The organism is Sphingorhabdus sp. (assembly GCF_046596595.1).
Taxonomy (GTDB): Bacteria; Pseudomonadota; Alphaproteobacteria; order Sphingomonadales; family Sphingomonadaceae; genus Sphingorhabdus_B.
On sequence record NZ_JBKJMB010000088.1, the window covers coordinates 1 to 43,936 of the forward strand.

At 54.8% G+C, this 43,936-nt stretch carries 42 protein-coding genes and 1 tRNA gene; 12 read left to right on the top strand and 31 right to left on the bottom strand.

Annotated features, from left to right (window positions below; genetic code table 11):
• From ACLL9E_RS08655 to ribB, 4 genes are all read right to left on the bottom strand, one after another.
• A partial coding sequence (locus ACLL9E_RS08655) for an acetyl/propionyl/methylcrotonyl-CoA carboxylase subunit alpha (RefSeq protein ID WP_411291338.1) occupies positions 1-1,653 on the bottom strand: 1,653 nt, incomplete at its 3' end.
• A 5-nt stretch (positions 1,654-1,658) separates the two neighbouring features.
• Positions 1,659-3,260 (bottom strand): carboxyl transferase domain-containing protein, encoded by a 1,602-nt coding sequence (locus tag ACLL9E_RS08660; protein WP_411291339.1) that lies wholly within the window; start codon positions 3,258-3,260, stop codon positions 1,659-1,661.
• 4 nt (positions 3,261-3,264) lie between these two features.
• Positions 3,265-3,684: a 6,7-dimethyl-8-ribityllumazine synthase gene (ribH, locus tag ACLL9E_RS08665; RefSeq protein ID WP_411291378.1), complete on the bottom strand. Its 420-nt coding sequence runs from the start codon at positions 3,682-3,684 to the stop codon at positions 3,265-3,267.
• Positions 3,684-4,985, bottom strand: coding sequence for a 3,4-dihydroxy-2-butanone-4-phosphate synthase (gene ribB, locus ACLL9E_RS08670; protein ID WP_411291340.1), 1,302 nt, complete (start codon positions 4,983-4,985; stop codon positions 3,684-3,686). Before ribB ends, ribH begins: the two co-directional genes overlap by 1 nt.
• 100 nt (positions 4,986-5,085) lie before the next feature.
• Here ribB and ACLL9E_RS08675 point away from each other — a divergent pair, with 100 nt between their 5' ends.
• Positions 5,086-6,174 (top strand): DUF2855 family protein, encoded by a 1,089-nt coding sequence (locus ACLL9E_RS08675; protein ID WP_411291341.1) that lies wholly within the window; start codon positions 5,086-5,088, stop codon positions 6,172-6,174.
• Here the strand turns inward: ACLL9E_RS08675 and ACLL9E_RS08680 are convergent.
• From ACLL9E_RS08680 to ACLL9E_RS08735, 12 genes are all read right to left on the bottom strand, one after another.
• Entirely contained in the window at positions 6,161-7,465 is a 1,305-nt protein-coding gene (locus ACLL9E_RS08680) for an amidohydrolase family protein (RefSeq protein ID WP_411291342.1), read from the bottom strand. The genes ACLL9E_RS08675 and ACLL9E_RS08680 overlap by 14 nt on opposite strands.
• 5 nt (positions 7,466-7,470) lie before the next feature.
• The gene (locus ACLL9E_RS08685) at positions 7,471-8,277 is read right to left on the bottom strand and encodes a TIGR03084 family metal-binding protein (RefSeq protein WP_411291343.1); all 807 of its coding nucleotides are present in this window, start codon (positions 8,275-8,277) and stop codon (positions 7,471-7,473) included.
• A gap of 99 nt (positions 8,278-8,376) precedes the next feature.
• On the bottom strand, positions 8,377-9,642 hold the full coding sequence (locus tag ACLL9E_RS08690) for an acyl-CoA dehydrogenase family protein (RefSeq protein WP_411291344.1): 1,266 nt from the start codon (positions 9,640-9,642) through the stop codon (positions 8,377-8,379).
• The gene (locus ACLL9E_RS08695) at positions 9,642-11,003 is read right to left on the bottom strand and encodes a phosphotransferase family protein (protein WP_411291345.1); all 1,362 of its coding nucleotides are present in this window, start codon (positions 11,001-11,003) and stop codon (positions 9,642-9,644) included. Before ACLL9E_RS08695 ends, ACLL9E_RS08690 begins: the two co-directional genes overlap by 1 nt.
• Positions 11,000-11,395, bottom strand: a complete 396-nt coding sequence (locus ACLL9E_RS08700) for a ribose-phosphate pyrophosphokinase (protein WP_411291346.1) — start codon at positions 11,393-11,395, stop codon at positions 11,000-11,002. Before ACLL9E_RS08700 ends, ACLL9E_RS08695 begins: the two co-directional genes overlap by 4 nt.
• A gap of 8 nt (positions 11,396-11,403) precedes the next feature.
• Complete coding sequence (locus tag ACLL9E_RS08705; RefSeq protein ID WP_411291347.1) at positions 11,404-12,345, bottom strand: NAD(P)H-dependent flavin oxidoreductase; 942 nt, start codon at positions 12,343-12,345, stop codon at positions 11,404-11,406.
• A gap of 189 nt (positions 12,346-12,534) precedes the next feature.
• Positions 12,535-12,609: transfer RNA gene (locus ACLL9E_RS08710), tRNA-Val, on the bottom strand.
• Between the two features lie 53 nt (positions 12,610-12,662).
• Positions 12,663-13,307, bottom strand: coding sequence for a TetR/AcrR family transcriptional regulator (locus ACLL9E_RS08715; RefSeq protein WP_411291348.1), 645 nt, complete (start codon positions 13,305-13,307; stop codon positions 12,663-12,665).
• Positions 13,308-13,375: 68 nt separating this feature from the next.
• On the bottom strand, positions 13,376-14,473 hold the full coding sequence (gene dinB / locus ACLL9E_RS08720) for a DNA polymerase IV (protein ID WP_411291349.1): 1,098 nt from the start codon (positions 14,471-14,473) through the stop codon (positions 13,376-13,378).
• Between the two features lie 12 nt (positions 14,474-14,485).
• Positions 14,486-16,168, bottom strand: coding sequence for an AMP-binding protein (locus tag ACLL9E_RS08725; protein WP_411291350.1), 1,683 nt, complete (start codon positions 16,166-16,168; stop codon positions 14,486-14,488).
• Positions 16,169-16,175: 7 nt separating this feature from the next.
• Positions 16,176-17,276 (bottom strand): MBL fold metallo-hydrolase, encoded by a 1,101-nt coding sequence (locus ACLL9E_RS08730; protein ID WP_411291351.1) that lies wholly within the window; start codon positions 17,274-17,276, stop codon positions 16,176-16,178.
• Positions 17,277-17,325: 49 nt separating this feature from the next.
• Positions 17,326-18,027 carry a DUF1013 domain-containing protein gene (locus ACLL9E_RS08735; RefSeq protein ID WP_411291352.1) on the bottom strand — a complete coding sequence of 234 codons (702 nt, stop codon included), beginning with the start codon at positions 18,025-18,027 and terminating at the stop codon, positions 17,326-17,328.
• A 160-nt stretch (positions 18,028-18,187) separates the two neighbouring features.
• On the opposite strand from ACLL9E_RS08735, the gene ACLL9E_RS08740 reads away from it, so the two are divergent.
• Entirely contained in the window at positions 18,188-19,168 is a 981-nt protein-coding gene (locus ACLL9E_RS08740) for an alpha/beta fold hydrolase (RefSeq protein ID WP_411291353.1), read from the top strand.
• Between the two features lie 13 nt (positions 19,169-19,181).
• Here ACLL9E_RS08740 and ACLL9E_RS08745 read toward each other — a convergent pair whose 3' ends face one another.
• Entirely contained in the window at positions 19,182-20,180 is a 999-nt protein-coding gene (locus ACLL9E_RS08745; RefSeq protein WP_411291354.1) for an NAD(P)H-quinone oxidoreductase, read from the bottom strand.
• Positions 20,181-20,260: 80 nt separating this feature from the next.
• Between ACLL9E_RS08745 and ACLL9E_RS08750 the strand changes: the two genes are divergently transcribed.
• Positions 20,261-20,458: a DUF1192 domain-containing protein gene (locus ACLL9E_RS08750; protein ID WP_411291355.1), complete on the top strand. Its 198-nt coding sequence runs from the start codon at positions 20,261-20,263 to the stop codon at positions 20,456-20,458.
• Between the two features lie 140 nt (positions 20,459-20,598).
• Positions 20,599-22,941: an ATP-dependent Clp protease ATP-binding subunit ClpA gene (clpA, locus tag ACLL9E_RS08755; protein ID WP_411291356.1), complete on the top strand. Its 2,343-nt coding sequence runs from the start codon at positions 20,599-20,601 to the stop codon at positions 22,939-22,941.
• 18 nt (positions 22,942-22,959) lie between these two features.
• On the opposite strand, the gene recF is transcribed toward clpA, so the two are convergent.
• Complete coding sequence (gene recF, locus ACLL9E_RS08760; RefSeq protein ID WP_411291357.1) at positions 22,960-24,012, bottom strand: DNA replication/repair protein RecF; 1,053 nt, start codon at positions 24,010-24,012, stop codon at positions 22,960-22,962.
• 378 nt (positions 24,013-24,390) lie between these two features.
• On the opposite strand from recF, the gene ACLL9E_RS08765 reads away from it, so the two are divergent.
• The 3 genes from ACLL9E_RS08765 to ACLL9E_RS08775 all read left to right on the top strand — a co-directional run bounded on the left by ACLL9E_RS08765 (position 24,391) and on the right by ACLL9E_RS08775 (position 25,398).
• A complete protein-coding gene (locus ACLL9E_RS08765) occupies positions 24,391-24,567 on the top strand; it encodes a PspC domain-containing protein (RefSeq protein ID WP_411291358.1) in 177 nt (58 codons plus the stop codon).
• A 45-nt stretch (positions 24,568-24,612) separates the two neighbouring features.
• A complete protein-coding gene (locus ACLL9E_RS08770; protein WP_411291359.1) occupies positions 24,613-24,951 on the top strand; it encodes a PilZ domain-containing protein in 339 nt (112 codons plus the stop codon).
• A gap of 111 nt (positions 24,952-25,062) precedes the next feature.
• The gene (locus tag ACLL9E_RS08775; protein ID WP_411291360.1) at positions 25,063-25,398 is read left to right on the top strand and encodes a PilZ domain-containing protein; all 336 of its coding nucleotides are present in this window, start codon (positions 25,063-25,065) and stop codon (positions 25,396-25,398) included.
• 4 nt (positions 25,399-25,402) lie between these two features.
• Here ACLL9E_RS08775 and ACLL9E_RS08780 read toward each other — a convergent pair whose 3' ends face one another.
• Positions 25,403-26,542, bottom strand: a complete 1,140-nt coding sequence (locus ACLL9E_RS08780; RefSeq protein WP_411291361.1) for a beta-ketoacyl-ACP synthase III — start codon at positions 26,540-26,542, stop codon at positions 25,403-25,405.
• A 120-nt stretch (positions 26,543-26,662) separates the two neighbouring features.
• On the opposite strand from ACLL9E_RS08780, the gene ACLL9E_RS08785 reads away from it, so the two are divergent.
• Together ACLL9E_RS08785 and ACLL9E_RS08790 are read left to right on the top strand one after the other, a co-directional pair.
• Entirely contained in the window at positions 26,663-27,268 is a 606-nt protein-coding gene (locus ACLL9E_RS08785) for a lysophospholipid acyltransferase family protein (protein ID WP_411291362.1), read from the top strand.
• Positions 27,265-28,077 (top strand): DUF1295 domain-containing protein, encoded by an 813-nt coding sequence (locus tag ACLL9E_RS08790; protein WP_411291363.1) that lies wholly within the window; start codon positions 27,265-27,267, stop codon positions 28,075-28,077. The genes ACLL9E_RS08785 and ACLL9E_RS08790 overlap by 4 nt, the downstream gene beginning before the upstream one ends.
• A 15-nt stretch (positions 28,078-28,092) precedes the next feature.
• Here the strand turns inward: ACLL9E_RS08790 and rimO are convergent, their stop codons facing one another.
• Entirely contained in the window at positions 28,093-29,457 is a 1,365-nt protein-coding gene (gene rimO / locus ACLL9E_RS08795; RefSeq protein WP_411291364.1) for a 30S ribosomal protein S12 methylthiotransferase RimO, read from the bottom strand.
• Positions 29,458-29,547: 90 nt separating this feature from the next.
• Here rimO and ACLL9E_RS08800 point away from each other — a divergent pair, with 90 nt between their 5' ends.
• Complete coding sequence (locus ACLL9E_RS08800) at positions 29,548-29,949, top strand: DUF1761 domain-containing protein (protein ID WP_411291365.1); 402 nt, start codon at positions 29,548-29,550, stop codon at positions 29,947-29,949.
• 10 nt (positions 29,950-29,959) lie between these two features.
• On the opposite strand, the gene ACLL9E_RS08805 is transcribed toward ACLL9E_RS08800, so the two are convergent.
• The 4 genes from ACLL9E_RS08805 to serS are packed head-to-tail and all read right to left on the bottom strand — an operon-like array spanning position 29,960 to position 33,260.
• Complete coding sequence (locus tag ACLL9E_RS08805; RefSeq protein WP_411291366.1) at positions 29,960-30,988, bottom strand: potassium channel family protein; 1,029 nt, start codon at positions 30,986-30,988, stop codon at positions 29,960-29,962.
• The gene (locus ACLL9E_RS08810) at positions 30,981-31,202 is read right to left on the bottom strand and encodes a M23 family metallopeptidase (RefSeq protein WP_411291367.1); all 222 of its coding nucleotides are present in this window, start codon (positions 31,200-31,202) and stop codon (positions 30,981-30,983) included. The genes ACLL9E_RS08805 and ACLL9E_RS08810 overlap by 8 nt, the downstream gene beginning before the upstream one ends.
• A 10-nt stretch (positions 31,203-31,212) precedes the next feature.
• On the bottom strand, positions 31,213-31,980 hold the full coding sequence (gene surE, locus ACLL9E_RS08815) for a 5'/3'-nucleotidase SurE (RefSeq protein WP_411291368.1): 768 nt from the start codon (positions 31,978-31,980) through the stop codon (positions 31,213-31,215).
• A complete protein-coding gene (gene serS / locus ACLL9E_RS08820) occupies positions 31,980-33,260 on the bottom strand; it encodes a serine--tRNA ligase (protein WP_411291369.1) in 1,281 nt (426 codons plus the stop codon). The genes surE and serS overlap by 1 nt, the downstream gene beginning before the upstream one ends.
• Before the next feature lie 552 nt (positions 33,261-33,812).
• Between serS and dksA the strand changes: the two genes are divergently transcribed.
• Together dksA and ACLL9E_RS08830 are read left to right on the top strand one after the other, a co-directional pair.
• Complete coding sequence (gene dksA, locus ACLL9E_RS08825; protein ID WP_411291379.1) at positions 33,813-34,178, top strand: RNA polymerase-binding protein DksA; 366 nt, start codon at positions 33,813-33,815, stop codon at positions 34,176-34,178.
• A 139-nt stretch (positions 34,179-34,317) separates the two neighbouring features.
• Positions 34,318-34,704 carry a PilZ domain-containing protein gene (locus tag ACLL9E_RS08830; RefSeq protein WP_411291370.1) on the top strand — a complete coding sequence of 129 codons (387 nt, stop codon included), beginning with the start codon at positions 34,318-34,320 and terminating at the stop codon, positions 34,702-34,704.
• Between the two features lies 1 nt (position 34,705).
• On the opposite strand, the gene pgl is transcribed toward ACLL9E_RS08830, so the two are convergent.
• The 7 genes from pgl to ACLL9E_RS08865 form a co-directional block, all read right to left on the bottom strand.
• Complete coding sequence (gene pgl, locus ACLL9E_RS08835; protein WP_411291371.1) at positions 34,706-35,413, bottom strand: 6-phosphogluconolactonase; 708 nt, start codon at positions 35,411-35,413, stop codon at positions 34,706-34,708.
• 16 nt (positions 35,414-35,429) lie between these two features.
• Positions 35,430-36,044: a bifunctional 4-hydroxy-2-oxoglutarate aldolase/2-dehydro-3-deoxy-phosphogluconate aldolase gene (gene eda / locus ACLL9E_RS08840; protein ID WP_411291372.1), complete on the bottom strand. Its 615-nt coding sequence runs from the start codon at positions 36,042-36,044 to the stop codon at positions 35,430-35,432.
• Between the two features lie 14 nt (positions 36,045-36,058).
• Complete coding sequence (gene glk / locus ACLL9E_RS08845) at positions 36,059-37,030, bottom strand: glucokinase (RefSeq protein WP_411291373.1); 972 nt, start codon at positions 37,028-37,030, stop codon at positions 36,059-36,061.
• On the bottom strand, positions 37,027-38,850 hold the full coding sequence (gene edd, locus ACLL9E_RS08850; protein WP_411291374.1) for a phosphogluconate dehydratase: 1,824 nt from the start codon (positions 38,848-38,850) through the stop codon (positions 37,027-37,029). Before edd ends, glk begins: the two co-directional genes overlap by 4 nt.
• On the bottom strand, positions 38,843-40,288 hold the full coding sequence (gene zwf / locus ACLL9E_RS08855; protein WP_411291375.1) for a glucose-6-phosphate dehydrogenase: 1,446 nt from the start codon (positions 40,286-40,288) through the stop codon (positions 38,843-38,845). The genes edd and zwf overlap by 8 nt, the downstream gene beginning before the upstream one ends.
• Positions 40,289-40,389: 101 nt before the next feature.
• A complete protein-coding gene (locus ACLL9E_RS08860; RefSeq protein ID WP_411291376.1) occupies positions 40,390-41,424 on the bottom strand; it encodes an ACP S-malonyltransferase in 1,035 nt (344 codons plus the stop codon).
• Positions 41,421-43,613 (bottom strand): thiamine pyrophosphate-dependent enzyme, encoded by a 2,193-nt coding sequence (locus ACLL9E_RS08865; RefSeq protein WP_411291377.1) that lies wholly within the window; start codon positions 43,611-43,613, stop codon positions 41,421-41,423. The genes ACLL9E_RS08860 and ACLL9E_RS08865 overlap by 4 nt, the downstream gene beginning before the upstream one ends.
• Positions 43,614-43,936 lie beyond the last annotated feature (323 nt).

Below are 43,936 nucleotides of genomic sequence, written 5' to 3' on the forward strand. Positions count from 1 at the left end.
CGACAATATCGCGCCATCGCTCGCGGCGCTTTGGCCGGAGCCGCGTGGTTCATGCAGAACATAGCGGCGCGCAAAGCCATCGGAAAAGGTGAGCACATCTGCGGTCGGCTCATCGGCATCTATCTCGTCAAATTGAACTACATGCACATGGCCGGCATCATCCAACAGGCGTGCTTCGGCACGCGTCGGCGCATTGAGACGGAAACCCAATAGGGCACTCAGCGGTCCCTCCCCTGGGCTGGCGCACAGCAAGGCCGCCGCTTCAGCAAGCTCTTCGGGTTCGGGTTCTGGCGGGTGGATAAGCGCATCGACTTCACGTGCGATCAGGCCAGTGTCTACTTCACCCAGACCGAATTCGTCCAAATCCAGCAGCCGACCCAAAAAGCCTGCATTGGTTTTGACAGGCCACACTTCAGTGCCGTCAATGCCATCATACAAGCGGTCAATGGCGTCTTCACGCGTCTCACCCCAAGCGATTAACTTAGCGACCATGGGATCGTAGAAGGGCGACACCTCACCGCCCTGCTCGACCCCCGTGTCGACACGTAATTTTTCAGGGAATTCGAGATGATCGAGGGTGCCGATCGATGGGAGAAAACCGGTCGCCGGGTTCTCGGCATATAGCCGGGCTTCCATCGCCCATCCATTGATATGTAATTCATCCTGACCCAGCGGAAGCGGTTCACCGCTTGCCACGCGGAGTTGCCATTCGACCAAATCGACGCCGGTGATTTCCTCGGTGACCGGATGTTCGACCTGCAACCGCGTGTTCATTTCCATGAACCAGATGCGGTCGGCGCGCAGGCCGTCTGATGCATCGGCGATGAATTCGATAGTTCCTGCGCCGACATAATCGACCGCCTTGGCGGCCTTCACAGCCGCAGCGCAAAGCTGTTCGCGGGTGGTGTCGTCCATACCGGGCGCTGGGGCTTCCTCAATCACCTTCTGGTGGCGGCGTTGCAACGAGCAATCGCGTTCAAACAGATGGACGATGTTGCCGTGGGTGTCGCCGAACACTTGCACCTCGATATGGCGGGGGCGCTGGATATATTTCTCGATCAGGACATGCGCATTGCCGAACGACGCGGTAGCCTCGCGCTGGCAAGAGGCGAGCGCGTCAATGAAGTCGGCCGCGTCGTCGACCTTGCGCATCCCCTTGCCACCGCCGCCAGCCACAGCCTTGATCAGCACGGGATAGCCGATCTCTGTCGCACGCTCGGCCAGGAACGCCGGGTCCTGGTTCTCGCCCATATAGCCGGGGGTCACAGGCACGCCGGCTTCCGCCATCAATGTCTTGGCAGCGTCCTTCAAACCCATCGCCGTGATGCTGACAGGGTTCGGTCCGACCCAGATGAGGCCGGCATCAATCACCGCCTGCGCGAATTCGGCGTTTTCGGAAAGGAAACCATAGCCGGGATGAATCGCCTCTGCGCCGGTGGAAAGCGCCGTGGCAATGATCTTTTCGCCCACCAAATAGCTCTCACGCGCTGGCGACGGCCCAATATGCACTGCCTCATCGGCTTGGCGCACATGCAGCGCCTTGGCATCAGCATCCGAATAAACCGCAACCGTGCGAATGCCCATCGCCCGCGCAGTACGGATAATCCGGCAGGCGATCTCGCCCCGGTTGGCAATGAGGAGGGATTGGATCATCTTACTCACATTCGGAACACCCCAAAGCGGGGCGCCTCCTCGACTGGTGCATTCAGCGCCGCTGTAAAAGCGAGGCCAAGCACGTCGCGGGTTTGTGCAGGGTCGATGATGCCGTCATCCCACAGCCGCGACGTCGCGTAATAAGGATTGCCTTCATCTTCATATTTCTGGCGGATAGGCGCCTTGAAGGCTTCGGCCTCCTCGGCTGTCCAATTCTCCGCATCGCGGTGCACCGTAGCCAAAACAGAAGCCGCCTGCTCGCCGCCCATTACGCTGATCCGCGCATTGGGCCAGGTAAAGAGGAAGCGCGGGGAATACGCCCGCCCGCACATGCCGTAATTGCCTGCGCCAAAGCTGCCGCCGATCAGCACAGTAATTTTGGGGACGCTGGCGGTAGCGACGGCGGTAACCAGCTTTGCGCCGTGCTTGGCGATGCCTTCCGCCTCATATTTGCCGCCCACCATGAAGCCGCTAATGTTCTGGAGGAACAGCAACGGTATCCGCCGCTGGCAGGCGAGTTCGATGAAATGCGCGCCTTTGACTGCGCTTTCGGAGAACAGCACGCCGTTGTTGGCAAGGATCGCGACTGGCATACCCCAGATATGCGCGAATCCGCATACCAACGTGGTGCCGTAAAGCGCCTTGAATTCGTGGAACTCGCTGCCATCGACCAAGCGCGCAATCACTTCATGCACATCATATGGTGCGCGGACATCGTCAGGCACCACGCCGTAAAGCTCTTCCGCATCGAATTTCGGCGGGAGCGGCTCTTTGAGGTCGATGTTGGGTTTGTGGATTGGGCCCAGATGGCTGATGATATCGCGCACAATCGTCAGCGCATGCTCGTCATTCTCCGCGACATGATCGACCACGCCCGACTTGCGGCCATGGAGGTCGCCGCCGCCCAGATCCTCGGCGCTGATCTCTTCGCCCGTCGCGGCTTTCACGAGTGGCGGGCCGGCGAGGAAGATGGTCCCCTGGTTGCGGACAATCACGCTTTCGTCGGACATTGCAGGAACGTATGCGCCACCAGCGGTGCAGCTGCCCATGACGCAGGCGATTTGCGGGATGCCCTTCGCGCTCATATTCGCCTGATTAAAGAATATCCGGCCAAAATGATCGCGGTCGGGAAAAACCTCGTCCTGATGCGGCAAATTTGCTCCGCCACTGTCGACCAGATAGATACACGGCAATCGATTTGCCTCAGCAATTTCTTGCGCCCGGAGATGCTTTTTGACGGTCATCGGGTAATAAGTGCCGCCTTTCACCGTCGCGTCGTTGCATACGATCATGCACTGGCGGCCAGAAACGCGGCCAATGCCGGTGATCAGGCCAGCGCCGGGAATCTCGCCATCATACAGGTCGCAGGCTGCTAGCTGGCCGATTTCTAGGAAAGGCGAACCGGGATCCAGCAGGCGTTCCACGCGCTCGCGTGGCAATAGCTTGCCGCGCGACGTATGCCTTTCGCGCGATTTCTCGTTACCGCCCAATGCGGCGTCCGCAACCTTCGCCCAAAGCTGATCACGCAACACCATGTTGTGTGCGCCGCGTTTTTTAAAGTCGTCGGATTCGGTGTTGATCTGGCTTGATAATATTGGTGCGCTCATCGTTTCAATTGAAACGATTTTGCAGATTTAGCAAGGCCATCGCGGCAACCGCCGCCTCGCCGCCCTTGTCCTTTTGTTTGGGGTCTGCACGGACAAGCGCCTGCGCTTCATTTTCGACGGTCAATATCCCGTTGCCAATCGCAATGCCGTCCATTGTCAAAGCCATGATGCCGCGCGCGCTTTCGCCAGCAACAATTTCAAAATGATAGGTCTCGCCGCGGATGACCACACCAATAGCAACGAAGCCATCATATAATTGCGCCTCGGCGGCCATCGCGATCGTGCCCGGAATTTCGAGCGAGCCAGGCACAGTGATAACTTCAACCTCATGGCCCTTCGCCTTGAGCGCGGCCTTCGCGCCAGCTACGAGCATGTCGTTCAGATGGTCGTAAAACCGCGCCTCTACTATCAGGAATTTCGCCATCATTCGCCTCCAGTGCCGGGGATAGGCCGTTCGCCTACAATGGAAAGGCCATAGCCTTCAAGCCCAACGAGCGTGTGATGTGTGTTGGTAAGCAATATCATGTCATGCACGCCAAGTTCCGTCAGGATTTGTGCGCCCCCACCATAATCACGCAGCTCCTCAATCTCCGGCGCTCCCGCTTGCTTGCCCTCGGCACGCAACTGCATGAAACGGGAAACGACATTTTTCATGGGCTTGTTGATAACCACAATGACGCCAGCGCCTTCCGCCGCAATTGCCTCCATTGAGCGCGACAGTAAGCCCGAACGCTCGCTCTCTTCGCCAAATACATCAACAAACATCGACATGGTATGCATGCGCACCAGCGTCGGTTTGTCAGGATCAATGCGCCCTTTGACCAATGCAATGGTCTCATCGCTTGTGGCTTTATTGAAGAAGGTCATCGCGGTCCAATCGCCACCCCAGCGGCTGTTGAACTTCATTTCTGCGCGCTTTTCGACAAGGTGGTCATGCTTGCGGCGATAAGCAATGAGGTCGCGGATTGTCCCCATTTTGAGGTTATGCATGCGGGCGAAGGCAACAAGGTCGTCCATCCGCGCCATCGTGCCATCATCTTTCATGATCTCGCAGATCACGCCTGACGGGTTTAACCCCGCCAGCCTGCTGATATCAACGGCAGCCTCGGTATGACCAGCGCGGACAAGAACGCCGCCGTCGCGCGCCGTGAGCGGGAAGACGTGACCCGGTGAAACAATGTCGTCTGGCCCCATAGACGCGTCCACAGCAACCGATATCGTGCGGGCGCGATCAGCGGCACTTATGCCTGTCGTGACGCCCTCACGGGCCTCTATGGACACCGTAAATGCTGTTTGCATGCTTTCGCGGTTTTCACGGGCCATTGGAGTCAGGCCAAGCTGCTCGCAGCGTACTTTTGTCATCGAAAGACAGATCAGGCCGCGCCCGTGGGTCGCCATAAAGTTAATTGCATCCGGCGTTGCCATTTGTGCCGGTATGATAAGATCGCCTTCGTTTTCGCGGTCCTCGTCGTCGACAAGAATATACATGCGGCCGTTGCGCGCTTCCTCGATGATTTCCTCGATTGGTACAAGCGAGGGTGTGTCATCGTTAGAAAACAAATAACTCTCAAGCTTCCGCAACGTGTCGGCGGTCGGGTTCCAGCCTGGTTCATCGAGGTCACGCAATGTGTTCGCATGAAGGCCCGCCGCGCGTGCAAGACCCGACCGCGATAAGCCGCCGTCATTCACCAAGCTGCGTAACTTCGTAATTAATTGAGTGGACATACGACCTCCAAAGTCCGCAACATAACGGATATCGATTCGCTTTTTCACACTGCAATGTGAATGTCAAAGCTTGAATCACATTGATTTGTGGGAGAGTGCAATGGCGGAGACAATTTGGTTCAACAAAGGCGCGCTTACCGAACATCATCTGCATGATGTTCCCTTATCGGAATTGGCAGATCAGGCCGTTCGCATGAAGATAGAGAGCTTCTCGGTGACCGCGAACAACGTCACTTACGCTGTCATCGGCGACATGTTTGGCTACTGGAATTTCTTCCCAGCGGAAGGCGACTTTGGAATCGTGCCGATGTGGGGTCATGCCGTCGTCGAAGAATCGCACCATCCAGACTTTGTCGTTGGCGAGCGTGTATATGGCTATTTGCCTATGGGAACACATCTCGATGTGTTTCCCGGTAAGGTGTCGGCAGCCGGATTTACGGACATGGCCGCACACCGGCAGCCGATGAGCCCCATCTACAATCAGTACAGCCGCCTGAATGCCGACCCCGAGCATGATCCTGCCAAAGAGGCAGAGCGCATGCTGTTCGGGCCATTGTTTAAAACCGGCTTTCTGATTGAGGCGATGTTTCGACGAGAAAACTGGTTTGGCGCAGACACGTTGATCATGACCAGCGCCTCCTCCAAAACCGCTATGGGATTAGCAAGCGTAGCCAAAGACCTATCACCAAAGATTAGAAGAATTGGCCTTACTTCTCAGGGAAATTTGGGGTTCGTAACGAATACCGGTCTTTATGACGAAGTGATGGCTTATGATGATGTCAGCGCCCTACCCCAGTCTGCGTCGGTTTGTGTCGATTTTGCGGGAAATTCGGCACTTCTGCGGTCAATTCATGACACATTCGCCAATCAGCTTCGCTATAGCTGCCTTGTCGGTGCCACGCACGTCGATGCGCGCGGCATGAATAGCGCGGGCGCGAGCGGCGGCGAATTGTCCGGGCCGAAACCCGTCCTGTTCTTCGCCCCGGACCACGCCGTTGCTGCGGTTCAGGAGCTGGGACCCAAGGGCTTTGGCGAAGCCGTCGGCCGCAGTTGGAAAAGCTTCCTTACCGCGACCGAAAATGTTGTCGATATTGAAGAGCGCACCGGCCTTGATTCAGCTGCAACCGCCTTTGTCGAAACGCTTCATGGTCAGATGGACCCGAAAAAGGGCATTATCATTCGTCCTTGAACACCCGCCCGTCCTTCATCACGAAGCGGACAGATTTGAGCACAGTAATGTCCGCGATTGGATCACCTGCGACTGCAATCAAATCAGCGGCTTTACCGGGTTCAAGCGATCCGACTTCCTTGTCGATGCCCAACAAGGTCGCAGCATTCATGGTAGCAGCCTGAATGGCGGCACTGGCGGGCATGCCATGTTTGACCATCAATTCAAATTCGTCCGCGTTCTTACCATGCTTTGAAACGCCCGCGTCTGTGCCGAATGCAATTTTCACTCCCGCTGGGTAAGCCTTGGCAAGGCTTTTTCCGGTCACGCCAATACGCCATTTAACCTTGGCGAGCACATCGGGTGGATAGGCGTTTGGGTTCGCCGCCAAGCGCTCGAGATAGCCATTTACGGTCGACAGTGTCGGCACATAATAGGCGCCGGCTGACTTGAACAATTTGATGCTCTCGTCGGTAAGCATGGTGCCATGCTCAATAGAATCAGCGCCGACAGCAAGCGCAGCGTTAATGCCATCATCGCCATGGGCGTGTACCGCGACTTTCTTGCCGTAAAGATGCGCAGTGTCGACAAGCGCCTTTACCTCGTCATCGAAAATTTGTCGGCCTAAGCCCGAACCAATACGGCTATTTACGCCACCGGTCGTCGCAATCTTTATAACGTCAACGCCACGCCGGATCTGCTTACGCACCGCCTCGCGGCAGCTTTCGACACCATTGCACAGATTTTCCTGACCGATGCTGCCATGTAGGTCTTCCGCGACGGAGAGCGTCGAGTCCATATGACCGCTGGTCGTCGAAATCGCGCGCCCGGCATCAATGATACGCGGTCCGGGCAACTCCCCTGCAGCAACTGCATCACGCAGAGCAAGTGTAGCCCCGCTGTCATCACCCAAGTTACGTACAGTCGTGAAGCCAGCCATCAACGTCTTCTTAGCGTTGCCAGCGGCGCGATAGGCGGCGCGCGCCGGGCTGTCGGTCACCCTTTCAATCAACGCTGCATCACCGCCTGCGTCGCTGTCCAGATGCACATGGCTGTCAATTAGGCCGGGTAAGACAAACCGATCTTTCAGGTCGATCAATGTTGCGCCCGCAGGGCCAGATTGAAAGCCGGTCAGTATTTCAGCAACCTTGCCATTGCGGATGATAACAGTGGACGGTCCGCGCGGCGCACTGCCTGGCCGGTCAAGCAGCTGCCCAGCATGAATAACGGTCACCTGATCGACTGGCTGCGCAGCTAGAGACGCCGTTGCTAAAAATGCTGCAGCGACCGAAACGAAAACAAGTTTCTTCATGTGGTTTAATCTCCCCTATCCGCTCGATAGCGAGCGCCCTTTAATGGCGGGTCCTGCGGCGGCCCGGCAAAACATTGTGCAACTGACATCCATTGATGCGCGACTTCGCCCTTCACTTCAAGCGCGGTGTCAGCGACGTTGCGACATTGCGTTACGACCTGACAAAATTCGGTCGCGTTCCCCAAAATTGTGCCGCTATCGCTTGCCTCACCATATTCCCAAATTGCACCCGATGGAGCCTCAAGCCGCACACGCGGCATCAAGCCAGGCGGCTCCATCCGGCGGTTCTTCCATGTAAAGCCCCATGTGTTCACCCCCAAACGCACGATATTTCCGATCCTATCGGTATCGATGCGTTCTACCCCTAGCACATCGTAAATCGCTTGGGCATGCGCCCATGTCTCCATCAGCCGCGCAGTGATTGAACTCAACGCGCTCATGTCCGGGCCGACCCATTTCAGGCGCTGCTTTGGGTCAGCGGCACCAAACGCGGCGGCAGTTGCCTCGGCACGTTGTATCCATGTGCTGCGCAAAGCATCACCTGAAAGACCGTCCAGATATTTTGCTTCAAATTCGGGCAGATTGCCGCCACGGACCCCCGCCATCATCGCGGCAACAAACGCGCCAAAGGCGGCCTCATCCCGCAGGGATAAATCCACTGCAATATTCCAAACGTGCAGATGGCGGATGATGTTGTTGATCGTCCATCCCTTGAACTGGGTCGGCGTTTCAAAGTCTGCTTCACTTAGCGAACCAAGAAGTCGATCAAGCGCCTTGCATTCCTCGAAAAAGTCTGTTGCCTGCTGCATCATCACTCCTGCTTCATTTTTTGTTCACGCAATGGCGCAGAGAACGCCGAGACTAGGAGACACACTCCTCGGCGTTCTCTGCGCCTCAGCATGAGATTTTTCCTACCCCATGAACCCGAACATGTGGCCTGCTACCTTGCGCATCTGAATCTCTTCGGCTCCTTCGGTAATACGATAGCGCCGATGGTGCCGGTAAATATGTTCAAACGGTTTGTGGCGCGAATAGCCAATCCCGCCATGCACCTGCATCGCAAAATCAGCCGCATTGCACACCAAACGGTTGGCCTTGTAGTTGCACATGCTGACCTTATCGGACAACCGCACCGCAACTTCGGGCTTGGACATACTGTCCATTTCGGCAGCGGTTTTGTAAATTAGCAGGCGCAGCATCTCTGCGTCTGTCTGCAACTCGACAAGCGGAAATTGGATGGCTTGGTTCACTGCAAGTGGTTTGCCAAAAGGTTTGCGCTCGCGGGCGTATTTTACCGCTTCATCGATGCAATATTGTGCCGCACCAAGCGAACTTGCCGCTTGCCGGATGCGGTTCTCGTGAACAAAATGCTGCGCTACCGCGAGGCCATTATCTAACTCTCCCAATATCGCGCTTTCGGGGACCCAGACGTCGGTATACTTCACTTTTGGATGGTCAGTGGGCATATTGAATGTCCACATATATTGGCCGATTTCGAAACCCGGCGCATCGGTTGGCACAACGAAACAAGTAATGCCGCGCGCCTTTCCATTTTCGCCATTGGTGCGCGCGAAGGTCATGACATGGCTGGTATATGGCAGGCCAGTCGTCCACATCTTGTTGCCGTTGATGCGGTATCCCGCAACGCCGTCACGCATTTCGTGAACCGCGCGCGTGTCCATATGCGTCGCGTCTGACCCGTGATCCTCCTCGGTTAAACCAAAGCTCCAGCCCATTTTGCCTTCCAACATCGGCGGGATAAATGCTGCCTTTTGCTGAGGCGTTCCAAAATCACGTAACATCAACACCTGCACCAGATTTCCGACGATGCTGCTTTCATTCTGCAAATCATTGTGCAGGCCCAACCCTTTGTGTGCCAAATGATGGCGAATAACAGCCATCGCAAGATTGGAGCCATCCTTGCCGCCATATTCTGCAGGGATAGCAAAGCGGTAATGTCCCGCCTTGTCCGCAACCTGCCGCATCTCGGCCAGCAACGCCCACCAATCGGCACGCGGGTGGCCGTCATTGTCCCAGTCTGTTCGCGCATTTTCGCGGCGATGGTCGAAGTAGCGGATATTGTCGTCACGCGCCTCGATAGGCTTTATTTCGCGATCAATGAAAGCATCAAGCTCCGCCAAATAATCGGTGATGTCCTTGGGGATCTCGAAAAGCATTACTGACTCCATTTCTGTCTAGCGACCGCGAGCGCAGAATATTTAGGTTGATCAGCCGCCAGTTTTTGTAACGATACTGCTTTCAACTGGGCCAGCAGCCCGGGCGTACTGAGGGATTTACGACCGGACAGCAGGTCATCGGCCAGCGGCTTATCATGAAACTCGATTGGTGTTTCCGCCTCACGTTTCAGTATCCCGATAGCGTTCATCGCAACGGCAGCCATAAACCGGTCGCGACCAGTGGAATGGGGCCTGATGTCAGTTTCAATCCAGTTTGCAAGGGCGTCAAGCAACTCGGTGGCAGATGGCTCTCCGCTATTCGGTGTCCCGTCAGCCATCTTGGTTGGCGACGGGATGGACCCAGGATGAAAGTGGAAAAAACGTTGCTGTTCTTCGACAGGCGCATCATCTTCTAACAACATAAGTAGGTCGACCTCAGTCTCAGAAGCACGTCGCCCAATTACTGCACGTTCAAGGCCAGCATCTTTCCCGCTGCGCCATATATCGGCCATTTGGAGACAGCAAACACCCCACCACAAAGTGGCATAGACCAGCCACCAGCGGAACCGTTCAGGCTCAATTACAAGGCCGATTTCGCGTTCATACGCAGCGAAAAATGTATCGAGTTGGCCAATGCCAAATGCTGGCCTGTCGATATGTCCAAAACGCCAGCTGTTGATGCAGCCGTAAGCCAAATCCTGATGCCGGTCACCTAGGTGCGCCAACTCCCAATCGAGCACCGCCGCAAGGCCCTTGGGATCCACCATGATATTGCCCATCCGGAAATCACCATGAAGGAGAACAGCGTCTGCTGGTGGCGGCAGGTGATCCTGTAGCCATTTGAACGCCAAGGCCATGACAGGGCGATCCCCGCCAAAACTTAGAAACCGCGACTTCAAGTCGCCCAGTAAAGTTCCCGCCGTCGTTGCCGGTAATTCGGGAAGAGTAGCTAGAGATACCGCGTGGATCGCGGCCAGTTCGCGTGCAAAATCATCCAATAGTGCAAGCGGGGGTTGGCCGAGTATCCGCGCTGGATTTACCTCGGCCTCGACCCGGCGCATCAAATAGCCAGTGCCCAAATCATCTCCGGCTTCAATTTCCCCGACAATTTCTGGAGCTTTCACCCCAGCAGCAAAAGCGGCACGCACGACGGCGGCTTCAACATCATGGCCATATGTTCGCCCGGCCATCAGCTCTACAGAAGGTGAGCGGCGCAGCACATATCCCTGCCCTGCATAATCAAATGACCAGCTTTCCATATTCGCGCCGCCGGTAAGCTGAGTAAGGTTTTCAACCGAAACTGCCCCGCCAAGCACCCGCCGCGCAAAGGCCATCAGCGAGGCAGCAAATTCATTGTTCAACGAGGCTGCCTTTGCCAATATGCAAAGACGACATCCTGGTGCTTGCGAATGTGGGCCTGCGCCTGTGGCCCGGTCCATTCGCCCTGGTAATCTGTGCGCCCGGTCCACCAGCCCTGCCCGGGAAGGCCATCACCTTCGCGCACTACAAGGACTGCAAGTGCAGGCGTGCCTTCTTCGAAGTTGATCTGGTCAATTTTATCCAACGTCTTGCACACGGCACGCATTTTGGGCCGCGTGAAACGAAAACCAAGGTTCAGCAAAAGCTCCGAGTAGCTGATAGCGCGGCCCTCGCGCGCGCATTGTTCCAAAATCTTCTTAATCCGCGCAACGTCGTGCAATGCGGAAACATCGGCCGCAGGATCATGCAGGAATTCTTCGAGGGCTCGGTCCAAATCGGCTCCTAAAGATAGTCGTTACGCAATGCGCCTAAGATAGCGTAAAACTCGTCCATCACTTCGTCGATGATTTGTTTAGCTGGCTTCACGGCATCGATACGTCCCGCAACCTGCCCGGAAAGTGCAATCGCAGCTTCCATGTCACCGCCAAAATACAAATCAAGCACACCGCGCATTTCAGCCATGATATTGTCGGTTGGCTCAATATCCAGCTTCGTCGTACGTTCAGTCCGCAACGCGCGCAAGGCCGGCCCCGGCCCATGGCGGTTGAGGAACAAAGTATCGGTTTCTTTGGCGTTGATGATTGCGTCTTTCCAGTTCTGGTGGACTGGAGACTCAGCAGCGCTGACCATCCGCGTGCCCATCTGCACGGCCTCGGCGCCAAGTGCGAAGGCCGCGGCCATCGTCCGTCCGCAAACAATGCCACCTGCGGCCACGATGGGCACGTCCACCTTGCTACGAATAAGCGGCAGCAATACCATCAGCGCGACATCTTTCGGATTTTTGAAACCTCCACCCTCGCCGCCTTCAACCACCAGGCCGTCAACGCCCGCATCTATCGCCTTTAAAGCGCCTGCCAGTGTCGGAACAACATGAAAGACGGTCAGCCCTGCAGCCTTTAAAGGCGCGCAATATTTGTTGGGATCGCCTGCAGACGTTGTTACAAATTTGATACCCTGATCGACGACAAAATCGACAATGCCGGGATCGCGTACAAAGGCTTGCGCGATGTTTACTCCGAATGGCTTGTCGGTCAATTCGCGCATTTTGATGATTTCGGCGCGGACTTCGTCCAACTGACCAGACGAGGTCTCAATAATGCCAAGTCCGCCTGCATTCGAAACCGCAGACGCGAGTTGCGCACGCGCAATCCAGCCCATTGGTGCCTGAATGATTGGATATTCGACCCCAAGCAAGTCGGTCATTCGGTTCTTGATCGGTCTCATGCTGTCGGCGCCCCTCCTGCTCTTACAATTTAATCATGTGCTTAAATGAGCAAGCACAGGTTGTAAAAGCGAATATGTGTTGGGAAGGACATTGATGGCCGATGCTAGCCTTTTAATACTGCACCCCTCGCTTGAGTTCGGGAGTTTTTCGGGAAAACGTCCCCCGGACGTTTCCTTGATCCGAAAAACTGGTGGGCGATACAAGGTTCGAACTTGTGGCCCCACCCGTGTGAAGGGTGTGCTCTACCACTGAGCTAATCGCCCGTCGGTTACGACAGATGCGGGCGTCTGCCAGAGAGAACAGGATTTGGCAAGATTTAGGAAACGACTTTCATATTTGGGGTGGCGGGCTGTTTGGCCAGAGAAGCCTTGCCAAGCCCGAGAAATATTGCGTCGACAATTTTCGCAAGTTTTTCGACCTTTAGCTTCGCCGTACCGATATAAAAAAGCGCTTCAGGATTGGTGTAGCATTGCACCATTTGGTTGATGAGCGAAACAGTCTCGTCAATTGAAAGGTTGTCAAAATAGCCCTGCTCCATCGCTTCTGCGACAATCAGTGACAGATAATGATCACCAAGGTCGACATAGCCGCGCACAACCTCAAAATATTGCTCCCCAATCTCGAGATAGCTTTTTAACAGATCCGGTTCCGCTTCGAATTGCTCGACCATAGCAAGGTATCGCCGCGCAAAATACTGGTACATCTTGTCCCGAACCGGCAAATCGGACTCGGTCACCTCAACCATGATCCTTACTTTTTCGGCGAAGAAACGCTCGGCAACAGCTTCGAGCAGGGCTTCTTTATTATCAAAAAAGCGATAGAGATTAGACGCCGACATGCCTGCCGCAGCCGCCAAATCCGTCATTGAAATATCAACGGCTCCGCGCTTGCGGATCAAATCGTCCACGACCTCGAGCAAAGCATTTCTTCCGGCTTCAATATCGGTGTGCGGGCGGGCCATATTTATTCCTGTGTTATATAAGCATTACAGTTTTGTGGAATATACAGCAAATTCTTTCAGTTTTCAATTCAGTCAAACGTAAAATGTGCCTGCGGCTTTGAGTCGGGCAAAACGTCGCGTTGTTCGGCCAGACCGGAAAGCGTTAATCCAAGCAATCGAACCCCCATTTCGACGGGCATAATCTGGTCGAGTAAAGCATGACCAAGCTGCGCAATCGCGGTCCGATCTGTCAACATCTGACCGACAGTGCGGGACCGTGTAATCGTCCGGAAATCCGAATATCGCGCCTTAAGTACCAGAGTCCGCCCCCGTGCCTGATTTCGGTGTATGCGATCCCACACAGTGTCGATTATTTCTTCCAGTGCATCGCGCAGTTCCGCTTCGCTTCGTTTGTCCTCAAAATAGGTGCTTTCTGCCCCGATGGATTTGCGCACCGCGTTCGCATTGACCGGGCGGTGGTCAATCCCGCGCGCAGCCTGAAAAAGATAATTCCCCCAACTGCCAAAATGGCGCGCGAACCAAGCCTCATCCTTTTGCGCGAGTTCGGCTCCGGTATTTACACCAAGTTTTGCCATTTTTTCGGCAGCCCGGGGTCCGACCCCATGAAAGCGGCGGACCGGAAGCCCGGCTACAAAACCGGGTCCCTGTTCTGGCAGGATCACGCACAAACCGTCCGGTTTGTTCTGATCGCTTGCAAGCTTTGCTATGAACTTGTTGTAACTCACGCCCGCGCTGGCGGTAAGACCAGTTTCTTCTCGGATGGCGGCCCGAATGGCCTTGGCGATCTTCACTGCTGAGCCGACCCCTTGTTTGTCCTGCGTCACATCAAGATAAGCCTCATCAAGCGATAATGGCTGAATCAGATCGGTATAGCGTCCAAATATCTCTCGGATTTGACTGGAAACGGCTTTGTAAGCCTCGAACCGGGGCTTGACAAAAATCAGGTCAGGGCACTGGCGCTGAGCGGTTACAGAGGGCATTGCGGAGCGCACGCCAAATGCACGCGCCTCATAGCTGGCAGCCGCCACTACGCCGCGTTTCGATGAGCCACCGACTGCCACGGGCTTTCCGCGCAAGTCAGGATTATCGCGCTGCTCGACGCTGGCATAAAACGCATCCATGTCGACATGGATTATTTTGCGGATGACAGCGGGTTTCTCTTCCATCGCAGACCGACGTTACGACCCAAGTGCCATCCGCAATGCTTTCCGGTCTAGCTTACCAATCATTGTTTTGGGCAATATGTCCATGATAGTCACACCCTGAACACGCTCATGCTTACCGAGTTTTGGGTTGAGCCAAGCGGTTAAGGCCGCCCCGTCTTCGGTCGCGCCATCCTGCAATGTTACAAATGCCCTAGGTATCTCGCCAAGATAGGCATCAGCGACACCGATCACCAAAGCTTCTTTAACGGCAGGGTGTTTGTAAATGACATCTTCTACCTGGCTCGGAAAAACCTTGAACCCGCCGACCGCAATCATGTCTTTCAGCCTGTCGACGATGTGGATAAACCCATCCTCGTCAATTGTCGCCACATCCCCGGTGCGCAGATATTTACCCAAAAATACCTCGGCATCGGCTTCGGGCCGTTTCCAATATCCGCACATCACCTGAGGCCCCGAAAATATCAATTCGCCAGGCTCTCCGTCCGGCGCTTGCCTGCTCGGATCTTCCTTATCAACAAGTCGGACATCAGTCCCGGGCACCGGTTGTCCGATGCTGCCTAGTTTGTTCGCGCCTTCATATGGATTGCATGAGACTACGCCTGAGCTCTCGGTCAGACCATAGCCCTCGATCACGACGGCACCCGTTACGGCCTCGAACCGCTTTTTCAGTTCGTCTGCCAAGGGTGCACCGCCCGAAATACATGCACGAAGGCTCGTAAAGTCAGTTTTGGCAAGATCCGGACAGTCAAGCAACGCCTGGTACATTGTTGGAACGCCAGGCAACGATGTAACCTTGGTCCGGGTAATTGCTGCCAACGCGGCCTTTGCCTCAAATCGAGGCAGCATGACGATTTCGCCGCCATTTGCTACGGTACGGTTCAAGACCGTGGCATTTGCGAACACGTGGAAAAACGGCAAGACGCCAAGAATCCGGTCATCCAAAGGCTGATCCGGGCTGTTTGTCCGGCTGTGCGGATCCAGCATATTGATCTGCCGCGCATTCGCCGTGATGTTCTGATGGCTAAGCATTGCGCCCTTGGGAACGCCCGTGGTTCCGCCGGTATATTGGAGCTGTGCTATGTCTTTTTCTGGGTCGCATGGCTGAACGGCATAGTCGCCGTCATTGGAGATCAAATCGGCGTAAGTCGAGATCCGGCTGTCGACCGGTATCGTTGCAATCTCGCTACGTTTCAACAAACGGTAAGCGAAGCTTTTCGCCTTGGGTAAGGCCTCCGACACTCTGCCAACGATCAGTTCTTTCAAACTGCTATTGTCAAGAACCTTAATGGCGGTGGGGAGCAATGCAGCGGCCGAAACTGTCACCAATATCGTCGTGCCGCTGTCGGCAACCTGATGTGCAAGTTCGTCGACGGTATAAAGCGGTGAGAAGTTAACCACGGTCGCGCCAGCGGCAAGCGCACCATAATATGCCGCTATATATTGCGGCACATTGGGCAAGAAGAGACCGATTTGGTCACCCTTGCCAATGCCCTTGTCCTGAAACCCGCGTGCCACGCGCCTAACGGCCAATGCCATTTCGACGTAGCTAAATTTGCGGCCCATAAAGTCTGCCATGGCCGCCAACCCCATCCGTTCCGCAGACTGAAAAAACATGTCGTGCAGCGCAAGCGGTAAAAATTCCTGATCCCATTTGACGGGATGGAGATAATTACGGGTCCAAATACTTTGTGTCATGCCTGTTCTATGCCGCGTGATACCAACCAACGCCATCGCGGATTTCACATTTTATCCGCCCCGCAAAATGCAAGTGTCGCAAGTGGGCTTGGGCCTCGCCCGTAGCAAGTCCATAGACTGAATCGTCAATTTCGCGGTCAAACAGCAGGGTGAAGGTATCTACCGCACGCATTTCGGCGCTGCGCAATTCCAACTCAAGCCGGTCGAGCCTTTCGTGGTGCCCGGAGGCAAGCTTGTCCAGTCGCACATGTACCCCCGTAAACGGTTCACCATGGGCCGGCAGGACAAGCATATCCGCGGGTAAAGCTTCGCGGAACTTCGCGATCGAGGCCAACCACTCACCCAACGGGTCGGCATCGGGTTCACTATCCATGACCGATACGTTCGATGTGATACGCGGCAATATCTGGTCACCAGCGATGATCATATTGTTTTCAAAATCGACGAGGCTTGCATGCTCCGGGGTGTGGCCGCCGCCAGTCATAACGGTCCAGTCCCGTCGACCGACCCTTATAACTTGTCCATCGTCCATGCGCACATGCCCGGTCGGCAACCGCGATACCGCACGGGCAAAGCCGCCCCAACCGCCTTTGCGCAGCTTCTCGATGCGCTCTTCATCGAAGCCGGCAAACCGCCTGTTGTTTAAGACATCTTCCGGAGGGTGCTCTAACTGCTCGCCCGTCAGCATTCGCGCCATGAGCCATTCGGTGCGGTTCATCCAGATGGGAACCTTGAATTTGTTGGCCAACCATCCAGCGCAGCCGACATGGTCCGGATGAAAATGCGTCACAAAAATGCGTTTAAGTTCGCGGTCAGCCAAAGCGCCCGCAAACAGCGTTTTCCATTGCGCGATCGTCGGCGGCATGAACAGCCCAGTATCGGCTATGGCATATCCACCATCGGCGTCATCCAGCAGCCACAGGTTAATATGCGCCAAATTGCCGGGCACGAACATCCGCGTCCAACCAATGTCAGGTGCAAGCGGGTAGATTTCGCCATATTGCGGGGCGTGCTCGCCCAAAGGGTAAGTCAGCCCCTTGAGTTCTTTCGCTTCAAATCCATGGTCGGCTAACGATGCGTCATATGCGGGAGGTGTGGAAGATGCCATCCCCCCGCCGTGCCTTAATCAGGCGATTAAGGCAATGATGACGTATCGATTAAGCGCCTGCTTTTTTGAAAAGCGTATCAGCGGTCAATTCTGCCTTGCCTACGCTTTCGTCTTCGCCATTCAACGCAGCTTCGGCGCGGCGTGCAGCTTCGGTACGCTCGGCCCGCAGCTCTTCGATAAGCGCATCGCGATCGGTTCCAAGACGTGCGTCATTGGCGGCGGTGTTGTCGATCCCGGCCTTCTTCGCTGCGCGGTTGACGATAGCATCCAGTTCGCGCTGCGACGTCAAGCCAAGCGTCACTGGGTCTTTTGCCTGAATTTCGGCGATGTTCCAGTGGCTGCGCTCACGAATGGCCGCAATTGTGTTGCGGGTCGTTCCAATGAGCTTGCAGATCGCACCGTCGGAGATTTCGGGATGGTTGCGCAAAAGCCAAGCGATGCCATCTGGCTTGTCCTGACGCTTCGAAACTGGCGTGTAGCGTGGTCCCTTGGTCCGGCGAACCTGATCGGGGCCTTTTGACATTTTGAGGACATAATCCTCATCTGCCTGACCCTTTTCGATTTCTTCCATTGCCAACTCACCGGCGTGAACAGGATCGCGACCGGTATATTTCGAGCCGGTCATATCATCCGCCATAGCCTGCACTTCAAGGATGTGGATGCCACAGAATTCAGCGATCTGTGAAAAGCTCAAACCCGTGTTGTCGACCAGCCAAGCGGCAGTCGCATGTGGCATCAAAGGGGTTGCCATGTCATTTGCTCCAATAATAAGGGCCGCCCCTTTCGGAGCGGCCTGAATGTCTTGGCCGCAGTATTAGGCGAAGATTGCACCATCGGCAAGCAGCAATGCGCGTTGGCACTTGCACCTCATTCGCCACTACTGCATTCCGATACACAAATTGGGGGAAGAAATGAAAAGACTGTTCAAATGGTTCGTGCTTCTTTTGCTGGCGATACTCGCAGCGATCTTTTTCTGGGGCTATGCGCCCGATACTGACGCGGCACGGATGGAAGCAAAATATGGCAGCGCTGCCTCGCGGTTCGCTGAACTGGAACCCGGCCTGCGCGTGCATTATCGCGACGAGGGCAATCGCGATGGCCGCGTGCTTGTGCTCATCCACGGTTCCAACGCATCGCTGCATACATGGGAGTCATGGGTTGCTATTATTGGCAAGGACTTTCGCGTCATTTCGCTGGATCTTCCCGGCCACGGTCTGACCGGGAAAAACCCCGCGGGTAGATATGACAATGCAAGCTACGTCGGCGTCGTTGACCGGTTATTGACCAAACTCAACGTCAACAAGGCTGTCATTGGCGGCAACTCGATGGGCGGCGGGGTAACATGGATGTACGCCCTTGCGCATCCCGAGAAGGTTGAAGCAATGCTGCTCGTCGATTCCGGCGGCCAACCTTATGCCAAGTCAGGTGACACGCCGCTTGGCTTCCGCTTGATGCGCATGCCCGTGTTAAAAGAGGCCGCGCGCTTCATCGCGCCGCGCAGTATCTTTGAATCTAGCGTGAAGACGTCGATGAGCGTCCAGTCGAAAATTGATGACAAGCTCGTCGACCGATATTGGGAACTTAACCGCTACCCGGGAAATCGCGAGGCAACGATTCAGCGCTTTTCAAACCCCAACAGCATGCAGTCAGGCACAAAAGAAAAGCTCGCCACAATCAAGATACCTGTTTTGATTTTGTGGGGCGCACAAGATAATCTGATCCCCGTGAGCTCTGCCAATTGGTTTGCCGAAGCGATGCCTCAGGCTAAGCTGATTATCTATCCAGATGTCGGGCACATCCCGATGGAAGAAATTCCCGAAAAAAGCGCTGGAGATGTAAAGGCATGGTTGGCGGGTTTGAACCCAGACAAGGTGACGCAACCGAGCGGGTAGCGCAAAGTCACGCCTAAATCGCAAGCATGATTTTCCCAATATGCGCACCCGATTCCATATATGTGTGCGCAGCAGCAGCTTCAGCCAACGGGAATATCTTGTCCATTTCAGGTCGAAGCGCGCCATCGCATACTAAAGGCCAAACATTCGCGGATATTTCCTGTGCCAGCAATGCTTTGAACTCTGCCGTTCGTGGACGCAAAGTTGACCCCGTCAGCGTCAGCCGGCGTGACATCACAAATGCCATGTTTATCTCGGCGGTCATCCCGCCCTGAACGGCAATGGTCACATGGCGGCCATCTTCGCGCAAGCATTGAAGGTTGCGAGCTACATAGCCACCTGCAACCATATCAAGCACGAGGTGCACGCCTGCACCTTGCGTGATGGTCTTTACTGCCGCGACAAAATCTGCGCTGTTGTAATTAATTGCGTGATCAGCGCCAATTTTGAGAGCAGCAGCGCATTTCTCGTCCGAGCCGCACGTTACGATGGTTACCAAACCGAACAACCTGCCAAGCTTGATGGCCATGGTGCCAATGCCGCTTGTCCCACCGTGGATCAGAATGGTTTCGCCGGGCGCGGCATAGCCGCGTTCAAACACATTGTGCCACACCGTGAAAAGCGTTTCCGGCAGCGCGGCAGCTTCCGCCAAGTCCATGCTAGCCGGGATCGATAAGCAAACATCCAGTCGCGCCAGGCAATATTCTGCATAACCGCCGCCTGATACCAATGCGCACTGGCGCGAACCCAAGAGACTGGCATCCATACCTTCGCCCACGGCAACAATTGTTCCCGACACTTCCAGCCCGGGTAGATCGCTGGCACCAGGGGGCGCCGGGTAGAGGCCCTTGCGCTGAATGACATCGGGCCGGTTGACCCCGGCATAGGCGACCTTTAGCAGCACCTCACCCGCGCGCGGGACAGGAATTGGCCGCTGAGCAGCCACCAACACATCGGGACCGCCTGGCGCTGAAATTTCGATCGCAGTCATGAATTCCGGCAATTTAACCATGTGTGCTTATTCCTTTAAATCCCGGGCCTTCTAGGCAAGCTTCATATTGACAGCAACCGCTGACAGGTAAAATATGCATTATGGATATTGACGAGAATCTGCCACTCCGCCGTGACGACCCTTTGGGCAATCTTGTGAAGCAGGATATTGATGCGCTGTCGGTGGCTGAACTCGAGAGCCGGATCACAGCATTGAAATCAGAAATCTCGCGCTGTGAAGGTAAAATTGCATTTGCCAACAAGCATCGCAGCGTCGCTGACGCATTGTTCAAGAAGTGAACCGACGTAGTAATTTGAGTGCCATTGAGCAGAAACAGAGTGCTGTATTCGTAAACTGCCACATCCTGCTTGAAAGCGCCCAAGCCTACGCCGATATAGAGTTCAAGATACGCAACGACTTAATTTAAGGAGACGAAGTTATGCCATCTTTTGCGGAGTCGTTGGAAGCCACACTTCACAACGCATTGAAGCATGCTGGCGACCGGGCGCACGAATATGCGACGCTCGAGCATCTCCTCTTGGCGCTCATCGATGATGCCGACGCAGCTAAGGTTATGCAGGCGTGCGGCGTTGATCTTGGTGAACTTTCGGACATCATCATCACGTATTTGGATACCGAGTTGGAAAGCTTGCGCGTTGAGGGCAAGGTTGACCCCTCCCCGACCAGCGGCTTCCAACGTGTGGTGCAACGCGCCATCCTACATGTGCAAAGCTCCGGCAAGGACGTCGTTACAGGGGCCAACGTGCTGGTTGCTTTGTTCTCGGAACGCGAAAGCTACGCCGTTTATTTCCTACAACAGCAGGATATGAGTCGCCTAGATGCGGTATCCTACATCAGCCACGGCATTGGGAAGGACGGCAAACTGGCCGAGCCGAAGCCCGTGGTTGGCGCAGAGCAAAAGAGCGAAGAGCCCGAAGATGCCAAAACGAAGAAGGACAAAAAAGAGGGCGCGCTTGATCAGTTTACAGTCAATCTGAACGAAAAGGCAAAGCAGGGCCGCATTGATCCTTTGATCGGGCGGACGGCAGAGGTTGATCGGACCGTCCAAATTCTGTGCCGCCGTTCGAAGAATAACCCATTGTATGTCGGTGAACCTGGTGTTGGGAAAACCGCCATTGCGGAGGGGCTCGCGCGACGTATCGTCGAAAAGCAGGTACCTGAAGTTTTATTACCTGCCGTAATTTATTCGCTCGATATGGGCGCGTTACTCGCCGGAACCCGTTATCGCGGCGATTTTGAGGAGCGGCTGAAAGCAGTTGTGTCCGAACTTGAAAAACTGCCAGATGCGATTTTGTTTATTGACGAAATCCATACGGTGATTGGTGCCGGTGCCACGAGCGGTGGAGCAATGGACGCATCTAACTTGCTTAAACCTGCTTTATCGGGGGGAACAATTCGTTGTATCGGATCGACAACGTACAAGGAATTCCGCAATCATTTTGAAAAGGACCGTGCGTTGCTGCGCCGGTTCCAGAAGATTGATGTGAATGAACCGAGCATCGAAGATACCATCAAGATACTTGCTGGCCTGCGCAGTGCATTTGAAGAGCATCACAAGGTCAAATACACCCCCGATGCCATCAAGGCTGCTGTAGAGCTTTCCTCGCGCTACATCAACGACCGCAAGCAGCCTGACAAGGCCATCGACGTCATCGACGAAGTCGGGGCCATGCAAATGCTTGTCGCGCCATCGAAACGACGTAAACTCATCACCGCCCGCGAGATTGAGGCTGTTATTGCGACCATAGCTCGCATCCCGCCCAAGCAGGTGTCGACTGACGACAAGACGGCGCTTGGCACACTCGAGGCTGATTTGAAGCGTGTTGTATTTGGACAGGACAAGGCGATCGAAGTGTTGGCAAGCGCCATCAAGCTTAGCCGCGCTGGCTTGCGCGATACGGAAAAGCCGATCGGCAGCTATCTGTTCAGTGGACCAACTGGCGTCGGCAAGACCGAGGTTGCGCGTCAGCTGGCGTCCATACTGGGTATTCCGCTGAAGCGCTTTGACATGTCCGAATATATGGAACGCCATAGCGTTAGCAGACTAATCGGTGCGCCTCCTGGATATGTCGGATTTGATCAAGGCGGACTTTTGACCGATGCCGTGGACCAAAGTCCGCATAGTGTGCTTTTGCTGGACGAAATTGAAAAAGCCCATCCGGATCTGTTCAATATATTGCTGCAAGTGATGGATAATGGCAGGTTGACCGACCATCATGGTAAAACTGTGGACTTCCGCAATGTCATATTGATCATGACGACGAATGCCGGCGCCAGCGATATGGCGAAAGAAGGCATCGGCTTTGGCAACAATATCAGCAAGGAAGATGCCGGCGACGAGGCCGTCAAGAAGATGTTTGCGCCTGAATTCCGCAACCGTCTCGATGCAACCGTGCCATTCGCATACTTGCCGACCGAAGTTGTTGCGCGCGTTGTCGACAAGTTCATCCTGCAACTCGAACTACAGCTTGCCGACCAGAATGTGCATATCAAGCTCGATGACGAAGCCCGCGCCTGGTTGACTGAGCGAGGATATGACAAGCTATATGGCGCGCGTCCAATGGGCCGTTTGATTCAGGAGAAAATCAAGCAACCGTTGGCCGAAGAATTGCTGTTCGGCAAGCTTGTGCATGGCGGCGAAGTTGCGGTGCGCATTAAGGATGGCGGGCCTGCTTTTGAAGTTACGCCTGCAGCACCCAAAACTTCAAAGCCAAAGCCACCGAAAAAGACGGCTGCCAAGAAACCAAGCAAGGCAGATTAAGTCAGGAGCGCGTCAGGTCTACCCAACGGCCAGGAGTTGGGCAGACCGGCCAATGCCGTGAAACAATTCGGGTTCGGTTCCGGTCATCCAGACCTGGGCGCCCGTGTCTGCCAGTAGTTCAAATAAAGCGGCGCGTCTTGATGGGTCAAGATGCGCCGCAACTTCGTCCAACAGCAGGATAGGCGGCGCGGCGCGCTGTGTAGCGACAAGCTCTGCATGCGCCAGAATGATCGACAGCAGCAGTGCTTTCTGTTCACCCGTTGAACATTGCTCTGCGACCTGCCCTGAACTATTGTGGACAACTTTAAGATCTGCTCGGTGAGGGCCAACCAACGTCCGACCAGCGGCAGCATCACGGGTGCGGCCCCCTCGCCACATAGAGGCGATATCGCCATCCAGCGGCCCAGTCTTATCGAACAGGCTGATGCCCGGTTTGGCAAAGGGTCCAGAAGAGACATTTTGTAATTGTAAGTTTAGCGCATCGACGACCGCAACACGCGCAGCCTGAATAGCCAATCCGCTTTCCGTCATTTGGGCCTCAAGCGCATCAAGCCATAGGGGATCTGCGGATACGGCACCCGAAAGCAATCGGTTGCGCTGTTGCATTGCCTTTTCATACCGACTGCTATGCCGCGCGTGACCAGGGTTGAGAGCAAGCACCAAGCGGTCCAGAAACCGGCGTCGAGCAGCAGCCCCATCAGAAAACAGACGATCCATATTTGGCGTCAGCCAAATGATCGAAAGCCATTCCGCAAGGCTGTTGATAGTCGCGTTGCTCTCGTTAACGCGAACTTTGCGGCGTTCAGGTTGTTCAGCCGTAACTCCAGTGCCGATGATATTTCCACCGGTCTCAGCAACAACAGCAAACCCTCCGCTTCCCCCAGTGCGAACCATATCTGACATTGCCGCTCGCCGAAGGCCACGACCAGGAACCAACAGGGACACCGCTTCAAGGATATTTGTTTTTCCGGCACCATTTGCCCCATGAAGCGCAATGAACTGTGCCTGCGGGCGAATTTCGAGCGCTACGTGGTTACGAAAATTATCGAGTGTCAGTCGCGACAGGGCCATAGGATGTGCTGCTATAGTATGGTCGGGTGAGGTCAAGCCGCTAATAGACCAGCGTCACTGCCAAATGTTGGTCTTATTTGCCAATATGTGAAAATATTCCACAACGCCGCAATACGCCGTTTCGCTGTAACTCTTTGTATTATATTTTATATTTCGAATTGGCATAGGCTGTGCAAAGTGGTTTGTATAGTCGGAATGGTCCGGCGAGCTAAGAAGGAAAACAACATGACACAATATGCACGCACTCAAATCTTATCTGCTTTCGCTGCGGTGATCTGCGCATTTATTACTATAGGCATCAGCGTCGCACCGGCTGTCGGTCCTGCTGCTGGATTGATTGCATAACAAAGCTACTTACCGCTTTTAGGGAGAAATTTGATGTCACGCTTAGTACTTGATAAGTCGAATAAAAAAATTCTTGGCGTATGCGCTGGGCTTGCCAACTGGTCAGGCATGGACGCGATGATCATTCGTCTCATTTTTGCCGCTGCTACGGTCATTGGCTTTGGATCTCCGATATTGATTTATATTTTACTGGCAATGATTCTCGACTGAGTCCGTTAATACTGCTATGAATTGCTTCACCGGACAGGACAAAACATGGCGACACACATGACTGGTGCCGAAAAACAGGACTATCGCGCATTCGTGCGGGGAAAAGTTTCAATCGCGGCAAATATCCGTGCGCAGGATGGCGCGAGGCAGACGGTTGAAATAATCGACCTGTCGCAAGCTGGCTTTCGCATGCGAAGTGATTCTTTCCTAATACCTGAACGCGCTTTGTTCCTCACTTTGTTGCATTATAATCCAATGAAGGCACGAATCGCTTGGACTAAGGAAGATTTATACGGTTGCGAATTCACTCAGCCGCTACACCCGGCAATCTTCGAAGACATTGTTAAGCGGTACCCTCAACTTAACGAACCAAGCGATCTCTAAAAAGTACATTTACTGCATACGAGTCGGCAGGGACGATACGCATAAGGCATAAATTTTACGGGCGAACAGTCGGCGTTTGGAACATGTGTTCATTCACCCAGTTTGTCGGAGATGTCTGCGGAATTAAACTCAGCCGATTGGGCAGAACGCGCCAACAATCGTGAAGCACCCCGTAAATCGGTTCATATGACCGCGGAATTACGCTTGGCGATCGGACAAAAATTTAAAGTATCTGTCGTTGACCTCTCCCAGACAGGTTTTCGCGTCGAAACTGGAAACCATATGGAAATTGGCACGAGGGTCTATCTAGCGATCCCCGAACTCAATAGTTTACCTGCAAATATCACTTGGAGTGATGGAACAGTTTACGGTTGCGCATTCGTCAATCCTTTACACAGATCTGTATTCGAACATATTGCGCGGGAATACCCGGCCTTCGCTCAGTGACAGCTTAAACCATTTTTCGCACAAAAACGGTGCCGGCTGAATATCCCGCTCCAAAAGAACAAATTAGACCCAAGTCGCCAGCCTTCAGGTCCTGATTATGTTTATGAAACGCTATGATCGAACCGGCACTTGAGGTGTTCGCAAACGTGTCGAGTACAGTAGGGCTTTCGTCCTCGCTGGCTTCATGCCCAAGCACCTTTTGCGCGATCAGCCGGTTCATGCCTGTATTGGCCTGATGAAGCCACATCCGGCGCAGATCCGACCCCAACAGTCCAAGCGTTTCGGCATGCTCCATGATCATTTGCCCGACCATAGGCACCACTTCTTTGAAAACCTTGCGGCCTTCCTGAACGAATAATTTATCGGTCCGCGGCCCACTCTGGTCGATTGGTCCCTGCCCGTGCGCACGGTTAAGAAACCCAAAATTGTTGCGGATATTATTGGAGAATTGTGTTTTTAAACGCGTGCCCAGAATCTCCCAATGCTGTGCAGGAGCGATATCTTTTGCCTCAATTAATATCGCGGTTGCCACGTCGCCAAATATAAAATGGCTATCGCGGTCGCGCCAGTTCAGATGCCCTGAAGTGATTTCCGGGTTAACCACCAACACTGATCGCGCATTACCGCTTCGAATATAATCTGCGGCTGTTTGAATACCGAATGTAGCAGACGAGCAAGCAACGTTTATATCAAAGCCAAAACCGCGTTCCATTCCCAGTTCATGCTGGATCTCGACTGCCATGGCAGGATAGGCACGCTGCATATTAGACGCTGCACACAACACCGCGTCCACATCTGCAACGTCACGGCCAGCGCGTTCAAGTGCATCACGACAAGCCGCCACACCGATTTCCGCCATCAGGGATATCTGATCATTTGGACGCTCTGGATATCGGGGTTCCATAACGTCGGGATCGACGATTGCCCGTTTATCGATCACGTGCCTTGATTTGATCCCGCTAGCCTTTTCAACAAACTCGACCGAACTGTGTGTGAGCGGCTCTTTATCAGGGTTTGCGGCGTTGTATCGGTCGGCATAAGCATTAAAACTTGAGACCAATTCTTCGTTGCTGATAGTGTCAGGGGGCGTGAACAATCCGGTGGATGAAATCACTGGTGTGGCGCCGAGCGCATGTTGCGACATGTTGTTTTCCCGCTATGGTTTTAATTGCGTCCGGATGCCTAGCGGTTGCGTATTTGCGAAACAAGCCGTTTGAAAAAACGCGCAACGCGGTTATGTGAACGACGGGGGAGGAAGACAATAATGTCGCTTAACGAACGCCAGCCCAGCTGGTTGTCTAGGCTTTTCAGGCAGGTTCTGCTGGGCATCTATAAGCAGGGAGGCTGGCGCGCGCAGGGCATAATCCCGGAGCCGCGAAAGTTTGTACTGATTGCCGCACCGCATACGAGCAATTGGGACTTTGTTTATTTTCTGGGTTTAACAGCTGACCTGGGAATTCGGCCACACTTCATGGCCAAAACGTCTTTGTTCCGCTGGCCTTTTACAAATTTCATGCTCGATATGGGCGGCGTGCCAGTCGACCGGACCTCAAACCGAAATTATGTGCAACAGATGATCGATGAATTTGCCCGCCGTGACGAATTCATGCTGACCATCGCACCAGAAGGAACCCGGGGTACTGTCAAGGCTTGGAAAACGGGATTTTATCATATCGCCATGGGTGCAGGTGTACCTTTGGTCGTTGGCATGATGGACTATGGCAACAGGACAGGCGGTCTAGGACCTGCCATCTGGCCAACTGGCGACTATAAAGCGGACATGGCTAAAGTCGCAGAAATCTATGCCAAGGTTCAACCGAAGCACCCTGCAAAAGGCATGACCGAAATATTTGCGAAGGACGAAGCATGAACGACGTGGGCTCAACATTATTGATTAACGCCGCAGCGCTTTTGATCGTCATTCTGGCTTTGTGGGCCTATTCGGTGAAGATCAGGGACGTCTCGTTCATCGATGCGTTCTGGGCATTTGGAATGGTGCTTCTTGCATGGGCAACTTGGGCGCAATCAAATTCTCCGGGTGCGCGCTCGCATTTGCTGCTTGGCCTCACAACCTTGTGGGGGCTTCGGCTTAGCTTCCATCTGTGGACGCGGTGGCGCGCCCATGGCGAAGACCCGCGTTATGCAAAAATAATGGGCGGTGTGATGGACCGAAGGGGCTGGAGCTGGAGTAAAACGTCATTGTTATCCGTTTTCCTGACCCAAGCACCATTGTTGTTTATCACGTGCTTGCCCGCGCAGCTTGGCATCTGGGCGAGCGATGGCGGACGCACCGTAATCGGACCACTTGGATTTTTTGGGGCAATGATTGCGATTATCGGCATATTGTTCGAAACCGTGGGAGACGCGCAGCTTAACAGGTTCCGCGGCAACCCCGAAAACAAGGGCAAGGTGCTCGACACGGGATTATGGCGCTATACACGCCACCCCAATTATTTCGGCGACGCCTGCACCTGGTGGGGTATCTGGCTGGTCGCTTGCGAAACTGGAATACCCGGATGGATCAGCGTCATTGGCCCGATTTTCCTGACCTTCACCTTGACCAAATGGTCAGGAAAGCCACTTCTGGAAAGAGGTTTGAAAAAAACGCGGCCTGAATATGCAGATTATGTTGCGCGCACATCGGGATTTTTTCCGTTGCCGCCAAAGCGCAGGTCGTAAGACGCCCGAAATAAATCAGGTAACGACACCAAAAAGGTCATGTTCGTCGGCGTCCTCGATGTTGGCCAAGACCACATCGCCTGGCTTTAATGTGGAAGCCACGTCACGCAAATACACATGACCGTCAATTTCGGGCGCATCGGCCTGTGAGCGGCCGGTTGCCCCAATACTGTCGTCCTCGTCCGCATCGCCAACTTCGTCGATGATAACGGGGATGTTGCGCCCGACCTTTGCCGCAAGTTTCGCGGCGCTGATCGCAGCCGTTTTCGCCATGATGCGCTGGAACCGCTCTTCCTTTACCTCTTCAGGCACGGGATTAGGGAGGTTGTTGGCCTGCGCCCCGTCGACCGGTTCAAAACGAAAAGCGCCCACGCGATCAAGTTGCGCTTCATCCAGCCAATCAAGCAAATATTCAAAGTCTGCTTCTGTTTCGCCCGGGAAGCCAACCACAAAACTGGAGCGAATGGCGATATCGGGTGCAATAGTCCGCCATTTGCGAATACGCTCCAGAACCTTGGCTTCATTGGCGGGGCGCTTCATGGCTTTCAAAACATTGGGCGCGGCATGTTGAAAAGGGATATCCAAATAAGGCGTCAAATATCCCTCTGCCATTAACGGAATGACGTCATCGACATGGGGATAGGGATAAACATAATGTAGCCGGACCCACGGCGCGACACCCTCACTTGTGCGCAGCCCCCCCAATTCGCGGGCGAGATCAGTCATGTGCGCACGCACCTGACGCCCCTTCCATTCGCGCGGTTCATGCCGCGTATCGACACCATAAGCCGAGGTATCCTGTGAAATGACCAAAAGCTCTTTGGTACCAGCACCGACGAGCTTTTCCGCCTCGCGCAACACTGCATCAATCCGGCGGCTCGCAAGCTTTCCGCGCAGCGAAGGGATAATACAAAACGCGCAGCTATGGTTGCAACCTTCGGAAATTTTGAGGTAGCTATAGTGGCGCGGCGTCAGCTTCAGTCCGCCTTCGGGTACGAGGTCGACAAATGCGCCGCGCGTGGGGGGCGCTGCTTCATGCACGGCAGATACCACTGCCTCATATTGGTGCGCGCCTGTGATCGCTAAAACATCAGGAAAACGCGCACGGATGACATCGGCTTCATTGCCCATGCAACCCGTCACAATTACGCGGCCATTTTTTGCAATAGCTTCGCCAATCGCTTCGAGGCTCTCTTCCTTTGCCGAGTCCAGAAAGCCGCAGGTATTGACCAAAACAACGTCTGCACCAGCATAATCGGGCGAAAGCCCATAGCCGTCCGCACGCAATTTGGTGAGGATCCGCTCGCTGTCGACCAACGCCTTGGGGCAGCCAAGAGAGACCATGCCGACCTTGGGCGCTGCTTTGATGATAGTTGCCATGATGGCGGGCCGCATAGCTTGTTTCGTTGGGCTTGTCACGGCTAGCGAACAAGCGCATGATTGATGGGCGGAATTATGGGAGGAACGTTCGTGGCAAATGCTAACTTATTGGCAATTTTGGTGGCTGCGGCGACGGGCTTTCTGATAGGCGGCCTGTGGTATGGTCCATTGTTTGGCAAAGCATGGATGGCAGAGCATGGATTCACCGAAGACCAGTTACGCGCAGGGAACATGCTGAAAATTTACGGTCTGACTTTTGCATTTTCTGTTCTGTCGGCGGTATTTCTCGGTCATCTACTGGCGTTTTTTGATACAAGGCCTCGAGCGACAATGATGATTTCGATCGGTGTTGCGCTCGGATATATCATCCCAGCCATTGGCACCAATTATCTGTTTTCACGCAAGTCAGGGCGGCTATTCGCCATTGATGCCGGATACTGGCTGACATTTTACACCGCGATGGGCTTGGTTTTTCTTTTACTGGGCCGTTAATCAACTGGCATTAGGTCTTGGACGGGATGATCTGCACAAGTAAATCTCCGGCCTCAAGCTTCTGGGCCTCGGTCTGCCAAAAGCCGAAATTAACGCCGTTACGGTAAATGCGCAATCCGATCCCGTCCGGCAGGTCGCGCAAGCGTTTGCCCACTTCGCCCGGCGTAACCTCGCGTTCCCGTATGATAACCTCGCCTCCGACTGATGCCAGATCTGTCAAATATTCGGAGATGTGTTCGCCATGGCAGGAACTGGCTAGCAACAGTCCAGTAAAGCTAACAGGGTTAATCACAGTGGTGGCGCCGGCCTGACGTGCGAGCAGTTCATTGTCATCAGCGCGGATGACAACGCTGATCGGAACATTCGGTGACAAATGGCGCACCGTCAGCACCATCAGGATTGATGCATCGTCTCGCCCTGCAGAAACTATCACCGATGAGGCCTGCTTAATACGGACTGCATTCAAGATTTCATCCCGCGTACCGTCCCCGCACAATATATTGCAGCCCAGATATTCCGCCTCGGCAAGCCGCTCTTCGCTCCGGTCGATCACGACGATATCTTTGGGTTCAGTGCCGCGCTTGATAAGCTCGGCAACGGCTTGAGCGCCACTTACGCCAAAGCCCAAAGTTACGATATGCCCGGACAGGGTTTGCTGAATTTTTTTCATGCGCCATTTTTCCCAGCTGCGTTTGATGACAAAATTATAGGCTGTGCCCACGAAAATAAAGATGACGGCGATGCGTACCGGCGTCACGATAATCGCTTCAATGAACCGCGACCGGTCAGAAATCGGAGCAATGTCGCCAAATCCGGTGGTGGTGACCGAAATCATCGTAAAGTAAACAACATCGAGGAAACTGATGACCCCGTCGTGATTGTCTTTGAGGCCCTCTCGGTCAAACCAGTGGATTACGATGACGAGCAGGATCAGGAAAAACGCAAGCGACAGCCGAAGCAGAACGTCGGCCCACACCGGCAATTTGCTTGCGCGCCGCAACGCGACCCTAAATTTAAACGGGACGTCAGGATCAGCCATTAATCGGTTCCAGATAGCTTAAGGGACTAATCGCGTTCCGGTCTTTACGCACTTGAAAGTGCAATTGCGGCTGTCTCATATAGCCGGTTTTACCGACCTCGCCGATTTGTTGACCTACCGAAACGCGGTCGCCTTTTTTCACACCCAATCGGCCAAGGTGCCCAAATGCGGATAAAATCAAGGTTGAACCTGCTGCCATCAACCTCATCCGCATTACTGCACCCCTATCCCCTATATACTTGATTCAACGTGGCTAATGATTCGTGGTGCGTCAAATCCAATTGTAGCGGAGTCACGGCAATGTAGCCATCTTCGATAACTTCGAGGTCGGTATCGTGCCCAGGCGTGTGCAGCATGCCGTGCAGCCCAAACCAGTAATAATCATAGCCACGCGGATCGGTGCCTTTAACGATTGATCCACGGCTATAGTCGTGGAACCCCTGACGCGAGACCTTGATACCCTTCACGTCTTGCGGCAGCAACGGCGGGAAATTGATGTTCGTCAAGGTGCGCGGTGTGAATGGCATATCAATCAAGGGCCGGAGAACCCTTTCGCCCCAGGCTTCAGCAGCAGAAAAGGGCACAGAATCTGCCATGCCTTCCTTACTATAAACCTGGCTCAGTGCGATTGACCGTATACCTGCAAGCGCGCCCTCCATTGCCGCAGAAACGGTACCCGAATACGTGATATCATCGCCTAAATTTGCACCGCGGTTTACACCCGACAAAATCAAGTCAGGCATTGCATCCTTCATGATGACGCCAATGCCAAGCATGACCGAATCCGTCGGCGTGCCCGCAACAGAATAATGTTTTTCACCATGCTGACGAATGCGCACAGGCTTCGTCAATGTAAGCGAGTGGCCCGCACCGGAATTTTCCTCCGCCGGCGCAACAATCCAGACATCATCGCTGATACTGCGGGCGATGCTTTCAAGCACTTTGAGACCCGGCGCATTCACTCCGTCATCGTTGGTCAATAATATACGCATCAGGCATTCGCCTCCAATTTGGTCAACCCGCCCATATAAGGCAGCAAAGCAATGGGAATGTGGACACTGCCATCGCCCTGTTGGTAATTTTCAAGGACAGCAACAAGCGTTCGGCCAACCGCAAGGCCAGAGCCATTCAAAGTGTGGACAAAGACATTTCCCTTGCCCTCAGCGGGCCGGAAGCGGGTGTTCATGCGCCGCGCCTGCCAGTCGCCGCAATTGGAGCAACTCGAAATTTCCCGGTATAGTTGTTGTCCGGGCAACCATACCTCAAGATCATAGGTCCGACGCGCGCTTGCACCCATGTCACCGGTGCACAGCAACATTTTGCGATAGGGCAATTCCAGTGCCTGCAATATGCCCTCTGCGCTGTCAGCCATGCGTTCATGCTCGGCTGCGCTGTCTTCCGGGCGAACGATTGAAACCAGCTCGACTTTTTCAAACTGATGCTGACGAATTAAACCTTTCGTATCACGGCCGGCTGCCCCCGCCTCGGACCGAAAACAGGGCGTCAATGCCGTCAACCGGATCGGCAGGGCGCTCTCATCCAAAATCTGTTCACGAACACTATTGGTTAACGACACCTCGGCTGTTGGGATTAGCCAGCGGCCATCGGTTGTCTGAAAGTTATCTTCGGCAAATTTCGGAAGCTGGCCTGTGCCAAACAATGATTCTTGACGCACCAGATAAGGCGTTGCGCATTCGGTATACCCACGCTGCCCCGTCTGATAATCGAGCATGAATTGCCCAAGTGCGCGGTTGAGCCGTGCCATTTGTCCGCGCATGAAGGTGAAACGCGCGCCGGAAATGGCGACACCGGTTTCGAAATCAAGGCCAAGCGCTGGGCCGATATCGGCATGGTCTTTTGGTTCAAACTCAAAAATGCGCGGTGTGCCCCAACGCGCAATCTCTACATTATCTGTTTCGTCAGCACCATCGGGGGTGTCTGCAGCCGGCAAGTTAGGTAGTCCAGCCAGCAAAGCGTCAAGTTCCATGCCTGCAGCGCGTTCGCGTTCCTCCAGCAACGGCAAAGTGTCTTTCAACTGGGCAACCTCTGCCTTCAACGTTTGCGCTGTATCCGTGTCGCCCTTAGCCATTGCCGCGCCGATGGCCTTGGAAACATCGTTACGGCGGGCCTGCGCATTTTGCATTTCGGTGAGGATTGCACGCCGGTTCTCATCCAACGCAAGTATTGATTGCGACACAGCGGCGTTACCCCTGCGAATCAACGCAGCATCAAATTCATGGGGATTTTCACGGATGTATTTCAGGTCATGCATGGCGGCAGGCTATGCCGACCATGTGGCCGTTTCGCAACGAAAAAGGGCCTGTGTCGCTTAGCGGCGGCCAATTTGACGAAGTCCCATTGCACGCGGCGGCAGCAACCTTGTTGTGCGACATATGGCAAGCAACCTAAGCAACATGTGTTTGCAAATTTCGTTGCGGCCAAAGCCAGATTGGAACAATTGCGAACTATCAGTCGCTCTGCTTGCTTCTCGTACGAAAAAGTGGGAATTTATGGCTGATCGCAAAGTTGAATTTCGAGTTTTAAGACAGCACTAGAGCAGAGAACTTACAAACTGGAGCCGTTTCCACAACTTTTGGTGTATTGTACTGAATGGGCAACATTTGGCGCTTGTGCAGCATTTAGCCCGAGTCTATAGCCCCCGCGAGAGTGAATTGGACGCAGGCTTCTTCGTTCTGGAGGGCCGGCCAGGGGTGGAGAATTTACAATGGGCGCAAGCGCCAAGCCTCACGAAACGACCGGCGACAGCAGCATTTCCGATTTTGACCTCGACGAGACATATGTTCCCGGCGACGACGAACCGTTTATGAATGACCGGCAACTGAGATTCTTTGAAAAGCAGCTCATTGACTGGAAAAACAGCATCTTGGCAGAGTCCCTTGGGACGCTTAACCAGCTTCAGGATGGCCCTATGCGCGAGCCTGATCTGAATGACCGTGCGTCAAGTGAGACTGACTGGGGTATTGAGCTGCGGACGCGCGACCGCCAGCGCAAGCTTATCGCGAAGATTGAGGCTGCTCTCCGCCGGATAGGCGAAGGTGAATATGGCTATTGCCAAGTGACCGGCGAACCAATTTCGCTGGCCCGGTTACGCGCGCGTCCCATTGCGACGATGACCCTCGAAGCCCAAGAGCGGCATGAACGTCAGGAACGCGTTTCACGCGACGATTGACCGGGGCAGCGGTTCGCCCGTTTGGTTAAAAACATTATAAAACGTCGGGATAAAACGCTCGGAAATTAACCTTTTGGCGATATTTGCATGCCACTGTTCAACACGGGAATGAACATAGCTTGGCACTTGGTATCGCAACATGGATGACTTATTCGGCAACAAAAAAATAACTGCGGCGAAGCGCGGATTAAATCGCGACAGTCTCCTGCTTAAAGCAATTTTGCGGTTTCCAAATACCAAGGATGAGAGCGAAGTCCGCATCCGGAACCTTTCCGCCGGCGGGCTGATGGCAGAAATTCCAGTGACGCTTTCCCGCGGCGAACGCGTCGAAGTCAACTTGCATAGCATCGGCTGGGTCAGCGGTCATATCGCCTGGGTTACGGACGGACGTGTCGGCATTGCCTTTGACCATCCGATTAACCCCAAAAATGCACGCAAGCCCGTTGGCGTCACGGAGCTTGAGCTGCCCAATCACCTCAAAATGCTGAACCGACGGTTACCGCCAGGCAAGCTGCGCCGCGTCTAACTCAGTCGTCGAGACAGTAAATGTCCAGCGGCACCACAATCTTGTCGAGCACTCGGCCAACTGGATAGGCCGACTTGTTGCCCTCTTCGATAGCTGCCTCAAGCACTTCGCGTTTTTTTGCGCCATTAATCACGAGAATAGCAGTACGCGCAGCGCTGATGGCCGCTCCGGTCAGCGTCACCCGGTTTACGGGTGCTTCGGCTGGCAAGGGATCTGGTGCAACACCTACAGCACGCACGTCTTTGCCCGCATCCATTGCCGTTTCAAAATCGGGTCCGGGAAAAATGGACGCCGTATGCCCATCTGCACCCATGCCAAGCCAGACTAGATCCGGCGGCCAGTGCAGGTCCGCAAGCCGAGCATTTGCAGCGCTTCCCGCCAATTTATAATCCGCCGCGTCACTCGTAATAGGCAAAACTCTCGCGCCCTTTGGAATGAATATCTTGGCGATCATCGCAACGTTGGACAGGGGATTATCCACTGGAACAAGCCGATCATCGGTCGGAATAATAGTGACGCTTTTCCAACGAATATTGGCTTGAGCCAACTTTTCCAAAATAGGCTTTGGCGTTGAGCCGCCGGGAAACGCAACAAGCGCCTGACCGCGTGCATCCAACGCGCTTTCGATGATAAAGCTGACGTCGCCGACTACGGCGTCAATCAGATCCTCAGCAGCGTCAAAGTCCCACCATTCAATTTCTTCGGCCATACGCCTTGCTTCTCCATTAATTCCGTAACGCCGATGCGGCGCGCGCTGCCGATTCAATTGCGGCGGTGTCGGGAACGCCTTTACCAACAAGCCAGCTACCGCCAACACATAAAATTTCTGGAACGGCGAGCCAATCCGCAGCCGTCTCTTGTTTTATGCCACCCGTTGGACAAAATTTACATTGGCCGAATGGACCAATCAGCGATTTAAGCGCAGGAAGACCACCATTTGCCTCAGCGGGAAAAAATTTAAAATGAGTCAGGCCCAAGTCGAGCCCGCGCATGATATCGCCTGCGCTCGCCACACCGGGCAAAAACGGGATATTTTTGGAAATGGCGGCCTTACCCAATTTGTCGGTGAGTCCGGGCGACACAATGAACTCGGCGCCCGCAGCAATTGCGCTGTCCAAACCTGGTATATCGACGATCGTTCCGGCACCGACAATCGCACCGGACACCTTCTTCATTTCGGAAATGGCATCGAGAGCAGCAGCGGTGCGCAACGTTACTTCAAGCACAGGCAACCCACCTGCAACCAGTGCCTCGGCAATTGCGCGTGCCTGTGAGGCATCCTCAATAACCAAAACAGGAATAACGGGCGCTGCGCGCATAATTTTTTCAACCGGGGACATATGCTTTCGCTTCCTCAAACATGTTGCTGTGCAAACGCCGCCGCTGCGCCGAATAGGCCGGGCTGCGGGTGCGTGATCAATTTCACCGGGATGCCGGACATTAAGCCTTCAAAGCGCCCTTTTGCCCGAAACCGCTCTGCAAAACCCGAACGGACAAGGCTGTCTTTGATGCGAAGGCCAAGACCGCCGGCGATCACAACCCCCGCAAAGCCGCCTTGCGCCAAAGTGATATCGCCAGCTACACTTCCAAGCGACAGGCAAAAACGGTCCACTGCTGCAGCCGCGAGGCTGTCGTCCCCTGACATGCCCATTTGCCATAAAGTTTTATCGTCATATTGCTGCACCGCGCGCCCTTCAATCGCGGCGAGCGTCTCGTACAGATCGATAAGACCCGGACCCGAAACAACGCGCTCCACTGACACCCGGCGGTAGCGCTTGCGCAAACGCGCAAGAACAGCGTCTTCAATCGCATCCAGTGGGGCAAAATCAATATGTCCGCCTTCTGTCGCTTGCACATGATAATTGCTGCCCTTGCGCCAGACATGCGCGACGCCAAGCCCCGTTCCAGGGCCGATGATGCTTAATGTGCCCTCATCTGCAAAATCCTGCTCTGGCCCAGTCAGATGCTGAAAATGTTCAGGCCCGGCCTGAGCCACCGCATGACCAACAGCGCCAAAATCGTTAACGATGACAAAACTGTCGACGCCAAGTTTCTCACACACCAGCGACCGGCGGATAATCCACGGATTGTTGGTAAGCTTGATGACATCCGCGTCGACTGGCCCGGCAATCGCAATTGCCGCTGCGCGCGGCAGCGTTGCGCCATGGAGCCTTCCGAACTCCTGCCATGCGGTTTGAAAGCTCGCATGTTCGGCTGTTTTCAAAGTCACCGCGTCGCCAAGTCGTGTGACGCGGCCTTCCTCAACTTCGGCAATGGCGAAGCGTGCGTGCGTTCCACCAATATCGACAGCAACAATCGCGGTCATAGTCCGGCTGCCGCCAACATAGCCGACCCGCCCTTCTCTGCCTCGTCCGCCGTCGCACGCATCAGCGCAAACAGTTCGCGACCGGTGCCGAATTTCTCTGTTGGAGTTGCTGCTGGAACGCGCGCGGACCAGATATCGGCATCAACCAGCACCGACAATGTGCCACTATTGGCGCAAAGACGGACCACGTCACCGTCCTGCAGCTTTGCGATAGCCCCGCCGCGTGCTGCCTCGGGGCTTAAGTGGATGGCGGCAGGCACTTTGCCTGAAGCCCCCGACATGCGGCCATCGGTGACAAGAGCAACGTTGAACCCCTTATCCTGTAATACGCCCAATGGTGGCGTTAATTTGTGCAGTTCGGGCATGCCATTAGCGGCTGGTCCCTGAAAACGAATAACAAGGATAACGTCGCATTCCAATTCGCCTGCCTTAAACGCAGCGAGTGCGTCATTCTGGTCATCGAACACGCGCACGGGGGCTTCGATGGTCCAGCGCGCCGGATCGACTGCGCTGGTCTTGAACGTCGCGCGGCCGAGATTGCCGGTGACAAGGCGCATCCCGCCATCGGGGCTAAACGGGGCAGACGGAGGACGCAGCATTGTGTCGTCTGCCGTAACCGCAGGCGCATCACGCCACACAAGCTTGTCATTTTCCAATGTCGGTTCACGTGCATAGTCCGCAAGGTCTTGGCCAGCGACGGTCATGATGTCGCGGTGGAGCAGCCCTGCTGCTATAAGTTCGCGGATGACATACCCCATGCCACCGGCGGCATGGAAATGGTTTACGTCGCCCGATCCATTTGGGTAAACGCGCGCGATCAGCGGCACGGCGGAGGACAGCTGATGCAAATCTTCCCAGTCGATGATAATCCCGGCTGCCCGCGCAATTGCCGGAATATGCAAGGCATGGTTTGTCGACCCGCCGGTTGCCAACAGACCAACACAGGCATTAACGATTGCTTTTTCGTCAATGCAAAGCCCCAGCGGCCGGTAATCAGTCCCATCCCAACCTATTTCGCTCAAACGATGCACCGCCGCGCGCGTCAATTCGGTACGCAGTTTTGTTCCGGGGTTGATGAAGGCCGCACCCGGAATATGCAGGCCCATGACTTCCATCATCATCTGGTTTGAATTAGCCGTGCCGTAAAAGGTACAGGTGCCTGCGCTATGATAAGATGCGGCCTCAGCCTCCAACAATTCGGCGCGGCCAACCTTCCCTTCTGCAAATAACTGGCGGACGCGCTGCTTCTCCTTGTTGGCAAGCCCCGATGGCATAGGGCCGGCGGGGACGAGGATGGTCGGCAAATGGCCGAAGCGCAGCGCGCCGATCAACAGGCCAGGAACGATCTTGTCGCAGATGCCAAGCATTGCGACGCTTTCGAACATGCCGTGGCTGAGACCAACCGCTGTTGCCATGGCGATGACGTCGCGGCTGAACAATGACAGTTCCATCGAGTCCTGACCCTGCGTCACTCCGTCACACATAGCCGGCGTGGAACCGGCAACCTGAGCAGTCGCGCCAACTTCCCGCGCGAAGATTTTCATTTGCTCGGGATAGCGGCCATAAGGTTGGTGCGCCGAAAGCATGTCATTGTATGCGCTGATGATGCCGATGTTCATAGCTTTGCCATCACGGATCGACGGTTTGTCCTCGCCGCTCGCTGCAAATCCATGTGCAAGATTGCCACAGCTTAAGGCAGTGCGGTTGACCCCGGCGTCGCGTTGCTTTGCTATCAAGTCCAGAAACGCCTGACGCCCGGGCCTTGACCGCTCGATAATGCGTGCAGTTACGGCTTCGACAGTGGAATGCAGACTACTCATGCCAGCTCACTCCATCACGTTCGGTCAAGGCGATTGCGGCGTTAGGGCCCCAACTTCCGGCACCATATGTTTTTGGCTTAAGGTCTGTGGCGCTCCATAAAGCCCGTATGGCATCAATCCAACTCCATTGTGCCTCAACCTCATCCCGCCGCACGAACAGCGTCTGGTCGCCTTCTATGAGGTCGAGAAGCAATCGTTCATAGGCGATCCGCCGACGCGACCCAGCAAAGGCAGCGGTGAGCGACAGATCCAAGGGAACCTCGCGCAGGGTAACCCCCCCGCGATCCAGCCCCGGCTCTTTGGCCATCACCAATAGCCGCACATATTCCTCTGGCTGCAAACGGATGACCAAGGTATTCGCCTCAAGCTTGCCGCCGCGTTGCTTGAATACATTGTGTGGGACAGGCTTGAACTGGATGACGATTTCGCTGCGCCGTTCGGGCAACCGCTTGCCGGTGCGCAGGAAAAACGGCACGCCCTGCCACCGCCAATTGTCGACATAAGCCTTTATCGCGACAAACGTTTCGGTATCGGACGGCTTGCCCAGATCATTCTCATAGCTCTTGACCGCGTCGCCTTTGACTGCGCCATCAGTATATTTGCCAGTAACAACGTCACCTTCGGCCACTGGCCGCAGGGCGCGCAGCACCTTGACCTTCTCGTCTCGAATTGCGGTCGCATCAAGGCTTGCCGGCGGTTCCATTGCGGTCAGCGCAAGCAATTGCAGCATATGGTTCTGCACCATGTCGCGCAGCGCACCTGTTTCATCGTAGAAGCCAGCCCGCCCCTCGAGCCCTACGATTTCGCTAACGGTAATCTGCACATGTTCGATAGCATTAGCGTTCCACAAAGGCTCAAAAAGCATGTTTGCGAAACGCAGGGCCATGAGGTTCTGGACAGTTTCCTTGCCCAGATAATGGTCGATACGGAATGTGCGCTTTTCCGGAAAGACAGCGTTCACGGCATCATTGATCTGCCGCGATGATGCCAGATCATTGCCGAGCGGCTTTTCCAACCCGATGCGGACATTTTCGCCCGACAGCCCGGCATGATGGAGACCCTTGATCGTTGGTTCAAACAATGACGGCGCGGTCGACAAGAATATCGACAAACCGCCAGAAACGTCACCGATTGTGGCCGCGAGCGACGCAAACCCGTCTGGATTTGAGGCATCCAGCGCGACATAATGCAGCCTTTGCAGAAACGCGTCGATCAAGCCTTCGGCCTTGCGGTCATCGGGTAGAAATTCGCACAACGCTGAGCGTGCCATGTCGCGGAACGCCTCATCGGTGAGCGCGCTGCGTGCCGTGCCAAAAATACGTAGGTCTGGATTGATTAAACCATCAGCATGGAGCGCATATAGAGACGGGAGCAGCATGCGGCGTGACAAGTCTCCCGTCGCGCCGAATAGCAACAAATTGGAACTATGGTCGCTCATTCCTCTGGTCTCCTGGCAAAGCCGCAGATGTGCCTTGCAAACACGACCTTCCCTTTATCCTGAAGCGAGAAGGCGTCTAGCGCTTATTCGTATGCACAGCCTTAGCTCTCCGCCCAGCCGCGCTGATCTTCCATGCCCATCGACATCAAGATGGGATCGTTAGTCTGGCGCGACTGGAAGTCCGCCTTGCCTGAAAGCCCGCGCCAGCCTGATGCAATCAACGCCTGCGCCGTTGGCGCGCCCAAGGTTGTCCCCGGACCGAGAACGATAATCGTATCAGGCGCAAATTCGGCTGCCGCGACCTGCACCGCACGCGTGAAATCATAGCTGTCGGTCAATTGCGCGCCGAGCGTGTAATCATAAATCGCATCGCGGCCAAAGGCACCGGGCGACCAGATACGGCCCTGCCCGTCGATTGCAGGAATTGTGCCGCGCCCGAAATCACTCGCATCATGGATGGCGCGCGCCATGGGCACGATATGGTCCAGCAAGGGGCTGTGGAACGCGGCATGGTGCATCAGCCGCAATGGGAAACGGTCGTCTTTCGGCAGATGCTCGCTCAGCCACTTAAGCCCGGCGTCATCGGCAGCGAACACGATCATCCCGCCAAGCCGGATGGAAACATGGACATGTATTCCAGAAACAAGCTTTGCTTTGGCCGATAGGTCATTGATAAATTGAAGTTTGTCGAGTTGAGTATTCCAATTCTCATCAATCATCGACCAGACGACCTGCCCGCCGGTGCCATGTTCATGCATCAGCCCGCCCATATTGTTGACCAGCCGCGCGCCAGCCTCAAGGTCGAGAATACCCGCGCATGCCAGCGCCAGATACCAGCCCATCGAATTCCCAGTCACGGCCACAATATCAAACCGGTCACGATCAATCGCTGCGAAATCCGCCATGGCGCAAGCGTAGATCAACGGCGAAGCGTTATCGCCGGTCATATGGACCGATGGCGCATATTTCTCTGCACTGTCGAGTTCTGAGACCGGAACCTGTCCGTTTGCCTTGCGGACAGCATCGACCGTCGCAACTATATCGGGGCGCGTGGCGTAATATCTTCGTAAATAGCCAAGCTCGGCAGCGTTATAGGTGCCGCGTCCAGGGCAAACCACCAAAGCACGCTTTTTCATGCGACGGCCGTCCGCGCGGCTTCAAGGATGGAGGCTTTGCTGGGCAGCACCAGCTCGGCGGCTGGCCCCAACGGAATGAAGCAATCCTCGGCGGTAATACGGCTGACAGCCTCGCCACGGCCGGCTTCGGTCAATATCGTCATCAGCTTTTCGCTCAAGCTGCCTGATCGCCGACATTCGTCCACGATCAATATCTTCCGGCAATCTGCGACCGCAGCCACTATCGCGTCGGCATTCAAAGGATGCAGCCAGCGAAGGTCAATGATCCGCAAGGAAATGCTTTCAGCTTCGAGTTCGGGAGCTGCTTGCCGTGAAAGATAATAGCCATTTCCGTAGGTTATAATGGCAAGTTCAGTTCCTACACCAAATTGGCCAACGGTTCCCAGCGCGATGTTAATATCGTCACCCGGCGCCACATAGGGGGCCTGCCATCCTGCATCATCTGGTGCATGCAGATCGCTCATATGATAGAGCGCAATCGGCTCGACAAAAACAACAACGCGGCCGTCCTCGTGCGCAAGCCGCACGCATTCACGCAGCATCGCTGGCGCATCGGCCGGGTTTGACGGACAGGCCACGACGATGCCGGGAATATCCGTCAGGACGGCAAGACTGTTGTCATTATGGAAGTGCCCGCCAAAACCTTTCTGATAGGGCAAGCCAGCGACACGCATAACCATCGGGTTGCGATATTGCCGGTTCGAAAAGAATGACAAAGTTGCAGCTTCACCGCGAATCTGGTCCTCGGCATTGTGCAGATAGGCCAGAAACTGGATTTCAGGAACCGGAACAAATCCGTTGTGCGCCATGCCGATGGCAAGGCCCAATATCGTCTGCTCATCCAACAACGTATCATAGACGCGCGTAGCGCCAAATTTCTCCTGTAAACCTTGAGTAACCCCATACACGCCGCCCTTGCGTGCAACATCCTCGCCAAACACCGCGACATTCGGGTATTGCAGCATGATGTCTGCCAGCGCGAAATTGATACTTTTCGCCAATGTCACTGGCTTGGCAAGATTACGCGCATCCTTAGCAAAAAGCGCATCTCGCATATTCGCGCGAGGTAAAGGCTGTGGCGGTTTGGCTGATTTTTCCGGCTCTATCGAAGCCATGACTTCGGCGGCCGTTGTCAATCTTGGTTTGGCCAGCGCGTCCAAAGCTACACGGTCGACGCGCGCGCGCATCTCTTCATAACGCGCCACGATTTCTGCGCCTGACATGCCAGCCTGTTGGTGCAAAATGCGTGCGCTGTGCAGCAGCGGGTCCTGCGCTTCGGCCGCTTCGATCTGCGCGATCGGAGCATAGCTCAGTTCCACATCTGCCCCGGCATGGCCCATCAGTCGGATTGTTTGCATGTGCAGGAAAACGGGTTTTCGCCGGGTGCGCGCGTAGGTCACGGCTTCTTCGCAACCACGCAGCGCATCATTCAGATCAGCGCCATCGCAGGCCACATAATGCAACGCAGGGCGATTGGCGAAGTTGGCTGCAATCCAACCGCCGGGTGTGCGCACAGAAATCCCGATGCCATTGTCTTCGCACAGAAAGACAATCGGCATTGGCAGATGCTGGTATGCGGCCCAGCACGCAGCATTAAATGCGCCCTGCGATGTCGAATGGTTGGCGGAGGCATCACCAAAAGAGCATAAGATGACAGAATCATGCGGAAGTACGGCATTGGACAGCTTCAAACGTTGCGCCATGCCCAACGAATGTGCAGCACCGACAGCCTTGGGCAAATGTGACGCTATGGTGCTGGTCTGAGGTGGTACGAAAGTATGCGCGCATCCCAATACCTTGTGCCGCCCACCCGAGATGGGATCCTCTGCCGACGCGGCAAAGGACAAGGCCATGTCATGCAAAGGCGTGAGGCCACCTGCCTGTTTCTTACGCTGGATAAGGAACGCACCGTCGCGGTAATGCAAAAACGCCATGTCGGTGGTTCGGGTTGCTGCTGCCATTGCAGCCGTGCCCTCATGCCCTGAACTGCCAATCGAATAGAAAGTCTTTCCCTTTGACCGGCGCGCCCACAGATCAAGATGTCGGCTCATAATCTGGCTGTCAAAAAGATCGACGAGCACGTGCGGCGCGACTGCAGATACCGGTGAATTGGCGCGCGGAGCGGGAAAATCATGCGCGGCGACGCGGCGGGCAAATGCCTCGTCTAATATCGTTGGACGGTCAAACATAGCGCCGGATGATTAACGCCAAAGGGCGCAAAAGCCACAGCAAAGTGATATTTTCAATTGCCCGATTAAATTGCTGGATTTGTAAAAATTCGGCGATAGGATGAACACGAGAGTGAGTTTCTTCCCGGATTTTCCCCACCCGGGAAGCGTTCAGAGCGCCAGTGACCTAATATGCGCAGCAAATGCCACAGGGTTTCTGGTCGAATAGGAGGAGAGAGAAATGCGTCGATTTAATCGTGTAATCACGGCTGCACTTTGCAGCACCATCTGCAGCGCAATGTTTGTGCCAGCGGCTTTTGCCCAACAATCCGAAGAAGACAGTG

Excerpts from the sequence above, each read along its gene's own strand:
- ACLL9E_RS08660 (WP_411291339.1), bottom strand. The coding sequence starts at position 3,260 with ATGAGCGCACCAATATTATCAAGCCAGATCAACACCGAATCCGACGAC.
- ribH (WP_411291378.1), bottom strand. The coding sequence starts at position 3,684 with ATGGCGAAATTCCTGATAGTAGAGGCGCGGTTTTACGACCATCTGAAC.
- ribB (WP_411291340.1), bottom strand. The coding sequence starts at position 4,985 with ATGTCCACTCAATTAATTACGAAGTTACGCAGCTTGGTGAATGACGGC.
- ACLL9E_RS08675 (WP_411291341.1), top strand. The coding sequence starts at position 5,086 with ATGGCGGAGACAATTTGGTTCAACAAAGGCGCGCTTACCGAACATCAT.
- ACLL9E_RS08680 (WP_411291342.1), bottom strand. The coding sequence starts at position 7,465 with ATGAAGAAACTTGTTTTCGTTTCGGTCGCTGCAGCATTTTTAGCAACG.
- ACLL9E_RS08685 (WP_411291343.1), bottom strand. The coding sequence starts at position 8,277 with ATGATGCAGCAGGCAACAGACTTTTTCGAGGAATGCAAGGCGCTTGAT.
- ACLL9E_RS08690 (WP_411291344.1), bottom strand. The coding sequence starts at position 9,642 with ATGCTTTTCGAGATCCCCAAGGACATCACCGATTATTTGGCGGAGCTT.
- ACLL9E_RS08705 (WP_411291347.1), bottom strand. The coding sequence starts at position 12,345 with ATGAGACCGATCAAGAACCGAATGACCGACTTGCTTGGGGTCGAATAT.
- ACLL9E_RS08715 (WP_411291348.1), bottom strand. The coding sequence starts at position 13,307 with ATGGCCCGCCCGCACACCGATATTGAAGCCGGAAGAAATGCTTTGCTC.
- dinB (WP_411291349.1), bottom strand. The coding sequence starts at position 14,473 with ATGGAAGAGAAACCCGCTGTCATCCGCAAAATAATCCATGTCGACATG.
- ACLL9E_RS08725 (WP_411291350.1), bottom strand. The coding sequence starts at position 16,168 with ATGACACAAAGTATTTGGACCCGTAATTATCTCCATCCCGTCAAATGG.
- ACLL9E_RS08730 (WP_411291351.1), bottom strand. The coding sequence starts at position 17,276 with ATGGCATCTTCCACACCTCCCGCATATGACGCATCGTTAGCCGACCAT.
- ACLL9E_RS08735 (WP_411291352.1), bottom strand. The coding sequence starts at position 18,027 with ATGGCAACCCCTTTGATGCCACATGCGACTGCCGCTTGGCTGGTCGAC.
- ACLL9E_RS08740 (WP_411291353.1), top strand. The coding sequence starts at position 18,188 with ATGAAAAGACTGTTCAAATGGTTCGTGCTTCTTTTGCTGGCGATACTC.
- ACLL9E_RS08745 (WP_411291354.1), bottom strand. The coding sequence starts at position 20,180 with ATGGTTAAATTGCCGGAATTCATGACTGCGATCGAAATTTCAGCGCCA.
- ACLL9E_RS08750 (WP_411291355.1), top strand. The coding sequence starts at position 20,261 with ATGGATATTGACGAGAATCTGCCACTCCGCCGTGACGACCCTTTGGGC.
- clpA (WP_411291356.1), top strand. The coding sequence starts at position 20,599 with ATGCCATCTTTTGCGGAGTCGTTGGAAGCCACACTTCACAACGCATTG.
- recF (WP_411291357.1), bottom strand. The coding sequence starts at position 24,012 with ATGGCCCTGTCGCGACTGACACTCGATAATTTTCGTAACCACGTAGCG.
- ACLL9E_RS08765 (WP_411291358.1), top strand. The coding sequence starts at position 24,391 with ATGTCACGCTTAGTACTTGATAAGTCGAATAAAAAAATTCTTGGCGTA.
- ACLL9E_RS08770 (WP_411291359.1), top strand. The coding sequence starts at position 24,613 with ATGGCGACACACATGACTGGTGCCGAAAAACAGGACTATCGCGCATTC.
- ACLL9E_RS08775 (WP_411291360.1), top strand. The coding sequence starts at position 25,063 with ATGTCTGCGGAATTAAACTCAGCCGATTGGGCAGAACGCGCCAACAAT.
- ACLL9E_RS08780 (WP_411291361.1), bottom strand. The coding sequence starts at position 26,542 with ATGTCGCAACATGCGCTCGGCGCCACACCAGTGATTTCATCCACCGGA.
- ACLL9E_RS08785 (WP_411291362.1), top strand. The coding sequence starts at position 26,663 with ATGTCGCTTAACGAACGCCAGCCCAGCTGGTTGTCTAGGCTTTTCAGG.
- ACLL9E_RS08790 (WP_411291363.1), top strand. The coding sequence starts at position 27,265 with ATGAACGACGTGGGCTCAACATTATTGATTAACGCCGCAGCGCTTTTG.
- rimO (WP_411291364.1), bottom strand. The coding sequence starts at position 29,457 with ATGGCAACTATCATCAAAGCAGCGCCCAAGGTCGGCATGGTCTCTCTT.
- ACLL9E_RS08805 (WP_411291366.1), bottom strand. The coding sequence starts at position 30,988 with ATGGCTGATCCTGACGTCCCGTTTAAATTTAGGGTCGCGTTGCGGCGC.
- ACLL9E_RS08810 (WP_411291367.1), bottom strand. The coding sequence starts at position 31,202 with ATGCGGATGAGGTTGATGGCAGCAGGTTCAACCTTGATTTTATCCGCA.
- surE (WP_411291368.1), bottom strand. The coding sequence starts at position 31,980 with ATGCGTATATTATTGACCAACGATGACGGAGTGAATGCGCCGGGTCTC.
- serS (WP_411291369.1), bottom strand. The coding sequence starts at position 33,260 with ATGCATGACCTGAAATACATCCGTGAAAATCCCCATGAATTTGATGCT.
- dksA (WP_411291379.1), top strand. The coding sequence starts at position 33,813 with ATGAATGACCGGCAACTGAGATTCTTTGAAAAGCAGCTCATTGACTGG.
- ACLL9E_RS08830 (WP_411291370.1), top strand. The coding sequence starts at position 34,318 with ATGGATGACTTATTCGGCAACAAAAAAATAACTGCGGCGAAGCGCGGA.
- pgl (WP_411291371.1), bottom strand. The coding sequence starts at position 35,413 with ATGGCCGAAGAAATTGAATGGTGGGACTTTGACGCTGCTGAGGATCTG.
- eda (WP_411291372.1), bottom strand. The coding sequence starts at position 36,044 with ATGTCCCCGGTTGAAAAAATTATGCGCGCAGCGCCCGTTATTCCTGTT.
- glk (WP_411291373.1), bottom strand. The coding sequence starts at position 37,030 with ATGACCGCGATTGTTGCTGTCGATATTGGTGGAACGCACGCACGCTTC.
- edd (WP_411291374.1), bottom strand. The coding sequence starts at position 38,850 with ATGAGTAGTCTGCATTCCACTGTCGAAGCCGTAACTGCACGCATTATC.
- zwf (WP_411291375.1), bottom strand. The coding sequence starts at position 40,288 with ATGAGCGACCATAGTTCCAATTTGTTGCTATTCGGCGCGACGGGAGAC.
- ACLL9E_RS08860 (WP_411291376.1), bottom strand. The coding sequence starts at position 41,424 with ATGAAAAAGCGTGCTTTGGTGGTTTGCCCTGGACGCGGCACCTATAAC.
- ACLL9E_RS08865 (WP_411291377.1), bottom strand. The coding sequence starts at position 43,613 with ATGTTTGACCGTCCAACGATATTAGACGAGGCATTTGCCCGCCGCGTC.